Raw genomic sequence first — 57,671 nt, forward strand, 5'->3', positions numbered from 1 at the left:
ACCTTCATTGCACAGGTATAAGCCCGCGGCATCAATTCGGTAATCCCCTGATAGATGGAATCATCACCGTGGTTCACCGTTTCCCGATTTAACAAACGCAGAGCGAAAAATTTCAGATGCGTAACCAAACGCTGATAATTAAGGGAATGTTCATCAAACGTGATATGCAGATCGTATTTCAGAATGGTCAGAATATCTTTAATGATACCTGGGCTTTGCATCGTGCTCTGCATATCGCTGTTATTCGTCGCATTCGCCAGATGCAGCGCAATAAACCCTGCTTCATCCTCCGGTAAATCAATATCCAGTCTGGTACGAATCAGTTCCAGCGCCTCCAGCCCAATGGCAAATTCACTGCGATAGAACTGGCGAATATCCCATAGCATCAGGTTCTTGATCGTTTGCCCTTTTTTATGGCGTTGAATAGCAAAATTAATATGGTCACTTAAGGCCAGAAACAGCGTGTCCTGCACATCAAGTCGCAGCGTTTTTTGTGCCAGAGTAATGATCTGCTGCGTCACAGCCAGACAGTCGGGCGGAATATCCGCCAGCAGTTGTGACAGCACATCGGCTATACCGTCACTTTTCTTCACGAACTGGCTTTCAATACGCTGCGGATCGATAGGGTCACCCACTTTCTTGCCAAAGCCGACGCCTTTGCCAATCGCCACAATTTCCCGTCGGTCATCAGCCAGCACCAGCACGGCGTTATTGCTCAGTATTTTTTCAATGATCATCGCATCAGCCGTCCTGTCTGATGGGAAGGCACGCAGGCCTTCCCTACCGTTTAGCGCCCCAACGTGATATCGACGAGGCGTCTTTTCAATGTTGTTCGTGTAAGGTTCGATTACGCTTCTGAGCTATCCAGCCCATTGTTTTTAATGACATCAGCATACCAGTATGCGCTTTTTTTACGGATACGCCGCAGATCTTTCAGATCGAATTCTTCACGGTTAACGTAAATAAAACCATAGCGCTTCGAGCATCCCTGATGGGTGGAAATAAGATCCAACGCCGACCATGGCGTGTAGCCGAAGACATCTACCCCGTCGGTGATCGCAAGCTGGATTTGCTCAATGTGGCGTTGCAGGTAGTCGATGCGGTAATCATCGTGAATCTCACCGTTTTCATCCAGCGTATCAAACGCGCCTAGCCCATTTTCCGTAATGATCAGCGGCAAATGGTAACGATCGTGCAGCTCACGCAGCGTATTGCGGAAGCCTATCGGATCGATCTCCCAGCCAAAGGCGTTTTTCTGCAACCACGGATTGCTTGCACCACGATGCACGCCCTCTTCACCCGATTTCAGGTGCTGGTCACCTCCGCGTGCAATTTCATCCGAACCGTCGCCTTTGCTGGCTTCAACCGTTTGCGAGGTGTAATAGTTAAACGCGATAAAATCGGGTTTGGCCGACGCCAGAATATCCATATCGCCGGGCAGAATCTCCGGCGTATAGCCTTTTTCTTCCATATAGCGCCAGGCCGCGGTGTTATAACGTCCGTATACCGCCATATCCAGATACAGCCAGTTGCGGATCGCGTTATAGTTGAACGCCGCCATCACATCTTCAGGCTTCGATGAGGCCGGATAAATCAATGCAATGTTGGGTGCCGGACCAATTTTCGCACCGGGCACTTTTTCATGCAGCGCATTCATCGCTTTTGCCTGCGCCACCAGCATGTTGTGGTTCTGCTGATAGAGATTCTGCTTCGGATTTTCCAACGTAGGATCGAGCGTGCCCAATGCAGAACCGTGCAAAATCATCATATTTTGTTCATTGATGGTCAGCCAGTACTTCACCTTGTCGCCGTATTCATCAAACAGCACGTTGGCGAAGCGCTCAAATGCCTCCACCGTTTCCCGGTTATACCAACCGCCTTTTTCCTGTAACGCCTGCGGCAGATCGAAATGGTACATCGTGACAATTGGCACAATACCGTAATGCAGCAATTCATCGATAAGATTGTGGTAAAACGCAATGCCCGCCGGGTTTACCTCGCCGCTGCCATCGGGAATGATGCGGCTCCAGGCGATGGAAAAACGGTAGGTTTTAAAGCCGATATCGGCAAACAGGGCGACATCTTCCTTGTAACGGTGATAATGGTCGCTGGCGACTTTAAAGTCCGTTGTACCCTCAGGATAGGACATTCTGGCATCAATCACCGACGGCCCTTTGCCGTCTTCATTCCATGCCCCTTCAACCTGATAAGCCGATGTCGCCGCGCCCCATAAAAACCCCTCAGGGAAACGCTTAAGATGACGGTATTTCACGGTTTCTCTCCTTTTTTCAACGAGATAATTTCTCAACAAGACAATTTATCAACAAGACAATGTCAGCGAGACATCACTGATGTTATGGGTAGCGCGCGATCGGGCTGGATTCAGGCAAAAAAAAACCTGATACGAACATGTCTGGATAACATGCGTCGTATCAGGTTTCGCTCGGGCCTTGGCCCGATCACGTCCTTCTTATCGGGTTATATCTGCTAACCGCCGTAGACTCAAACCGAGGTCGGGCGATCTGTGATGAATATCACCGATAATGTCCTCACCTGAGCAGGAGTGTCCCCTGTGCAGCCATCCCAGGCATGCAGACTCACCGCTCGTCCCCATCATCGCGGTCGCGCACGCCGTTACCATTGAGCCTCACGAGCCGCTTCAGCAGCCTTAGCAACTTCATTCCATCTGGCGACCCCAGTCCCGTACAGGCGTCCCATCCTTCAGAGGCAACGAATGCCCCATTATTTCCCCGCACGATATCCTTGCAGCTATTACGATTACGGTACAACAAGGGAGGAATAAACAGCGATGCCGAGTGGGTTAACGCGAGCATACGCGCCAATAATCCCGCCCACAGCGGTGCGACAGCGCTGGTTCCCCCAACAACCCCTTCCAGTCCGTTAACTTCAATCAGATAGCCGGTTTCGGGATCGGCATTGCCACTGACGTCCGGTACGCCGCGGTGTTGTAAGGGATGATGACCGCCATATTTGTCGACCAGAGACATCCCTAACTGCCAACCGGGCAACGCAAAGTACTGGCTGACGCCACCACCTGTCGCGCCACCGTCTCGGTTATGCCAGGTCGTTTCTTCCATCGATTTTTGCAAGCGAGTGCCGCCACAGGCTAAAACGTAGGGGCTGGATGCAGGGAAATCGACGTGTAAACCATGAGGCTCCCCATCCTGTGAACCGTGATCGCCAGACGCCACGCACACCGTAATCCCTAGTGCAGCGGCGGTCTGAAAGGCCTGGTTGTACACCTGTAATGATTGCGCGGTCCATTCTGACTCGCTGGCCCCCCAGCTAATCGAAATCACCGACGGCGCATTTTTTTCATCATGAATCGCCGCATTAATCGCCTCTAAAAACCCGGCATCGGTATTCGGAGCAAAATACACCACAATTTTAGCAGCCGGTGCCAGCGTACCCGCGATTTCGATATCCATCTGCACTTCGATATCGATCGGGTTCACCTCTTTGTCGCCATCTGACGAAGCAAGGGCATTCTTAGCGCCGCCCACACAAACATCGACGATCTGCGGCGGGTTGACGCCCATTCGCTTAAAATAGTGCGCCAACTGCGGCAAGCGATATCCGCCCCCCAGTTCAATAATGCCAATGCACTGCCCCGCGCCGTCATGCTCAGGGAAATGGTAAAGTTCTGCCAACTCAAGCGGCGTATAGCCCGACAGACGCTTTGCCGTAGCAGAGAACGCGTCATTCATGCGCAGGTAACAGTTCGATGCCAGACGTTCATCAAGGCCTAATACGGCGATAACCACGCCCTGTAGGTATCCCGGTAGATAAATTCCCCCTGCTCTGCCACGAAATGCCCCGTGTTTGTGGTCATACCGGGCTAAGCTCACGCGAAACGCCTGCTCCATTTGCTCCACCGTCCCCGTCAAGAAGACGGTACGGCTGGCTGCATGTTCACGCTCGACAGATAGCCGATAATGCCGCGCAAACGCACGGACATGCTCTAGATCGGCCTCATCAGCGCCGAACTTTCTGGCATAACTGGCACGCGACAGCGGTTTATTGGCGCAGATGCCGCCAAATTGTGGATCAATACTATCGTGCAGTTCGGTGTAATACTCATCATCTGGCGTTGTAAAACGCAACACCAGCATGACTCTGACGTTTTCATTAACATAGCAGCGTTCGCGGTACACGGCGTCAGCGATATTTCCGCGTTCACTCCCTTTCAATAATTGGTAAGTCATCGTCTTCTCTCCACTCAGCTATTTGCCGTCTGGTTCAATTTGACTCAATGCCGCATAAATCTGGCGTTTGTCGCTCTGTGACAGATGCTCAACATTAATAGAAGAAAGAAATGTAGCCTCTTGCTGGGGCGCAAAATGCCCGCCATTCGCAAGATAACGTTTAATACTCACCAAGAGCTGGTCATCAATCGTGAGTAGCGTGGGTCTAATGGTGTCGTTCAGCGAAAGCGGCGTCCAGTCGCTCTCCGGTGTCGCAAGCCAGTCCGCCATGTAACGATACTGAATTGCTTTGCTGGCATTCATTAATGAAGTCACGAACAGCTGTGTACTCTGAGGGGATAAACCCACGGCAGCAGATTGCTCCCGCGCCTTACTCAAAATACGATCCTCTTGTTTTAGATCCTCAACGGGCAGGTGTTGGCGGGCCTTATACCCCGCAACATCTTTCATCAACACCATCCTCTCCTGAATCAGTTGATAGATACCAAGAGGATTGTCCTGCGTTGCGGCATAGAGAGGAACACACCAAACAGAGCTCATCACTAACGAGATAACAGCGGAAATAGGCAAATTCATCGGATTACATTCTCCTGTCAGCACCACCATGAAGGTCTATGGCTATATTTTTATTTCGCCATTGCGGCAGGAGATAATAGGTTTCGCCATATGAATCTTCCATGACGAAACTATTTCAACCGTTACCCACAGGAAACATTTCTTCTTGAAAACCGCCCAGCCTGTCGCGATACCCGCTATTAAGTTGCTAAATTACAAGCAACTTAAGAGTCAGGCCCCAAAAGCGCAATCCTCACCATCCGATGATTAAGATACAAACAATAACCAAATGAAACAGTTCATTTTGGTTACCAAATAACGATATTGCTCTGTGAAGCAAGCGCGCACAAAAAAGCCCGTCGTGGCACTCGGCCATGACGGGCTTGATTCACCCTAAACGAACGAAGATTGATTAGTGCTCGGTGAGACCATACAGCGAGCTGCGACGCTGTAGCATCTGACCACCGTCTCGCGTCAACGGCACCCAACCAACAGCGCCACGTTTCACCGTTGGTTCGGTGAACAGCAGATCAAACGGTATCGAGACGTAGAAGCCTTTGGTAAAGCTTCCTTCACCATATTCCGCGGCGCTGACGTTAGTCTTGGTCGCAAAGGCACCGGCAATGATTCCGCTGTCAAAACGGCGAGACAGATCGAGAGTTACCCCTTTGTCCCCTGCCAGATAACGGCCCACGCTCACCTTCGCTACCGCACCTTCCACAAACGGCAGTTCCCAGTACGCAGTCAGATGTCCTGTCACCACATCGTAATCGGCCATCCTCATGATGTCGTTCCAGTCACGCTGTTTGGCATAGTTCACATCCATCCCCAGCGCCCAGCTTTTACCAAACGGACGATACAGCACTTCAGAACCGACACCGGCATACATCATTTCCAGATAGCCGCCATAAACCTGCGTATACCAGTCCTGTGCGGGGTTATCCATGCGAGTCAATTGCAGGTTGGTCAACAGCAGATCGGAAGAAGTAATGTATTCACGCACCCAGGTTCTGACGCGCGGCAGCGCTGCGCCATCCGCCGGTGGGGTTTTATAGTTGAACTTGTCGTAGTTATTCACCAGATTCAACGTTGCCGTTCCGCCGACGCTCCAGTGATCGCTCAGACGGTAGTCCACGTTACCTTTCAGTGCGACCTGATACATGTAGAAGGATTCAGGACCACCGAAAGACTGCGTCAGCGTCGGATCTAATGAATACGTCAGACGATTGGGTTCCGCGAGCAGCACCTGCTGACCACGCACGTCAGATACCGGCTCTTTGCGATGCGTTTCAGGCTCCGGTTGACCCAGTGGAACGGCAGCCTGCTTAACCTGATGGAAGGCTTTGGCATCCACCTCTGTGCTGGCAATCGGTAAACGCTGGCTGCGCTGAACAATGTGGTATTCATCAATACTACCCGGCACATGGTTTGCCAATACCGTCGCGGCACGCTGCGTTGCCTGCTCACTATCACGATACTTTGTCTGATCGGCAACAATGGTGACCTGCTTTTGGTCCGCGTAAATATCGGCGTCCTCAAAGCCTGCCTTATCATTCAGCTCTTTCGAAACAAGCTGCCAGTTTGTGCCTTTGCCATCCTGCACTGGCGCATAGACGGGTGGTGCATCGTCTAAATAGTTCGGCTTCAGGTCGTTGAAATTAGTGCGTAGGGTAAAGCCCCACATCAGGGTATTGCCGCGCTGCCACGACAGCGTGGTGTCTAGCACATCGCCCACGCGATAGACGGCACCAATGTTGAAAGGGGAATCCTGATTAATTTTACCAGAGGTTTCACGGCTGTAGTCATTGCCGTCATACTCCAGTTTCAGCCGAAGAGGATCCCACGGCGTTTGGTACTCTATCCCACCAAACAATGCTGCTGGACCATGAAAGAAGTTTTCAAACTCTAACTGTCCTCCTCCCGTTTTATAGGAATCACTACGCTGGCAAAAACTCGCTTTCAGTGAGCATGCGGGATTTTTAATATTGCCGCTTTCGGCCATGTTTCCCCAACCCATGCCCAGCGTGAAATCAAACGGCCCCATACGCTTACTGGCTACCAGGTATTCGCTATCAAACAAGCCTGTACCGGCAATATCACGCAATCCTACAGAAACATCCGGCATCCAGTAGCTTTCTTGCCACAAGCGAGCCTTGACATCGAATGACTTATCTTTATAGGTCTGTTCACCGCTAAAGTTTGCGTTATTGCTGTATAGACGGGTACGGACGTCAGTATAACGCATCGTCGTTTCCAGCCATTCAAAGAGCTGGAGAGATATGGAATAACGCCGATATTCCTCGTTATCGCGATAGTTAAGGCTAAACTCACCGGTCTGCGCCATACGCGCCGTCGGCATCTGCAACAGGCCCGTGCCACCAAAATCAGCCTGCGATACCCCCGCAGGCTGAAAGCGCATATTTGGGTTTGTCGCAGTACGGCTGCTTTCTGTTTCAGCCGCTATCGCCTGCGCACTCAAGATGCCGCCAATCGCCAACGACAGACAGCCTAATTTAACGTTTCTGTTCTTTGTCATTCGAGTGGAGTCCGGTTAGCAAGGTAGTCAGCAAGCTGATCGTTAAGTGATGACATATCCTGTGGTAGCACCGAGGGATCAAAGCCGATAAAGAGCGTTTCGCCCGCAGCGGGTTCAACATGCTGGCGGTTCCACAGCGCCAGCGGCACTTTGCGCCACTTGCCATTGCCCCCAATCAGATAGCCGTAACTGTTATCCGCTCCCGCAAGAAGCCGACGTTCTGAGAGATAATTCTCGACCGACCATCCTGCACGTAGCGCCACTTTCCCCGATGTCTCCAGTTCACCCACATCAGCGGCCGTATTCACCAGGCCGATCAGCGACAACGTGTCATCATGAGGCGCCACATATAGTGCATACTCCCCTACCAGAGGGCGATTATTTTCTATATAGACACGCACGCGGTCAGGATCCAGATCGGTACGGATACGACCCGCAACATTAATCGGGTTAATCGTCTTTCTCAGCAGCCAGGCGGAGATCGCCAGATCGCCATCGCCTGAATTGCGCCAGCGCGTTTCCAGTTCAGCCAGCTTTTCCAGCAAGACATCTCCTTGCGCACGTACCTTCTGTGTCGTCGCGAAATCAGAAATAAACGCCGTTTGCCAATTGATATTCTGTGGCCAAGGAACCTGTTCGTAAAATTTTTCAAGGCGCGTACCGTCGTCCAGTTTAACGACGGCGATCGTCTCTTGTGGCGATTTCACCGTCAGTTGTGCGGAGGTAGCGACACCGGAAACCAGCAGCAGCAAGGTAGCGATACGATTAAGTGCCAACATTTCAGCCCCTTATTGTACGTAGGGTTTTAATACGGTGAATGTAACCAATGCCATACCCGGTCCCATGTACTGCTGGCTTTGCACCACACTTCCGTTAGCTGGATCCAGCCAGTAGCTATTGGTATAAGATTCATTCAAAGTGGGAACGGTCACCTGTTCATCGAAGCGCAACAACTCACGCGAGGTATCCAGAATCTTTACGCTTTCTTTGCCGCGGGCCTGAAAAACAGACGTAGTAGTGTAACCACCACGGAAAACCTGCGACCACTCAACCCGGCTCTGCCATGTCATTGGCGTCGATGTTTTCAATAGGCCTAACGCCAGGGGATCGTGTTGCAGGTTATCCACATAGGTAATGTCTTCGCCGAAACCCTGCGTTTTCACCAAGCGCCCATGTTGGGTCGATACCATATTTTTATCGGCCCCGATCCATTTCAACTGATTCTGCTCGGCAAAAGCGAGTACAACAAACGCCTGTGGCGCTTTACCCACTTTCAGATAGGCCGATGCATAGGGCGTATTGGCAACCTGTGTAGTTGTCACATGGGTGTTATCCTGACCAAAAAACGCCAGTTTGAAGGTTTTCCCCACTTGATCCACATTTTGGGAACAGCCAGTCAGCACAACCGATAAAAGGGGGATGGCAATCAGCGCTCTCGCCTTTGCCATTCGTTTCATTTTTGTCATGAAATGCAGTTCTCGTTGAACAGCGCAGCCTGGAAAAAGAAAGGCCACCGAAGTGGCCTTGGAGTTGAAACGAAATTAACCAGCAGTACCAGTCGTTGCCGTCGTTGTCCCCGCAGGAGTGCTGTTATCGTTGCTGGAAACAGCAACTGCAACAGCAACACCGATCGCCGCAGCAGCACCGACAGCAATCAGAGCAGTAGTACCAGCAGCAAAGCCAGCACCACCAGCACCAGCGGCACCAGCAGCGGCAGCGCTGGTGGTCGTGGTGGTAGAGGTACCCGCAGCAGTGCTGCTAGAGACGCCATCAACAGCAAACGCGTTTGACGACATGGCCAGTACCGCAGCCAGCGTGATTAACGTTTTCTTCATTACGATTTCCTTTTTAACATGAAGTACTTCAGGGTGGGGTACCGTCGAAAAGACCATACCCCGACCTTCATTTCAGCCAGCACAACAGCAAACCGATTGAGTTTTGCGTCGTTACTGACCGTTACTGGGATCCTCCCAGTAATGAGTTACAGTTCAATGGCGATAAAACTATCAATGAGGAAATAACCCCTCTATGAGATAAAACCACCTCTGACAAACAACACCAGAAAGCAAAACTACAACTCAATTTTTGCAACACCGTTAAAAATAGCAAGATCCCGATGTAATAAACAGCAATGATCTCGGTAAAAAAGCAGATTCCTTTAAGGAAATTTACAGTATTCCAGAAAAAAAGTCATAGATATCCTAACGATATCGATCCACTGATTCAGAAATATAAAAAACGCCAGATATTTCCTAATCTGGCGTTTTATTAACAAACGGTGCTATCTAAGCATAAGAAACGGCTATTCCAGCCACTCGGTATGGAATACGCCTTCTTTATCTGTACGCTTATAAGTATGCGCACCGAAATAGTCACGCTGAGCCTGAATCAGGTTAGCAGGCAACACGGCTGAACGGTAGCTGTCGTAATAAGCAATGGCCGCTGAGAAGGTTGGCGTCGGGATACCTTGCTGAACCGCATAAGATACCACATCGCGCAGCGCTTGCTGGTATTCGTCAGCCACTTTCTTGAAGTAAGGGGCCAACAGCAGGTTAGCGATATCTGCCTTCTGCTCGTACGCATCGGTAATTTTCTGCAGGAACTGTGCACGAATGATGCAGCCAGCGCGGAAAATCTTGGCGATTTCACCGTAGTTCAGATCCCAGTTGTTCTCGTCGGATGCCGCTTTCAGCTGTGAGAAGCCCTGAGCATAAGAAACGATTTTACCCAGATACAGCGCACGGCGCACTTTCTCAACAAACTCGGCTTTATCGCCACCGAATGCCTGAGCCGTTGGGCCAGTCAGCACTTTAGAGGCAGCAACACGCTGATCTTTTAGTGAAGACAGGTAACGAGCAAAAACGGATTCCGTAATCAGAGACAGCGGTTCACCCAGATCCAGAGAGCTTTGGCTGGTCCATTTACCGGTACCTTTATTAGCCGCTTCATCCAGAATTACGTCAACCAGATAGTTGCCTTCTTCATCTTTCTTCCTGAAGATATCGGCAGTGATCTCAATCAGATAACTGCTTAATTCGCCTTTGTTCCATTCAGAGAACGTCGCGGCAAGCTCGTCATTGCTCAGATTCAGCGCCTGCTTGAGCAATGCATAAGCTTCAGCAATAAGCTGCATGTCGCCGTATTCAATGCCGTTATGCACCATCTTGACATAGTGGCCTGCGCCATCAGCACCAATGTAGGTCACACAGGCTTCGCCATCAGCACGCGCGGCAATCTGTTCAAGAATCGGCGCAACCAGCTCATACGCTTCTTTCTGGCCGCCAGGCATGATGGAAGGCCCTTTCAGCGCGCCTTCTTCCCCACCGGATACACCTGTACCGATGAAGTTAAACCCTTCAGCGGACAGTTCGCGGTTACGGCGAATCGTATCTTTATAGAAGGTGTTACCGCCATCGATCAGAATATCGCCCTTTTCCAGGTAAGGTTTCAGCGATTCAATCGTTTTATCGGTTGCTTCACCGGCCTTCACCATCAGCAGAATACGGCGGGGTTTTTCCAGGGATTCGACAAACTCTTCAACGGTGTAAGAAGGCACCAGTTTTTTACCCGGATTTTCCGCGATAACTTCATCGGTTTTATCGGAAGAACGGTTAAAGATGGAAACGCTATAGCCACGGCTCTCAATGTTCAGCGCCAGATTGCGCCCCATCACCGCCATACCGACAACGCCAATTTGCTGTTTGGACATTAAAGCAACTCCTGTCTGAAGGATAACCTGCCTGCAACGGCGACAACGACTCGCGTTGCGACCTCGCAAGCAATTTAAAAACAGGCCGACATGGTAACTCAGCTTTGCGTGAGTGGGTAGTGATTGGTTTGATAGCGAAAGCTCACCCAATCGGAACGTATGGTGGGAAAAAGAAAAAACCGCAGAACGATTCAACGATCTGCGGTTTTACAGCAAGTTATCACTCAATATTACTTTTTCAGCAGCGCCTTAATACTTTCTTTAAATTCGGCACCAAACTCAGGGTTGCGTAACCCATAAGACACAAATGCCTGCGCGTAACCCAATTTACGACCACAGTTAAAGTTCTTGCCTGACATTTGCACAGCATCCACCTGCTGAGTCGCGATCATATCGGCAATCACATCCGTTAACTGAATGCGTCCCCATGCACCAGGGACCGCTTTTTCCAGCAGTGGCCAGGCATCGGCAGTTAACACATAACGCCCTACTGCAGATAGATCAGACCCCGTATCAGATGGTGCCTCAGGCTTTTCAATCATAGACGTAATCGCTGCGGCATCGCCGGGGTTCACCAGCGGTTTGTCGCAATCGACGACAGAATACTCAGGCAACACCTCATAAGGACGATGTTTCACCAGCACCTGGCTACGCCCCGTTTCTTCAAAGCGAGAAATCAGCAGCGCCAGGTTTTCCTTTGTCTGATCGGCCGTGCTTTCATCCAGCACCACATCGGGCAACACCACCACAAACGGACTATCGCCAATGATTGGGCGAGCGCAGGAGACCGCATGCCCTAACCCCAGCGTTTCCCCCTGACGAACGTTCATAATCGTCACGCCTTTCGGGCAGATTGACTGTACTTCGGCCAGCAGTTGACGCTTGGCACGTTCTTCCAGCAGAGATTCAAGCTCAAACGAGGTATCGAAGTGGTTTTCAATCGCATTTTTCGACGCATGCGTTACCAGAACAATTTCTTTAATCCCCGCCCTCACACACTCGTTGACGATTTTCTCAATCACCGGGCGGTCAACCAATGGCAACATTTCTTTAGGAATGGCCTTGGTCACTGGTAACAAATTCATCCCTAAACCTGCTACAGGGATAATAGCTTTCAATGATGTCATGGATTGACTCTCTTGCTGAATTATGATTTATCAAACGTTCCGCCACAGAGTAATAGAACAAGCGGAGGCTATGCCTTAAGATTACACCTAATATTGCAGAAAGCGAATATGAATAATTTAACCATTATCAAAAAATTAATTGATAAATATCATACCATTCAGTTATACAAAGACTCATATTCTTTAATCATTTTAGACAACGCGAATTTTGAAAAAACCTTCTCTTTTGCATTTAATCCATGCTGAATTCTTAGATCAGGATTATTCGCATATATCTGGATTTTTCTCGCTAAAGATTCATAGTCTTTTGGATCAACAAGGAGGCCAGTTTCACCATCATCGATAACCTCTGGAATGCCTTCCACATTGGTAGCAATACTTGGAATACCAAATACAGCAGCCTCCCCCAGCACCAAGCCAAATGCCTCATAAATGGATGGTAAGCAAAACACATCGATGTTTTTATAAAAACTGTCTTTATCAGATATCCAATTTTTGAAAATTACAACATCATTCAGATTGTGCTCATCAACAAAATCTATACACTCTTGCCTTAACTCACCATCACCAGCCATGGTTAAGAGAATATTTTCTCGTGTAAACAACGAATTTTCCAATCCAAAGACTAAAGCCCTTAACAACGTCAGAGGGTCTTTTTGTCGATCAAGCCTGCTCATAAAACCAATTCTTAACGGTTGGTTCTCTATTATATTAGATGATGAACCACTATTTAATTTAGGCGAAAGCGTAACAGCATTATAAATACATAATTTATTTTTAATAAACGGATAGTACTTTAAATAATGTTGGTTAACGCTGACAAGAACATCGGAAAAAAAACTAAACAAACATTCGGTAACGTAATAAAAAATCCTTTTCCCTGGACTTTCGAATTTATGATACGCAATACCATGAACAGAATGAATAATCCGACGACATCCTGCTAATTTAGCCGCGATTCGAGCAACGATACCTGGTTTAGTTGAGTTAGTGTGTATAATATCAAACTTATGCTCTTTAAATACTTTAAATAGCTCATAAGTAGCTTTGATATCTGAAGTGCAAATTTCTCTTTTTAGTGAGGGAACAAAAATAATTTTTATCCCTTTACTTTCGAAAATATTAATAAACTCAGGGGTAGCATTGTATCCACCGCCAAAGATAATATATTTATCATAACGACCTGATATATTCGATAATATATCAAGACTAACCTGCTGAACACCGGAAAGTTTTGGTATAACCTGAACATGCACAATTTTTTTCATATACAACACACATTTATTTTTTCTGTTGCAATGGACCAAAATTTCCTTTTAAACCATCACGAATGCCAAGAAATCCATATTTGAGATATGTCCCTTTATCATCAGAGCTGGCAATAGAAATCATAAATCTTAGGAAATTAAAGACAGCTTCTCTCAATTTATAACCAAGAGGTACATAGCTCAATCTCATCAAATAGAAGCTATTCCTAATCAAGTAGTACCTTCTGATTGGATTATGAACAGATACACTTCTCCCCATGATGGACATTCTTTTATCTCCAATACTGTGTGCCATCTTTGCATTTGGAGAAATAAAAACCTTATATCCTAAATTTTTCGCACGAAGACACCATTCGATATCAATATAATCGATAAATAAATCTTCCTTCATACCACCGATATCTTCAATGACTGACATATTAATAAGGCAACCAGAGGCAATAATAAACGTAGCCTCGGTGATTTCATTTATATCAACTCTCTTAATGAAAGGGCCACAGTATACGGTTGCGGGATAAGGCTCCAGCGAGACCGAATCAAAAAAACTGGGGCCGACTGCGGCAACTTTTTCACCTAGAGAAAGTAACAGAACTTCTGTACTCACAAGGGAATCAATGAAACCAGGAGAAATATGACTATCTTGGTCAAAAAGAATCACATGAGTCGCTTTTTTTTCTCTGGCTTGTTCAATACCTATGTTTTGAGCAGCGGACAACCCTTTATTGGAAGACAAAGTGATGAACTCGACCTTGTCCTTATAATGATCCATTATCATGCAATGAAGATCATCTGCATTTGATGAAGCATTATCGACAATAATAATATTATTTAGCTGACTCAATAATGATTGCAGTGATTCTTTTAAATCATGAACAAAGGGATTATAAGTCACCAAAACAGCTACAACATTTGCATCCATTTTCACACACCATCACTTTTGTTTTTTAATTCTCTCGCTTTGGTTGCAAGAAAACATCCTGCAAAAACAGAGAAGGAGAATGAGAGAAGTACGGGATTAGAGTAAGACGCAATATAGAATCCATAAATTGCATAGGCCTCTGCGAATTTTCCTTTTTTAACAAATGATGTCAGCATGAAGAAAAGCGCTATTGTATAAATAAAATAACCAAGAAAACCATACTTCCTTATTAGTTCTAACTGACTTATTTCAATATTATCAGTAAGTTTTTCGAACCCTATAGAATATACTTCTGAACCAGGCCCCATACCAATGATTAAGTTATCCAGGCTCATGGTATTAAAAATTGAAATCAGGTGTCCCTCTCTTATATGGAAACCACTGCCATCCATCACATAATCCATACCCACCTGGAGATACATAACTAAACAAGCGATAAGAAAGAATGCACTTTGGAATATAAATATACTCGTAATGTATTTTCTTATATATAAAATCCATCCCATTGCTCCCAACAGGATAAACGCGATAGAAGTTGAGAACCCAAATCGAGATAAGCACATCAGCAAAATGAAGCAAAAAACAAAAGCAGATTTCTTAAATCCTTGGAAGTATGAATAGATGGTAATTAATACGAGTACCAGCGTCGCCTGAAAGTAGACTTGCGGGTATCCATCTGGACGTATATAGAACCAACCGGGAAGTTCATAATTCTGGATAATTGATACAGATGACTCACCAAGTAAATATAAGGAAAAGAATGTAATCAAGATGACAACAGAGAATATCCATCCAGTGTAAACGACACCTTTAACGAGGTTTTCCGAGCTAAAACTTATAAAGAAGAAATAAAAAACTGGCACAGAAACGACAGGCAATATCCATATATAAGCGGCACTTGCATCAATCCCATTCACCGCGGCAGATATAAAACCAATGATAGAAAAAAACAATAAAAACAAAACAGATATGAAGAAATAAATATCTATTTTTTTTCTTTTAAAAAAGAAATTCCAGGTCCCTACACAAAAAACAATACCAAGCGAAAGCATCCTGATACCGATCGGACCACCAGAATCAATAATAAAGGAAAAAAGAATGAATGAAATAAAAAGAGCTGCCATCATTATGCCTCAAAATGCCAACAAAACATTCTATTATTTAATAATTTAGCGCAGCACATCGCTTAACCATTTATCTAAAGAATAATTTGATTTTGTTTTATCGTCCAAGTCGTCATAAAAAGAACTTAGGAACTCACTACTAATACAAGGATCATCGATATCAATTACACATACGTTTTTTGGGTTATAAAAATCATAATTAATGATATCTCTTCCAGTAGTAATTATCTTTTTATCCAATCCAATAGATTCGATAGATCTCATGGTAAGTCCCATTTGATCAGGATGAGGAAGATCGAGAACAATAGAAGAACGATTATTTATAGATATAACATTCTTATAATCTAACTGTTTTACGTGCACATCCTTAGATTGCCCCTTTAACCATAATTTAATCCAAGTGATTAGATTTGTTGTCATATAGACATACATCGACAAACCTTCGCTTGCCGCTTTTTGTTGTATTTTTCTTACACCTGATAATCTTGATGAGTGCAGAAGACCAATAAAAACAAGATCAAAATCGGTTTTTTCTTTCTTTACATTATCAACATTGCGAAAAAATAAAGGACGGAACTCAACTCCCGGATAATCAAGAGCATCTTTTCTATCAAAAGAAAGAACTCTATCAAAAATTGGCAATCTCTCTAATACGGAAGGAAATCTTTTCAAAGAGTCCCACTCATAAAGGATAAGTTCACTCTTAGGCGATACTTCTCTTAAAGATTTAATAAAGCCAAAACTGCAATCCACTGCTTTTATAAAAAGGATTTGATCGTAGTTTCCTGTCTTAGCAAGGTTTACTATATGCTCTTCATGCTTTTTCTGAAAGAAACGCCGCAGAAATGTAATCCTTGAAAGGATCCCCCCCCACGGTCTCTTCCGTAATAATGCAGGGCGGTCAGTGCAAGAAGTCACTATCCCTCCTCGCTTTTCTATTCTATCCGCGATAGACGCTTCATAATCATAGAACCCGATACCAATAAAAAGTATTTTCCGCCCTGCAAAACTCATTTATATAGACCCTTAGCTTTCATTTCCTGGATACTAGCTTCGTAACTGTCAGTCTGCGTTTCTTGAGTCAATACCCAGTCAGTGAATGCTTTGATACCTTCTTCAAAGCTAACCTTAGGTTCGAAACCGAGGACTTCTTTAATTTTCGTCAAATCAGCAATATTATGGCGAATGTCACCTACGCGAAAATTACCCGTTGTTCTTACATTAACATTAGAGCCATATGCATTAACTAGCGTAGTTGCTACAGTTGTGACATCCGTTGATACACCCGCACCAACATTAAAAACTTGTCCCGCAGCTGCAGAGTTCTCAATACCAGCGATAGTCGCTCTAACTACGTCGTCAATATAGACAAAATCACGACTTTCTTGCCCATCTTCAAAAATAAGAATATCGTTGTTATTACGAATACGCGTAGAGAAAATAGATAGGATGCCAGTGTAGGGATTAGACAATGATTGCCCTGGACCATATACATTCTGATAACGAAACGCAACCGCTGAAATATTTAAAGCTTGCCCTGCGGACAAAACTAATTGTTCCTGAGTCTGTTTGGTAATACCATAAATAGAAGAAGGGTGGATTTTACTTTCTTCATGCGTAGCCATCATGGTGACATTTTTAGCACATTTAGGGCATTTAACTTCAAAGTCACTTTCTTCCATCTGCGCTGCATGGCGAGAACCTGGATATACTTCGCCACAATTCTCACAAGAATAACGGCCTTCTCCGTAAATAGCTCGAGAAGATGCAACGACCAACCGCGACACATTATGTGGTTCATTAGCCAGCAGATCCAACAAGATCCCTGTACCACCTACGTTGACATCAATGTATTGTTGAATTTGATACATTGACTGGCCAGTACCCGTTTCGGCGGCTAAGTGCACGACACAATCTTGACCTTTGAGTGCCCTTCTCCAATCTTCTTTTGAACGAACGTCACCTTGAATAAAATTAACTTTTCCTTCAATGCTCTTGTAAAGTGGAGATTCGTCGCTATGAATCTGTGGAGACAGGTTATCCAGTACAGTGACATTCCACCCTTTATCGATTAAAGCAAGCGATAAGTTGGAACCAATAAATCCCGCGCCACCAGAGATCAGAACATTGCGATTTGACATAGCTAATTCACTCCTTATTTTTATCAACAGCACACCATGAGTTTGTCATGGGATCGTACCTTTTAATGATTTTTGCTGGAATGCCAGCAATTACACATCCCGCGGGAAAATGTCCTTTCACAACAGCATTTGCACCCACAATGCAGTGTTCACCTAATGTCGTGCCGGCAAGAATACGCGCACCAGCACCAATAAAACAGGATGAGGAGATGATTATAGGACTATGGGTAAGAGGTTGTTCTAAAACATTAACACCAAACTGCCGATAATCATGTTCAGAGTCATTGATCATCACATTAAGAGATATTGTGACATTATCACCAATGCATAATTTACCAGCAGCAATAATATGACAATACTGCTGCAAACTGACATTACTCCCAATTTTTATCAGGGGTGAGAAAGTTTTATCACCATAGCTATTTATAGTTTCAATACGTGAACCTGGAAAAATAAGGACATTGTGACCTAAAGAAATATTTTCCGGCGTCCAAAAAAGAGGCTTGAATACATTAGTTCTATTACCACAGGATCTTAACCGTGGTGCATAAAAAATACGAGTGTAGATGCGATTGATTATAAATGTAAGAAACTGCTGCTTTCGTGAAAGAGGCATCGTCCAAAAAGACTTTGCTTTCTTTAAAATCCCAATCACTTTTCTACCTCTTTATTTCTTTCAAGAAGTTGCTGTGTCTTAATTTCTTCATTGTATTTGTTAATATTGAAGCCACATATAAACGCAAGTCTTTCTTCTACTTGTCTCCAAAATAAATCTGTTTTCATATTTTGACTAAAGATTGCTATTTTCTCTGATAAACTGGTAACACTGTCAAAACCATCATCCAACACGTCAATGCTTCCATCTGAGTCTTTGTCCAGATAACGTAAACTTACACAGTTACTCATATAGCTATCATAATATGCAGTGCTGTTGTAAGAAATTGTCATATCATACTCTCCATTTTTAAGCAGAGACTTAATAGTTCCTTCTTTGCATAGAGAGAAGCCGTGTTCTTCAAAGACACGATGATAATCAGACTCCTTCAGAGAAGGGTGCATCTTCACATCAATATTGATGTTTTTATTTAATTTCTTGACTGAAGATACAATATTCAAAATATGAATATTATTTTCATGAAACATGTATCGAGATAACAAGAGCAAAATAGTGAATTTTTCTTTTACTTCACGCTTCTTTAGGCTTTCAAATGTACCAGGATAACCAGCCACAATAAGCTTTTCCGCTGGCACACCATATTCAACAAACTGTTCTCGAGTATACTCTCCCCAGCATAATAACTTATTGGCGATTATATTTTCGTAACAAATTGCATCAATGGTTTTATCTTTAAAGAGAAAATACAAGCCATGTTGAAGCGTGTATGTTGGAATAGATCTTTTTTGAAAGAAAATATCTATGACAGATTCATTAATATGAGAACTACAAAATGACACGTAAGCACCGGGTAACGCACTCTCGTTCCTTTCAATTTCATCAATATAATTCATTATATAGGTATAAGAAACAGCAAGCATTAACTTATCTTTTAACGCTATACCCTGTCCTTCTAAAAATACATGAACCAGCGCCTTTAAAATATTTAGAACATTAATTTTTACAATACGGCCGTTATCATTTAGATCAACAAGATTACCGGGTGTTTGCTCGCGCACATAATCCAGAAGAGCGTAATAATCTTTTCTTTTATAATCTCCCATGGAATAAAGTACGTCATTTTTTCCAATCTCTGGGAAAACTATTTTTCGCGAAAAGAAAAAGCCAAATAAACCTTTTAACCTAAATTTTTTAATGCCGAAAGCAATAGAGGCAATATCAACAGAGAGAATTTTTCCTACTGGATATCCCTTATAGTTGAAATTTATTTTTTCTTTATAATCCAGATATTTTTGGAATTTTTCCTGCACGACAAACTTCCCCTTGAGTTGATAATAGCCACTCGTTAATGCTGATTATTTTTTTTCAAAATCATATAAGACTTGTATGCTCTTAAAATAAAAACAGCCAATTCTGAAGAAAAAGTTAATAAAGCTATATACAGAGCCGTGACATGTCCAATGCTATAGAGTATTGCTAACCCAACAGAGTATAAAGAAGCACCAATCATGAGGGTCTGATTTGCTATCTTATGGAATCCTAAACTACCTAATAAAGGAAACCCCAGGAAAGATGATGGAATAACAAATAGACATGTGATCATAAATATCTTAACAAGAATGACAGCAGAGCCAAATCCCTCACCGACATACCAGTAAATAACTTCATCCACCCATCCCCATAATAAAGCACAGGTAATAATAGCCACACTTAAAATTGCACTGGTGGTAATAAATAGAAAGCGAACCTCTTTTCTAAGAACCATGAAAGGATAAAAAGCCTGGGTTACAGCAGCAATTGCCATTTGTCCTAATTTATAAAATTGATCCGCAACTGCATAGACAGCAGCCTCGCTAGTACCAGCAACACGCGACACAATAAAAACGGATGCCTGAGTATACATTGCAACCATCATACGTGGTGCATAGAATCCCATCGCATTTTTCAATATATTCCTGATGTCGTTACGGCTGCACGGAGAAAATGTATATCCTTTAAATTTACTGTAAAACAAAGAAAATAGCATACATGCAACAGCAGAAAGGCTAAATGCGTAAGTTACAATAGAGAAATCTTCTGATGTTTTTACAAAAAAGTATACTATCCCTAACATCATGATCTTGGTAATAATTGTTACCATCGTGATCACTTTCAACGCTTCAATTCCAGAAAAAAGCCAGTTGGGTTGTAACGATGTTGCGACCAAGAATAGCCAAAATGGGATTGCGTAACTTATAAGATGATTAGGAGGTGATATAGCAAGGAAAATAAAAAAGCTTATTAATAAAAGTGGTAACTTTATGATAAATGATGCAGAGAGCAACTTACCAACATGAGAAGTATTATCTCTATTTTCAGAAACTTCTTTTATGAGATAAAATGCCATTCCCAGATCGACAACAACAAAAGCAAAACCAGAGAGAGAAACACCTGATACATAAAGCCCGTATTCATCCTTGCTCAATCGATTAATTAATAATGGCGTGAGTACCACTCCGACTACAATTGAGCTTGCCTGAGTGATTATTGTTGCAATAATATTAAAAAAAAGATTAAGCTTAGGATGAATTTTACTCATAAATTAATATTATCTTTATAGTTTACTAGAATGAAATTTTTATAATTAAAAATGATATGCATCAATTATTCGAAGAGCATTATTCAGACATAATTTTTAATATTTTTTCAACGTCCTCAGGCGTATCAATTGCCAAGCTATCGCCTTTGACATTGACCATATTTACGTCATACCCTAACTCAAGAAAACGTAAAATTTCGATATCTTCTTCATTTTCAAATGAAGTCTTTTCTTCACAAGCAGAAAATTCTTCCAACGCATGAACAGGAAAACCATAGATGCAAATCTGTTTCCATGATTTATTAAATACTCCTGTTTTGTTAGCTGGAATAGCCGCACGGCTCATATACATCAATCGTCCATCTTTACGAAACACAACCTTAGGTATCGTGCGACTTTCATACTCAGATGCATCAATAATAGGTGCCATACCGTTCACGATATTTCCAGGATTACGGATGCATTCATCAATGATGGTTTTAATGTCATTCGGATTAATGATCGGTTCATCACCTTGCACATTAATAACGAAGTCAAGACCACCAATTTTTTCACACGCTTCGTAAACTCGGTCTGTCCCCGTTTTACAATCGCTGCTGGTCATGATGACATTTTCAGTAAACGTTAAGCAAAAATCAAAAATACGCTCATCATCCGTCGCGATATAAATTTTATTTTTTTCAACCGCTTCGCAACAGCGAAGCCACACGCGCTTAATCATAGGAATCCCATGTAAATCAATCAGTGGTTTTCCTGGTAGGCGGGTTGATTTATATCTTGCTGGAATCACGACAGCATAATTCATAGATCACCTATAAGAGTAAATTAGAAAAATTCTTTACTTCATTTCCTTTAAAAAACGCAGAATCTCTCACTAAATCAGGAGCCGTCGAGAGTTCAGAAAGGAAAATAAAATCTATTTTATTTTTTTCAGCGGCAACTAAGTCACCTAAAGCATCACCGAACATTAGTGCTTTTTTGTAACCTCGCTCGAGAATCTTTTTGACATTATTAGTCTTTGATTCAGGAGAGCCATATATTTCAGAAAAATAAATATCTAGCCCTCGCTCAGAGAAAACATTCCTTAGCTCATCCTCATCTGAACCGCTGGCTACAAATTTATCTATTTTTACTTGCTTAATAAACTCAATAAATCCGGTATTTATCTCCGCCTCTTTATACAGAAGAGTACAATATCCCGCATATTTATTAAGTATATCATCATATTCATCCTGATAATTTTCCGGCTTACATTGGATGATATTTTTGAGGAAATGCTCTACATGAAGATATCTCGAGCGCCCAAAATTTTTAGAGAAGTAATCTAGACACGACTGAACATATTGCACTGGGTATTGGCCCAGTGCATTTTCCATTGCATTCAATTTCAGTTGATTTGAATCTAGAATGACGCCATCACAATCAAAGATAAATACATCATAGTCAGATGAAAGGTGCATAAACAGAACCTTCTTTCACCGGATAGGAGGTAGGTGTTAGAGAGAGAATTTCTTTTTTCTGTTTAAATTCATTAATCTTAATAATCAGATCAACCATTTCTTGCTGACGGTTATCACCTTTCTCAAAACCATCAAATCCAACTAATTTGATTGAAGAGGCATTACCAACAAAAGCCGCGGCAATGGCATAACCGACCGTCAGTTCTGAAGGAATAGTACAACGAGTGTCAGCGATGTCATAAACATCTTCCTCAATACGCAATCCATAATCAAAAACTTTTATTTCTGGATTGAGATAAGACAACTCGTCTTTATTGAATCGATGTTTCGGCAGAATAATCGGCTTCGTCAAAGCCTTATATTTACTTCTCTCAGCCAAGAACTTTGCATTATGAGATATAATATAATAATCAACGTATTCTACAGGAACGTTTTTATTTACGTTAATGGATAATACAATTGGGTTGTGTTCTGAAATGTAACCTAAAATGCCATTTTTATATTTTAGGACACTCTCACCACCGCCAATAATCAGAACCTCACGATTATCAAAACGTCCAATTAACTCGTTGCTACCATCCTCTTCAATATCGATTTGATCGTTCAATTTCAAAGCTTGTTCAAGCACTTTTCCATTATATGAAGAAGCTTTGGCATTACTTAAATATTCAATAGCGCCAACTATTTCATCCGGCCCATAACGCTCATCAGACAATAAGTTCTGTACATAAGTTGGATGGACGTCATTCTGAGCACCAATGAAATACAAAAAGTTGCTACCCCATCCGTATTCTTTCTGCATCTTATCAAAGTAGCGAACGACCAGATCGTAGATAGGGGAAGCCTGGTAAGGCGATTCCGTTTTGCTCAATACTGCTAATAAATTTTCGGTTTGAGCATTACCGGCACCACGTCCCATACCCGTGACGGTCACATCTAGCCACGTCACACCGGATTCATAGGCTGCCAGAGTATTATCTAGCGCTTTCGCCATATTGTTGTGTGTATGGATGCCTAGTTCACCTTTCCAATGCGTCCGCAGGGCTTTTATTATTCTGTTAACTTCCTTCGTATCCATATTTCCCAGAGAATCTGCGAAATACAGAGCATCGACACAGTCCCATTCAACCGCTTGACGGGCTTTATCTGCGATGATGTCATCCGCTTTCCCCCCCGATTGCATTAAATTATAGCCTACAATGTAGCCTTTATTTTTCAATGCTTTAACAATGGGTTCGGAGTGTTCAACTTCATGAAAGTGAGCAGCAACACGCACTAAACTCAATTTACTTTCTGATTTTTCGACAAAGAGTTTATCGACCGCCTCTTCAACGGACATACCCGAAGAGAGTATAGTTTTAGCATCGATCATCACCCCATATACTGGTCCTTCCGGTAAGGTGAGACGATTAATCAAGCTCTCAGTCGTGTAAGCGAAAGGGCCTAAAAATCCTTCTTGCGGAAAATTTCTCAAACCTAATTCAACATAATCAATTTTGGCTGCGGCAACAGCCTCAAGATAGGCATTAACTACATCAAAGTTAAAGTCCCATTTGTTATAATAACCGCCATCACGTAACGTACAGTCAAGAATCTTCATTCCGATTACCTCTTTAGATGAGTGTTGTCTGATATCTAATCGCTATCTAAAAACTAAAAGACATCAGCTTCCGAGAATTTCTTAGCATTCTTATCTTTTTCAGACAAAATAGGCTCTACGCTCATTGGCCATTCAATACCAATCATCTCATCATTCCACAAAATCCCACGATCGCTTTGTGGAGCGTAGTAATTCGTCGTTTTATAAAGAAATTCAGCGGTTTTACTTAACGTAACAAAACCATGGGCAAATCCTGCTGGAATCCAAAATTGACGCTTATTTTCAGCAGAAAGATAAACACCTACCCACTGCCCAAAAGTAGGTGATGATTTTCGGATATCGACTGCAACATCGAAAACTTCACCTTCAACACATCTGACAAGTTTACCTTGTGCATGTGGTGCTAATTGATAATGCAAACCTCTTAAAACACCTTGAGACGATTTAGAGTGGTTATCTTGTACAAAATCAACTGAATAGCCTACTGCTTCTTCAAATTTTTTCTTATTAAAACTTTCGAAGAAAAAACCGCGTTCGTCACCAAAAACTGCTGGCTCAATAATTTTCAGATCGGTGATTTTTGTATCAATAATATTCATGACTTATCACTTAATTATATAAATGGACATTTTCCAAAGCATTAATCCAATTACTTGGTTTAATACCAAAAACGTGGTTTATTTTTTCACAACTAAGTTTTGAATAGCTAGGTCGCTGTGCTGGGGTAGGATAATCTTGCGTAGTCAATTGAGATAATACAGGTTTATTATTTAAAATTTTCTTTTCAATTGCTAAGTCAAAAATTTTATCTGCGAATCCAAACCAGCTGATATAAGGCATTCCACTAAAATGAAAAATACCCCAGGCATTAAAATCAGGAGACTGTGTTTTTTCAGCTATAAGGATTAATGCGTCAGCGATATCGCCCGCATAGGTCGGTCCGCCAAACTGATCAGCAACAATACCTAATGACTCACGCTCTTTTCCAAGCCTTAGCATGGTTTTGACAAAATTATTTCCATCCTCACCAAATACCCAAGCAGTTCTTAATATAATATGGCGCTGACATGCGGCAGCAACAGATAACTCACCTTCGAGTTTACTTTTTCCGTATACACTTTTAGGGTCAACAGAATCTGACTCAACATAAGGAACATCGCTTTCGCCATTAAATACATAATCAGTAGAAATGTGTAGTATCGTAGAATCAATACTGTGTGCAGCTTCAGCCAAATATAATGGACCATCGCGATTAATCTTGTACGACAGTTCAACTTCCTGTTCTGCTCTATCTACGGCAGTATGCGCTGCAGCATTAATGATCACATCAGGCTTAAACTCTGTAACGGTTTTAAAAACTGCGTCTCGATTTGTTATATCTAATACATCGCGATCAATAGCCAAAATGTCAGCATTGCCAGTTAAGCGCTCGACCAAGCGGGTCCCCACTTGCCCGTGTGCACCTGTAATTAATATTTTCATTTTGGCTCTCAAGAAATAATAGGTTTAAGCAAAGATATCAGATAATTTCCGTAATCATTTTTGAGCATAGGTTCAGCGCGTTTGACCAATTCTTCAGCACTTAACCATCCTTTTCTCCAGGCAATCTCTTCCAGACAAGCAATTTTGAGTCCCTGGACATGTTCGATCGTTTCAACAAAGGAAGATGCCTCATGTAGGCTTTCATGCGTACCAGAATCAAGCCACGCAAAACCGCGCCCTAATAATTCTACATTAAGGCTGCCATCATCCAGATACATTTGATTCACAGCAGTAATTTCAAGCTCACCACGGCTAGATGGTTTAACCGCTTTTGCAAAATCAATTACGCGATTATCGTAGAAATAAAGTCCAGTAACTGCCCAGTCTGATTTTGGATTTTTGGGCTTTTCTTCGATAGAAATCACTTTATTGCTACTATCAAATTCTACAACACCGAAACGTTCTGGATCTTTCACACGATAACCAAACACAGTAGCACCACTACCGTGACTAGCAGCCTGAGCAAGGGTGCGAGAAAATGACTGCCCATAGAAAATATTATCGCCAAGGACTAAACAACATGTGTCATTACCGATAAAAGATTCGCCAATAATGAAAGCCTGTGCTAATCCATCTGGACTCGGTTGAACTGCATATTCAATATTGATGCCGTATTTTGAACCATCACCTAACAGGCGAATAAAAGAACTGCTATCTTCTGGCGTTGTAATAATTAATACATCACGGATGTTAGCAAGCATTAGTGTCGACAGCGGGTAATAAATCATTGGTTTGTCATAAACAGGTAAAAGCTGTTTTGAAACACCAAGCGTAATAGGATAAAGACGCGTACCTGAACCACCGGCTAAAATAATACCTTTCACTAGTTATCTCCTGAATATAAGCATCTACGAGAGCTGAATTATTCAACGCTCTTACTGCCATATTTCATTATTTACTATTCTATGAAAAATTAATCACTATCAGAAATAAAATATAAAGTCTGCCTTCCTAAGAAAAAGCATTAATATTAAAAAAATAAACTTAATATTAAGAAAATCAACATTTAAGAAAATGCTGCATATACTTATCACAGGAGGGAAATTGAGAGTAAACATAGTGATTAAAAAAATAAAATTATTTCTATAGCGCCTGCTAAATATCTTAGCAGGCGCTATATAACTGCATTACTTTTCCGACTTATACTCATAAGCATAGTAATTATAGTTACCATAACCATAATAACTGGCTGCTCGCTTAACTATAGCGTTGAGAATTACCCCTTTGATTTCGGCACCATTCTGTTCAAAACGACGGATACTGACCTCAATTTCTTTTAGCGTGTTAACTTCGAAACGAGCAACCAGTAGAGACGTTCCCGCGTGACGGCTTATGATCGCTGCATCCGTCACAGCCAAAATTGGCGGCGTATCCAAGAGGACTAAATCATAATTTTCGCTTGCCCATTTAATAAACTCACTAAAGCGGATATGCATTAATAACTCAGATGGATTAGGCGGTATTTGTCCGCGAGAAATGAAGTCCATATTCTCGATTGCCGTCTTGCGGATACTTTTTTCGATTGGCATTTGTCCAGATAAAATATCTGAAAGCCCGTCATTTCCTTGGCATCCCATCAGTTCATGTGCATAACCTTTGCGCATATCACAGTCAACAATGAGCACACGTTGTCCTGCTTGTGCGACTACAGCACCGAGGTTTGCACTAACAAACGTTTTACCAATTGCCGGACTGGCACCAGAAATCATCAATACATTGTTTTTCGCTTCCATCATTGCGAAATGGAGGCTGGTACGCAAACTCCTAATCGCTTCAATCGCTAAATCAGCAGGATTACCGACTGCGAGCAACTCTGTAGAACGCGTATTACCTTTCTTACCACGACTGAGCAATGCACGATCTTTTTTCTGTTGCCATTCGGAAAGCGGGACACTTGCATATACATTAATACCAAGCTCTTCCAACTGTTCCGGGCTTTCAATACCTTTATGAAGCAAGGTTTTTATAGCAACAAACGCCACAGAAACAACCCCACCCAGAATAAAACTTAACAGGATTAAAAGTGTTTTTCGTGGTTTGACTGGTTTAGGCTGAGTAACCGCAGTATCAATAATTCGCACATAACCCACCGTACTGGCTTTATTGATGCTTAACTCTTGTTGTTTATTCAACAGTTGCATATATACGTCTTGCCCAGCCTGGACATCACGAGTCAACCGTAGAATTTCTTGTTGCGTTTTAGGCATTGAACCAATTCGACGATTTAACTTATCTCTTTCTTGTTCAAGAGTGACGCGTTTTTCCAACAATGCCTTGTAAGCCGGATGTTCTCTGGTATATAGCTTTGATATTTCTGCTTCTTTAAATGTTAATTCATTAAGTTGAGATTCGACAGATACCGTTGTATCAAGAACTGCTTTTGCTTCTAAAGATAGATCTACTGAATCATTTTGCTGACGAAATTTATTAAGTTTATTCTCAGCTTCATTTAAAGACTCGCGAACGCTAGGCAATTGCTCTTCCAGAAACGCCAAGCTTTTTCCTGCTTCCTCAGACTTTCTTTCGACGTTCTGCTTAAAATAATTTTGACTAATACTATTCAAAATTTTATTCGTCGTCGCAGGATCTTCTCCCTCTAAACTTAACTGAAGAACCCCTGTGCTTTTACCTTTATCTTCAACGGAAAAATTCCCTAAAAGATTATTAATTGCTGACAAATCACTCTGTTTTCTAATCAAAAAAACAGTACCAGCAGGAGCTTTAATATCGCTGACTAAAAGAGAAATACCATTGTTGCTCTCAAGGCGCCCTACGCTACCAGAGAAATTTACGGTTTCACTACTTACTTCGTAGGTATCATCGCTTAGAATAGTTAATTCAAAACTCTCATCTAACCAAGACGCAGGGACTTCCAATCTGGAAATAGCAATCTTCCCAGGTTCTTGTTCAAAAATACGGGCGAGTCCTTTTCCAACTATAGGAAAATATTTTTGCTGAACAACGGTATCTAACGATAAATCTTTGATCGTCTTACCAATCACCATACGAGATTTGATCAATTCTATTTCTGCTGCAGATTGTGGTTTTGCTTCCGGTAGCATGCTAGAAAGATCATTGAGGAGACTATTTCCCGAACTTTGCTCAACTTGAATCAAAGCGTCAGCTTTGTAAATGGGAGTTTTCAGTGTGACATACATTATTCCGATAATTGTAAACAATGCCGTGACACCAATAATCAACCAGCGATTGTCTAACAACGTTCCTAACAAACGCCCTAAATCAATTTCATCCGAACTCGTTTCGGATGCCTTACCTGAAATTTTCTCTGCCATGAGTTCCTAACCTAGTTAACGGCTTAGTGCATGCGCCCATTTTTGAGCGGACAGTTCAAGTTGCGAATAGACAAACTCAAATGCTTCGCGGCTCTTACGATAGGGATCGGCAATTTCCTGCTGATTCAGCCAGTGACCAAATAGCATAGTTTTACCTCGCACCTCTGGCGCGATACGGCTTACTCCGTCAATGTGACCTTTCTCCATAACCAGAATCAGATCGTACTGGCGACATAAAGCAGAGGTTAACTGTTGCGCCTTATGCCCTTCAAGAGAAAGATGGTGATCACTTGCCACCTCGGTTGCCATTCCATCAGCAGGCTTACCTACCAAGGCACCTAACCCTGCAGAAGCAACTTTTTTCATTGGCAAAGCCTGTTTCAACAGCCGTTCTCCGGTTGGAGAACGGCAAATATTACCCACACACACCACCAAAATTGAATCAAACATAATGATCTCTACGGCCAGTTACGAACACGCAACGTCCCTTCGGTTAACTCGTTAAAGCCAGAAATGGTCGGGACCAATTGGCCGATAACACGGTTCCAGCGGACGATCGGTGCAGTAGTCACGTAGACAATGTCATACGGCTGTAGCTGGAACTCGGTCCCCATCACCATTGCCGTGGCATCTTTGGCATTAAGTTGGTAGATGTCTGCCAGTTTTGGACCTTGCATGCCGCGTAACGAACGGATAACAAAAATGCCCGTGGCATCAGAAAAGGTTTGATCCATCCCTTCAGCATTACCCAGTGCTTCCGTCAGCGTCATGCCGCTGCGATCCATTTTGAGAGTACTTTGTTTTTTGACTTCCCCCATCACAAATACTTTTAGATCGTCATTTCGGGGAATGTAGAGGATATCACCAGGATAAAGCAGATGGTTTTGTGACAGGTCGCCATTTTGCATCAGCGCCTGAAGAGAAAGTCGTTGCTCTTTGCCATTGTGGGTCAACACAATATTACGCCAGTCGGCATTTTCTGTCAGCCCACCTGCTTTGTTGATGGCATCCAACACCGTCAGGGGTACGTTGGTGATTGGTTGTTGCCCAGACGTCGCTACTTCACCCGTCACGTAGGCTTTCTGTGAGCGGAAGGCAGCAATGCTGACATCAACTTGTGGCGACTCTATATATTGCGCTAAGCGTCCCATTATTTGATCGCGTACTTCAGTGACCGTTTTACCCGCAACACTAACCTTGCCTATGTATGGATAAAAAATCGTACCATCGGAATGTACCCAGTTACCGGTATCAGCTGCGGTACGGTAGGTCCCTGCTGGTGTTGTCAATTCAGGGTGATCCCACACCGTCACCATGATGACATCACCAATACCGATGCGGTATTCATAACCCTGTAATTCTTTCTCCAAGGCAGGATTAGTCTGCGCTATCAGTGGTTTAGGTCGCATTTTCTCGACTAAATAAGGCGTCATCGGGTAAACATTGACGAGCTTATCGATATTGAAATCCGCATCCTGCTGCTCGACTACATTTTTACCACTAGTAGAAAGGTGGGAACCAGGAACCAGGGTACAACCGCTAAGTAGTGCTACCGATACCATCAACGGCATCAATTTTCGTTTGTGCTTTATCATCCTGTCTATGCCATCGCTCTTGATTGAATATTGCGCAAATCCCTACAAAACAGCCCATCATTATAGAGAATAAATTATTAGATTAACCTCTGGTCTACGGTATAAAACACTAGCAATTTATCGTTTCAACGGGGTAGTACCATTTTTATCGACGCTAGTTACACCGGAGCGCGGGTCTCGGGTTGTTCTACGAAACCATGTCAACACACGCCATATCCGACTGATCATCCAGAAATAACCGCAGAAGGCCATGAGGAATATACTAAACATAATAGACTCAGCGGCACCAATACGCTCACCTAAAATGCCTATAGCGGAAAATAACATCGACGCAAGAAGAATAACGACCAGTGCCTGATGCGGCGTTAGGCCTGCACGCATTAATATATGGTGCAAATGTTCTCGATCGGGCTTAAACGGACTGTCACCACGCCGAATACGGCGAACCATAATCGTCACCATATCCATAAGTGGAATGGCGATAAACCAAAGTGCAGTAACTGGACGAATAACCGCACTTTCCCCCTGTGTCGCCAAAATCAGTAGCCATATCACTGTAAAGCCGATCAGCGTACTGCCTGCGTCACCCATGAATACCTTGAATTTTCGCCCCCACAACATGCCTAAATTAAGGAGGATGTAAGGCAATGTTGCGACCAACAGACAAGCGCTCCATAGCGCTAATTCATGATGGCCACCAACGTAGAACACAATAGCAAGCGCGCCAAACGTCACGCAGGATAGCGCTCCCAGTAAGCCATCAATGCCGTCAACCATATTGAAGGCATTGATAGCTCCCCATACCGCAAATAATGTCACCGTGTAACCAAAGATACCGAGGAAAAGTTCATACCCGAAGAGAACGCGTCCTAATGTCTCCAAGTACAACCCTGCATACATCATTAACCCAGCTACAGCGGCTTGTAATCCGACACGAGGTAATACAGGAAGATCAAAACGATCATCCAGTACACCGACCACCAGAAGTACGGTGGCACAAATCATATACAGAGAGAAATCAGGTAACCATTCTGGTTGCAATACATACAAAACCCATAGCGCGAGATAGATAGATACCCCACCAACAAGAGGAATATGTCCCTGGTGCTTTTTACGTACATTCGGTTTATCGACTAAACCAACACGAATTGCCGCTTTTCTTGCTAAGAAAAGTGCGACAAAAGCGCTTAGAAAGATCACTATGAGTTCTTGCATTTTTACACCATCGTTAACCGTTGTATGTTTATGCGTCGGGCACGCTACCGCCCTTGGCTTGTAGCTACCAACGCACTATCAAAGTACGGCCCCTGTCCTGTGGTTTAAATTTTAAAGCGCTAAGTTACGTATTTATTATGATTTTTATTGTACAGACAGAGTATACCGTCAACCGGATACCCTTATGACAACTGATACATTAGGTAAACCACATCCTCGATGTGAGGGATCTGACTTAGCCAAAAGAACTAACATAGTATTGACCACTCAAGCGGGAGCACAAGAACAAGATGTTTAGGGCGGGGTTTTTAGGAATAAGACTATGAACATCCATTGTGGCAAAACCTCCATAAGTATAAAAAACCGACTAAAAGAATAAACTCAGTCTGTTTCAGTCATAAAAACGGCTGCTCAAGATGTAAAACCACATGATTATGCGGAGATTAGCAGCGGCGCGTTATTCTATGCTCGGATACATGACATGATCAAATGTTACGACCTGTATCCCTGTTATACAGCATAAAATTTTGCTTAAGGTCGATAATGGGATTTTTTTAACATTAGCCAACCTTAATCTGACATGCTGCATATAAAAAATGTACAAAAATACGTCATAATTCCTGCACACGACACGGCATACTAAAGAATATCCCTGCAAATTCTGGTTCATCTGTGTATGCCCTGATACGCTATCGAGGTTATGTTCATTTAAAGGTGAAAAAAGAGATATGGAGTGGATCGCTGATCCAACGATATGGGCCGGGTTGACCACGCTGGTTGTCCTGGAACTGGTTCTGGGCATTGATAATCTTATCTTCATTGCCATTCTGGCTGAGAAACTACCAAAAGAACAACGCGATAAAGCCAGAGTCGTCGGTCTGTTACTTGCCCTGATTATGCGCCTGGGTCTGCTGGCGTCCATTTCGTGGCTGGTGTCTTTGACTACCCCCCTCTTCACGTTCCTTGGGCACACATTCAGCGCTCGCGATGTCATCATGCTGGTTGGTGGGCTATTCCTACTCTTTAAAGCCACGATGGAGCTCAACGAACGCCTTGAAGGAAAAGATGAGGAGCAGCAAGCTCAACGTAAAGGTGCACGTTTCTGGCCGGTAGTGGCACAGATTGTGGTACTGGACGCCATATTCTCACTGGACTCCGTGATTACCGCCGTTGGCATGACCGATCATCTGCTGGTCATGATGTCCGCCGTGACCATCGCTATTTTCCTCATGCTGCTGGCCAGCAAGCCGCTGACCCGCTTTGTCGCTGAACACCCGACCATCGTTATCCTGTGTCTCAGCTTCCTGCTGATGATTGGTTTCAGTCTGGTCGCGGATGCTTTTGGTTATCACATACCTAAAGGCTATCTCTACGCCGCGATAGGTTTCTCGGTGATGATTGAGATGTTGAATCAGGTTTCCCTATTCAACCGCCGGCGCTTTCTCTCCTCCTCGGTTCCACTGCGCCAGCGTACCGCGGAAGTGGTTTTGCGTATCTTGCGCGGTAACCATGAAGAAGCTGAACTGGACAATCAAACCTCATCAATGATTGCAGATAATACCCGGGCAGGTCAGGAAGTTTTCAATATTCAGGAACGCCGGATGATAAAGCGGGTATTGGGGCTGGCACAGCGAACCATCAGCAGCATTATGACGTCGCGGCATGACATCGACTCGGTTGAGCTGAATATTACACAGGATGCGCTCGCTAAACTGTTAACGACCAACCAGCATTCCCGACTGGTGGTGACCGACAGCAATACCTCCGACGAACCGTTGGGTATCGTGCATGTTGCCGATTTACTCCAGCAGCAGCTAAACCGCGAGCCGTTCAATCCACGTATTCTGATTCGTCAGCCGCTGGTCTTTCCTGAACAGCTTTCACTTTTACAGGCTTTGGAACAGTTTAGAGAAGCGCGAACGCACTTTGCGTTTGTCGTTGATGAATTCGGTTCGATGGAAGGGATAGTGACATTAAGCGACGTGATGGAAACCATTGCCGGCAACCTGCCGCGCGAAGGAGAAGATCGCGATGCACGCCACAGCATTCAGCAGAATGACGACGGCAGTTGGATCGTAAATGGCTATATTCCACTGGAAGACTTAACGATGTATGTTCCGCTGACGCTGGATGAAAAGCGCGAATACTACACATTGGCAGGGCTGTTAATGGAGCACGCACAGCGGGTTCCACAGGTGGGCGATACACTATCAATCGATGGCTATCAGTTCACTATTCTGGCAGTGGAAAGTCATCGTATCGTGGAGGTCTGTATCACACCGAACGACGAACCACAGACTGATTTTGAAGTGTGATGAAATAGGGGCTGGGGGATGACTTATCTGTTCCCCTCCCCTGACGGGCAATACATTGATGTTCGAGCAATCCTATCAGACAATAATAGAATCGTAGGAACGGGGGCTATCACATGTTCGATAAGATCGTTTTGACACTGAAAAAACAGATGCCCGACATCAAAATTATTTATCTCTTTGGTTCCCAGGCTACAGGCAATGCCAGAGCGGACAGCGACATTGATATCGCCATCATGGCTACAAGAGCACTGGATCCCGTTGAACGCTGGGAGCTATCTAATCAATTAGCAAAAGAAGTGGGTCATGACGTCGATCTTATCGATTTATTGCAGGCTTCAACGGTATTAAAAATGGAGATCGTTCGTAACGGCAAGCTGCTTTATGATGCGGAAACAGCAGCGGGGGAATTTGAAATGACAACACTTTCAATGTACCAGCATCTGCAAAAAGAGCGTGCGGATATCATTCGTAGCTTTAATCAGGATCTAAAAGCATGACAGATATCTTGCTCAACAAAAGCAGCACCATACAGAGATGCCTACGTCGTATTCGTGAGGAATTCGATACTGAGGAAGGGTTTCGTCAAAACTTCACCAAGCAAGATTCCGTCATACTTAACATACAGCGTGCCTGCGAAGCCGCTATTGATATCGCTAATTATCTTATCCGTATCAAGCAGCTAGGCATACCACAAAGTAGCCGCGATAGCTTCGCGCTTCTTGCTGCAAACCAGATTATTACGATTGATCTGTCTGATAATTTGCAAAAAATGGTGGGATTAAGAAATATTGCCGTGCATGACTATCAGGCGCTCAATCTGGATATTGTCATCCACGTCATTTCTCATCGTTTAAGCGGCTTTGAACATTTTATCAAACAAATAGCCCGGTACAGCGACAGCCAGCACCTTTAGAGCACATAGCTTAAAGGTGCTGCTGTTTACCTAATTTCTGCTATCAGGCAGGCACCATAATTTCGGTAGCAACCACCACCACAATCAGCCCAACCAGAACCGGAACCGATGTGCGCTTCACCACCTCGAACGGCGATATTTTCGCCATTCCGGCAACGGCAACCACTACGCCGGATACCGGAGAAATGGTACGGCCCAAGTTGGAAGCCTGAAGCATCGGAATCGCCAGATAAGCAGGGTTGATGCCCATTTGCGACGCCAGCTTTGGAATCAGCTCAACAAACGCATAGAACGGCGCATTGCCCGAGCCCGTAGTCATCGCAGCCAACATCGTGATCGCAACCAGCACCAACATAATCACCAGCCCGCCGCTACCGAATGACTGCGCAAGACCAATCAGACCGCTGATAAAGCCAATAGTGCCAAGCCCCTGGGCAAAGACACCCGCTGCGACCAACAGGATGACGACGCTAGAGAAGGCATCGGCCATCCCACGGTAAGCCACATCCAGCCCATCAAACACTTTTTGCGCACTGAACGAACGGACAAATTCCAGCGCCGCGGCCAGCACCATACAGATAACCAGTACAGTGATAATGTGGAGTTCCGGCCCCCATTTGCCATCAAACACCAGCACACCCATGATCGGTGTAAACGGCAGAATGGCGTAAAAACGCGGGGCATCCGTCGTGATCTCACTGACATCCAGAATCTCATGACTAACATTCGCTTTGTTATCCAGATAGCGCTGCCAGAAGAAATGCGCGACGGCCATACACACGATCGCCATGATGGAAATAGGCAGCGTGGCCTTAAAGGCAAAATCCACTAATTTCATCTGTGATGCCTGTGCAGCAAGTACTACGTCGCCCGACGTCGGCGACAGGATCAACGCCACAGGGGAAGCACAGATTGCAGCAGCGGCACCGCGACTGATACCGACGTTCACCATGACGGGGAACAGCGTTGCCATCAACAGCACACCGAGTCCCGTGGCCGATGACACCGCCAACGACATCAAACAGGCGACAAAATAGGCCGCGATCATCAGTAAGTAAGGTGAGTTAATCATTTTCAGCGGACGGGAAACCAACTTGACGACGACATCATTGGCACCGATGTGCGTCATATAAGCGGCAAAACCACACAGCACCATAATCATCATGCCGAGATCGCCACCGCGGCTCATCAGCAAAATTTTTACGTATTCAACAATATCCGTTGCGCTCCAGCCTGTCGCCTTCGCGCTGGCTGGCAATACATTTTTCCCCAGCATGGCACTGATTGCCAAAAGTAAGAGGCCCCCCACCAGCAACACGCCAGTTGCGGAGTACCCTTTTATAATGTAACGACCAACCAGAATCGTTACAGCAACACCAATCAAAAGTTCGAGCATAGTGGGTTTCGATACCTGAGTAATAAATTATCTGACAGACATTCCCCGGCAGCGGAATAGCGCCGCACCGAAAATAGGGAGCGAAGTTTACTGCTTTAGAAAATAAAAAAAGAGAAAAATATTAACCTGCAGCGTTAAAAAAGAGACACCGGGCACATAGCCAGTCGGGAAAAGGATGACAAACTAAAGGAAAACGTTATCGAGAAGCTGCCAGTCTGCTGACAGGAATCAGCAAACTGGCTAAAAGCGCAGCATGTCAGAAAATTAAAGACGATCGAGGAGTTGCTTCAGATCCTTACCCTTCTGGCTTTGCTGATTTTGGCTGGCCCAATCATTCAGGCGTTTTTTCAATTCGTCCTGCAGACGTTTACGCAGCAGTTGATCTACCTGTAATTGGTAATTCAATTTATCCCATTCGCCATAGATACGTAACGGAATCGCTGTGTTTTTCAGCACGCTGACTAGCTGCTCATCCCCCTGCCACCCTTGCGTGATAGAGACATTCAAGTTGACGTCACACGTCTGGGCTGGCAAATCGAATTGGCCAGCACCCGTTAGCGACAGCAGCTCTGAGCGGCCATTGAGATCGGTAAGGCGTAACTTACCCGCATTCAGTTGTACTTTCCCAGTCAGCTGTTGCAGTTCGGTATAGCGCTCGTAGCGCTCTTGTCCTCGGACATTCCCATTGCTACGCGCAACAGCCATTTGCACCATTTGCTGGATATTCAAACCCTGTAGACGAACGTTATTGCCTTGCAGCGTCGCTGTCCCCTGCCACTGCTGGAGCAACGCAGGTAGCGCAAAACTATTGCCGCTGAACTGCCCCACCATCGACAATTTCCCACTGACCGTCTCAGCGGGCAGCGCAAATGCGGACATCAACTGGGATAACTCAACATCCTTGAGATCTGGCCGTAACGTGATGTTGGTCGATGACTTCGTCACAACTTTACCGGGTAATGAGAAATGTCCACCGCCCAGTTCACCGCTCAAGGTCGTCACATCCAGCAGCCCCGGCTGATTGTCTGCCCGTAGTGTAAATTGGCGGACATCGAGTCCACGATAGATCATTGTCGCGGCCTGTAGCGACAGACGTGCCGTGAATGTCTGTAAGCTGTCTTCTGGTTTGGTTAACCCACTTTCATTTGAAATCACAGGGGCCGATGATTTAGCTGGCACGACAGAGGCATTGTTCTCTTTCACCGATGCGATCCCCAGCAGGGAATCCAAATCCAGCTTCTCAGACAACAGATCTAATTCGTAATGGGGGATATCCCCCAGCGTCACGCTACCGGCACCCGACAGTTGGCTATTATTGGTATTGAGTGAAAGCTGGCTAAACGTGATTTTTTCAGGCTGCTGTTGATAACTCGCCTGAACACTCCCCGTTCCGCTGATACCGTTTGCTGGTATTCCTGCCCCCTGAAGCTGGTAATCTAGCTTGGTAATGTTGGCATTGACCTGCTGGGGGAAATGCAGCAAATCGACATCGGCGGCAAGGGAGAAGGCGATATCGCGCTGATCGCGATTGATACGGCTTGATAATTCGATGTTGACCTGACGGTCACTGTTCTGCTCCATCGCAAGATTAATGTCGCGCACGTTAATCTGTTCATTATTGCTGCGTTGCAGAATCAACAGGCTATCGGCGACTTTGATCTTATCAATATCCAGCCGCCAGTGCCGTTCTTCAGATGGGGTCTGCGATCCCGCAGGGGCAATGGGCGCATTGTTGGCCTGTTTGGCTTCGCTTTCCGGCGTCAGGCGAATAATGGCACCTTTCAGCATCACCTGCTTGACCGCTAGCTTGTGTGACAGCAGCGGCCACAGTTGCACATCAAGACGCATATTCTCGGCGCTGACAATCGGCGCACTGGATCCCGGCGCGCTTAACGACATCCCACCAGATAATATGCTCAGCTGCGGCCACACATGCCAACGCAGATCGCCATCCAGTTGAAGGCGATAGCCGCTACGTTCCTCAACTTGCTTCACCATGTAGGCGCGGAAGTCATTGGGATTAACCAGTACGACCAAGGCCGTCATTCCTGCCACCAGCACCACAAGCAGAATTGCCAGCGTCGTCAGAAATCTTCTCATGCCATCCTCATTGCGAAACGCACGGCCACCTGCTTTTTACCTTACAGGCCTGTCGCCAGACGCTTAGTCTTTATCGATCCGGCTCGCTACCGCACCCTGTTGATCTTTATATTTGGCATCCTGACGGCGGTTGTAAGGACGAGCAGCCGGCCCGGAAAGCGGTTCAAAACTCAGAGCGCCAATCATCATGCCGGGGCGTAGCGCCAACGGCAACTTACCTGAATTATAGAACTCCAGCACAATTCTTCCTTGCCAGCCTGGATCAATACGGTGTGCGGTGACGTGAACCATCAATCCCAGGCGGGCTAGCGAAGAGCGACCATCCAGCCAGCCAACCAAGTTATCCGGCAGCGTAACGGATTCAAACGTTACTGCCAGCGCTAATTCTCCCGGGTGCAGGAAAAACGCCTCGCCTTCAGGCAAATTGATTTCATCACTCATCACGCGATCCAGCGCCGCACTGACTTCATCTTTCGGACCACTTAAGTCAATGAAGGCCGCAGTGTGTCCGCGGAAGACGCGAAACTGATTTCCCAAACGAACATCAACGGTCGCGCCACTGATCCTCTCAGTAGGCGGACGGGGTGTAATCACCAGTCGGCCATCATCCAGCCAGGCTTCAATGTCACGGTCACACAGTCTCATCTTATTCTCCATTCGACGCCGGTATCTATCAGATAAACCTCATCTACCCGTCATGCTTCACGTTGCCTCCACGTTAGTAATGCAACGCGGATTATCCAGGGTAGCGACTACTCAAAAAACTGGCTTATCTTGGCTTTCAAAATATCAATCGCAATACGGTTTTTCCCACCGCGCGGCACAATAATGTCGGCATACTGCTTAGAGGGCTCGATAAATTGCAGGAACATCGGGCGCACGGTCTTCTGATACTGTTCCATCACGGAATCCATTGAACGCCCGCGCTCATTAACGTCGCGACGCATACGGCGCAGCAGACAAATATCCAACGGTGTATCGACAAAAATGGAGAAATTCATCTCACTACGCAGGCGCGCATCCGTCAGCAACAAGATACCTTCCAGGATAATGACCTTTTTCAGCTCGATATGCACGGTTTCCTGCTTGCGGGTGTGCTCGACATAGCTGTACTGCGGGACTTCGATCGCCTGACCGGCTTTCAGCATCTGCAAATGTTTGAGCAGCAGACTATGATCCATCGAGTTCGGGTGGTCGTAGTTAGTTTTTACCCGCTCTTCCATCGTCAGGTGGCTTTGATCTTTATAATAACTGTCTTCAGATATCACCCCGATATGCTGATCACCAACCTGATCGCGCAATTCTCGATACAAGGTGCTGGAAATAAGACTTTTACCCGAAGCGGATGCTCCTGAGATCCCGATGATGACGCACTGGTGAGACTGATCAGTCATGGTATTAACGACCTGATTAACATAAATAAAAGAGAGGGGAATGCGCCAACGGGCGCTTTGACGCGGCAATTATAGGGAGTTACCCCCCTTCACGCCACCCTTTCCGCGTATTGCGCTCTAGGGAAATCGCATGCTGGCGTAGGTCAAGCCGGGACAGAGCCCGGCTTTTATACCCGTCATACTTCAAGTTGCATGTGCGTTGGCTTCGTTCACTCACCCGAATCACTTACCTGAGTAAGCTCATCGGGATGAAATGAGAGACATCCTGTCTCTCACCGGAGGCCAGCCGTTGGCTGGTCAAATTCGTTCCCGACGAATTTGTCCTTACCTTGCCGCCTTCCTGAAACTCGAATTATTTAGGGTATATAGCAGGCTACAGCGCCCGGAAAGAAATTTCGCCGGGAATCGTGTCACCCTGCCAGTAGAGCTGAGCGGCAACCTGCCCCGCCAGCTCGCGGTACAGAGAAGTAAACTCGCTATCCGGCTGGCTGACCACCGTCGGCTCACCGCGGTCAAGGTCTTCACGCAGGGAGATATGCAGTGGAAGCTGACCTAACAGGGAACAGTGATATTTTTCCGCCAGCTTCTGCGCGCCGCCCGTGCCGAAGATCGGCTCCAGATGACCGCAGTTGCTACAGATGTGTACGCTCATATTCTCAACGATGCCCAGTACTGGCACGCTGACTTTTTCAAACATCGCGATGCCCTTCATGGCATCCATCAGCGCGATATCCTGTGGCGTCGTCACGACGACAGCCCCAGTGACAGGAATACTCTGCGCCAGCGTCAGTTGAATATCACCTGTACCCGGCGGCATATCTAATACCAGATAGTCCAAATCCGGCCAGAGTGTATCCTGCAACAGCTGCAATAATGCTTTACTGGCCATCGGCCCGCGCCACACCATGGCATTATCATCCGTCACCAGATAACCAATCGAGTTAGTTGCCAGGCCGTGCGCGATAATCGGTGCCATATGTTGACCATCTGGCGAGGTTGGGCGCTCACTGGCCGAGCCCAACATGGTCGGAATGGAAGGGCCGTAGATATCGGCATCCAGAATGCCCACATTGGCACCTTCAGCCGCCAATGCCAGCGCCATGTTGACCGCCGTACTGGATTTGCCGACGCCGCCTTTCCCGGAACTGACGGCGATGATGTTTTTCACGCCCTTCACACCAGCTTGATCGTTAACCCGGCGCAGCGTCGCGATATCGTGCGTTAAGCGCCACTCGACCGCCTTTGCGCCTGATAAACGTAATAGTTCATCGCTAACCGTTTCTTTTAATACTGCCAAACCACTCAGCCAGACAAACGGCATCGTCAGGTCGATGTGCAATACATTGTCCAGCAGCGCACAATGGCGCAGTGCATTCAGTGTCGTCAGGTTATTTTTCAGTGTCGGGTGCTGAAAAGTAGATAAAACCCCGGTGACCATCGCACGCAGTGCTTCAGGGCGTTGTTCGGGGACTGTCGCGTTCATTCCGGCTCCTTGAAATTCTCATATTTGACCGTTGAGACCGTATATAGCATACCAGAGCGAGGGAAGCCTGACGCCCTTCGGCGTCAAAAACGTGGAAACGCTACGCAAAATAAAATCTGCCATGTGGTTTCCTGCCGTTTTTACTCACGCCAGCGGTTTACGCAGCAAGGCGCTATCGGTTAACATCGATCTCCCTCTATTCACAAAAGAAAGCAAGTTCCTCATGACTCAAGTCGCAAAGAAAATCCTGGTAACGTGCGCGCTGCCTTACGCTAATGGTTCAATCCACCTCGGTCATATGCTTGAACACGTTCAGGCCGATATTTGGGTTCGTTACCAGCGAATGCGCGGCAACCAGGTTCACTTTATCTGTGCGGACGACGCCCACGGCACGCCAATTATGCTGAAAGCACAGCAGATGGGGATTGCGCCGGAACAGATGATTGCGGCGATGAGTCAGGAGCATCAGCAGGACTTTGCCGGTTTCAATATCAGCTATGACAACTACCACTCCACGCATAGTGAAGAGAACCGTGAGCTGTCAGGTCTGATTTATGGTCGGCTGAAAGAGAACGGCTTTATTAAAAATCGCACCATTTCTCAGTTGTACGATCCAGAGAAAGGCATGTTCCTGCCAGATCGTTTCGTCAAAGGCACCTGCCCGAAATGTAAGGCTGCTGACCAATACGGCGATAACTGCGAAGTCTGTGGCGCGACTTACAGCCCAACGGAGCTGATCGAACCAAAATCAGTGGTGTCTGGCGCCACGCCAGAGATGCGTGAAACAGAACACTTTTTCTTCGATCTGCCTGCATTCAGCGAGATGCTGCAAGCCTGGACGCGCTCCGGCGCATTGCAGGAGCAAGTCGCTAACAAGATGCAGGAGTGGTTCGATTCAGGTCTGCAACAGTGGGACATTACCCGCGATGCACCGTATTTCGGTTTTGAAATCCCCGATGCACCGGGCAAATATTTTTACGTCTGGCTGGATGCGCCAATCGGCTACATGGGGTCGTTCAAGAACCTGTGCGACAAGCGTGGCGATCTGAATTTTGATGATTTCTGGAAGAAAGACTCCGACGCAGATTTGTACCATTTCATCGGTAAAGACATCGTTTATTTCCACAGCCTGTTCTGGCCGGCTATGTTGGAAGGCAGCGGTTTCCGTAAACCGACGAACCTGTTTGTGCACGGCTACGTCACGGTCAACGGCGCCAAGATGTCTAAATCACGCGGCACCTTCATCAAAGCGGGCACGTACCTGCAACATCTGGATGCCGATTGCCTGCGTTACTACTACGCGGCAAAACTGTCTTCTCGCATTGATGACATCGATCTCAATCTGGAAGATTTCGTTCAGCGCGTGAATGCGGACATCGTTAACAAAGTCGTGAATCTGGCATCACGTAATGCCGGTTTCATCAACAAGCGCTTTGACGGCAAACTGGCGGACAAGCTGGCCGACGCCGAGCTGTACAAAACCTTCACCGATGCCGCAGCCAGCATTGCCGAAGCCTATAGCAGCCGTGAATCTGGGCGTGCCATTCGTGAGATCATGGCGCTGGCGGATATCGCCAACCGCTATGTTGATGAACAAGCACCGTGGGTTGTGGCGAAAGCAGAAGGTCGGGATGAAGATCTGCAAGCCATTTGCTCAATGGGCATCAACCTGTTCCGCGTACTGATGACGTACCTGAAACCGGTTCTGCCTTCGCTGTCCCAGCGGACAGAAGCGTTTTTGAACACGGAACTGAGCTGGGATGCTATCGCCACGCCGCTGCTGAGCCATCAGGTTAGCCCATTCAAAGCGCTGTTCAACCGCATCGATCTGGATAAAGTGAACGCAATGGTTGACGCGTCGAAAGAAGACATGGTCGCCGCACAAAAAGTCGTGTCTGGTCCGTTGGCAGACAACCCAGTGCAGGACACCATTAACTTTGACGATTTTGCCAAAGTTGATATGCGCATCGCATTGATTAAACAGGCTGAACTGGTTGACGGTTCTGACAAGCTCTTACGTCTGACGTTAGATCTGGGCGGCGAAACTCGTCAGGTCTTCTCCGGCATTCGTGAAGCTTATCCCGATCCGGCTAAGCTGGAAGGCCGTTTAACCGTAATGGTCGCCAACCTGGCTCCACGTAAAATGCGCTTCGGCATATCAGAAGGCATGGTGATGGCAGCCGGTCCCGGCGGGAAAGATATCTTCCTGCTGAGCCCAGACAGCGGCGCTCAGCCGGGTATGCAGGTCAAATAATCACCGCATCAAGCCGGATTTTAATCCGGCTTTTTTTTGCAACAATTCCTCCACAAACCCCCACGTATTCCTCTTCGACTGGCTCATCGCTCCACATTATTTGTAACCATGAAATAACAAATTCGTTATGCATTACAATATATAACGAATAAAAAATATACCTCTTTATAGGTGTTATGGGGGTTTAAATACTTAAATTTTGATTTTGCGCAAAGCCCACAATTTATGTGTTGTTAAATTGCTCGCAACAAAAATGACACATAATTACACAGGGAAACTAATGCAACTGAATAGAAGAGGTTTCTTTAAAGTTTGCGCGGGGGGGATGGCTGGAACCACTCTCGCGGTATTAGGCTTTACACCCACGGAAGCAATGGCATCAGTACGTCAATATAAGCTGTTACGGGCAAAAGAGACGCGTAACAACTGCACCTACTGTTCAGTTGGCTGTGGTGTGCTCATGTATAGCCTGGGCGATGGCGCCAAAAATGCGAAGCCTTCCGTTTTTCATATCGAAGGTGATGCGGATCACCCAGTCAGCCGCGGCTCCCTTTGCCCGAAAGGTGCGGGTCTGGTTGACTATATCCACAGTGAAAACCGCCTGCTCTACCCTGAATACCGTGCGCCAGGCTCAGACAAATGGCAACGAATCAGCTGGGACGACGCGATTGAACGTATCGCGCGCCTGATGAAAGCTGACCGTGATGCCAACTTCGAACGCACCAACGCCAAAGGCGAAACCGTCAACCGCTGGCTGACTACTGGTATGCTGTGCTCTTCTGCCGCCAGCAACGAAACCGGTATTCTCGACCAGAAATTTGCCCGCGCACTCGGCATGGTTGCCATCGACTGTCAGGCGCGTTTGTGTCACGGACCTACCGTTGCCGCACTGGCACCGACATTCGGCCGTGGCGCGATGACCAACAACTGGGTTGATATCAAAAACGCCAACGTCATCATCGTGATGGGTGGAAACCCGGCAGAAGCGCACCCGGTCGGTTTCAAATGGGCCGTTGAAGCGAAAACGCACAACAATGCAAAACTGATTGTTGTCGACCCACGCTTTAACCGCTCCGCTGCCGTTGCCGATCTCTACGCGCCAATTCGCGCAGGTTCAGATGCCGCTTTCCTGTTAGGTATCGTTAACTATCTTATTACGAACGATAAAATTCATCGCGAATACGTGGTGTCTTACACCAACGCCAGCCTGATCGTGCGTGGTGATTTCAGCTTTGACGAAGGCTTGTTCAGCGGCTACGACGAACAAAAACGTCAATATGACAAATCCAGCTGGCAGTATGAGCTGGATGAGTCCGGTTTCGCCAAACGCGACAACACGCTGTCCCATCCGCGCTGCGTCTGGAACCTGCTGAAAGAACACGTCTCTCGCTATACGCTGGACATGGTGACATCCCTGTGCGGTACCTCAGCCAAAGATTATGAAGAGATTTGCCGTACGCTGGCTGAAACTTGCGTACCGAATAAAACCGCAACCTTCATGTATGCACTGGGTTGGACGCACCACACCAATGGCGCGCAGATCATCCGCTCCGCTGGCATGATCCAGCTTCTGCTGGGGAATATTGGTATGGCCGGTGGCGGCATCAACGCCCTGCGCGGTCACTCCAACATTCAGGGATATACCGATCTGGGTCTGCTGTCGTTAAATCTGCCGGGCTATATGCCACTGCCGTCAGAAAAACAGCCGGATCTGAATACCTATCTGAGCCAAATCACACCCACCGCCGTGTTGCCCGATCAGGTTAACTATTGGAAAAACACGCCAAAATTCTTTATCAGCATGATGAAGAGCTTCTACGGCGATCACGCACAGGCGGCGAATAACTGGGGTTATGACTGGTTGCCGAAATGGGATCGTAGCTACGACGTCATGGTGCAAACCGAGCTGATGGTGGAAGGCAAAATGAACGGCTACATCGTTCAGGGCTTTAACCCTGTTGCCGCGTTCTCTAACAAGAACAAAGCGACCGAAGCGCTCTCCAGACTCAAGTACATGGTCATCATCGATCCGCTGGTCACCGAAACCTCCACGTTCTGGCAGAACTATGGCGAATTCAATGACGTGGATACGAAGTCTATTCAGACTGAAGTCTTCCGTCTGCCTTCTTCCTGTTTTGCCGAGGAAAATGGTTCTATCGCCAACTCCGGTCGTTGGTTGCAATGGCACTGGGCGGCGGCTGAGCCACCAGGAGAAGCCCGTCACGACGGTAAAATCCTCGGTAAGCTGCTGATGCGCCTGCGTGAGCTGTATAACGAAGAAGGTGGTACTTATCCGGATCCGTTGATGAACATCAACTGGAATTACAAAGACCCGGAAGACCCACATCCAGAAGAGATCGCCCGCGAAGCCAACGGCATGGCGCTGGCTGATATCTACGATGACAGCGGCAAACTGATCCTGAAAAAAGGCCAGCAGCTCGCCGATTTTTCACAATTGCGTGATGACGGTACCACGTCCAGCTTCTGCTGGATTTACGCCGGAAGCTGGACCGAAGCCGGTAACCAGATGGATAAGCGTGACAACGCCGATGCCGGTCTGGGCTGCACGCCGAACTGGTCATGGTGCTGGCCGCAAAACCGCCGCATTCTCTACAACCGCGCCTCCGCCGACCTGCAAGGGAAACCGTGGGACAGCAAGCGTAAATTGCTGGAATGGACCGGTCAGAAGTGGCAAGGCATTGATGTGCCTGACTTCGCCGCAACCGTACCGCCGGGCAAAGACACCGGGCCGTTCATCATGCTGCCGGAAGGTCTGGCACGTCTGTTCTCCGTGGACAAACTGGTAGACGGACCGTTCCCTGAACACTACGAACCGATCGAATCACCTATTGGCACCAACCCGCTGCACCCGTCGGTGATTTCCAGCCCAGTCGCGCGTTTGTTTGCCCGTGATGCGAAAACCATGGGCACCGCGAAGGACTTCCCTTACGTGGCGACCACCTACTCGATTACCGAATTGTTCCGTCACTGGACAAAACACGCGCGTCTGAACGCGATTGTGCAGCCAGAGCAGTTTGTTGAGATCGGTGAAAATCTGGCGAAGAGCAAAGGCATTAAAGCGGGCGATGAAGTCAAAGTCTCCTGCCAGCGTGGCTACATCAAAGCCAAAGCGGTGGTTACGAAGCGTATCAAAACGCTGCAAATTGCCGGACGCAGCGTGGAAACCGTTGGTATTCCCTGCCACTGGGGCTTTGAGGGAACCACGCGTAAAGGGTTCCTGGCTAACACACTCACCCCGAGCGTCGGCGACGCTAATTCACAAACGCCTGAGTATAAAGCGTTTTTGGTTAATGTAGAGAAGGCGTAAGGGTAGCCAACTATGTCAATGCAATCACAAGATATTATTAAACGTTCGGCCACCAACGGCTTTACACCGCCTCCGCATGTGCGTAATGACAAAAGCGAAGTGGCAAAACTGATCGATGTCACCACCTGTATCGGCTGTAAAGGCTGTCAGGTGGCCTGTTCAGAGTGGAACGATATTCGTGACGAAGTCGGCCATAACTTCGGCGTTTATGATAACCCAGCGGATTTGAGCGCCAAATCCTGGACGCTGATGCGCTTTTCCGAAGTGGAAGAGAACGATCGTTTGGAATGGCTGATCCGTAAAGATGGCTGCATGCACTGTAGCGATCCGGGCTGTCTGAAAGCCTGTCCTTCCGCTGGTGCGGTTATCCAGTACGCCAACGGTATCGTCGATTTTCAGTCCGAACACTGTATCGGCTGCGGCTATTGCATCGCCGGCTGCCCGTTCAATATTCCACGTCTGAATAAAGAAGATAACCGCGTCTATAAATGTACGCTGTGCGTCGACAGAGTCAGCGTTGGGCAAGAACCGGCCTGCGTGAAAACCTGTCCGACGGGTGCCATTCGTTTCGGTACGAAAGAAGAGATGAAGCATCTGGCAGAAGAGCGCATCGCCGATCTGAAAAGCCGTGGTTATAAGAACGCAGGCCTCTATGATCCGCAGGGTGTGGGCGGCACGCACGTGATGTATGTTCTGCACCACGCAGACAGACCATCGCTCTATAACAATCTGCCGGATGACCCGCAGATTTCCACGCCGGTCAACCTGTGGAAAGGCATTCTGAAGCCGCTATCTGCGTTAGGGTTTGTCGCCACGTTCGCCGGGTTAATGTTCCACTACATCGGTGTGGGTCCGAACACAGAAGAAACGGAGCATGAACACGAGGGAGAAGACAAAGAAGGGGGAGACAAACATGAGTAAATCAAAAATGATTTTGCGCACCAAGTTTATCGATCGCATCTGTCACTGGATTGTGGTGATTAGCTTTTTCCTGGTCGCGCTCTCAGGTATTGCTTTGTTTTTCCCAACCCTGCAATGGTTGACGCAGACGTTTGGTACGCCGCAGATGGGACGTATTCTGCACCCGTTTTTTGGCGTGCTGATCGTCATTTGTCTGATTCCGATGTTCTTCCGGTTCGTTAGTCATAACATCCCGAAGAAGCGCGATCTGCCGTGGTTCCTCAACATTATTGAAGTGTTGAAAGGCAATGAGCATGAAGTCGCTGAAGTGGGTAAATACAACCCAGGCCAGAAGATGATGTTCTGGAGCATCATGGGGCTGACGCTGGTACTGCTGATCACCGGGGTAATCATGTGGCGTCCTTACTTTGCCCACCTGTTCCCAATTGATGTCGTGCGCTACGCCATTCTGATTCATGCGGTTGCGGCTATCGTCCTCATCCATGCCATCCTGATCCATATGTACATGGCGTTCTGGGTTAAAGGATCAATCAAGGGCATGATTGAAGGCAAAGTCTCCAAACGCTGGGCGCGTAAACACCACCCACGTTGGGCGCGTGAAATGGAAGAGAAAGAAGCGAAGAAATAACTCACTCTTTCTTCATCCTGCCACTCATCTGAAATGCAGCGCCTCGCGGGCATTTCAGGCTGTTGACAAACCTATTTATCGAACGAGAACGGGAGTAACGGAATAGAAGAGTAAAGCGTTTGCGCCAGGGATGGCGCAATCCGAGCGTACAGGGATGTATTTACAGCGTCTTTACGATCTATCCGTTACTACCGCCATACGGACTTTTTCAGCAACCTCGAATGCCCGCCTCGCGGGCATTTTTCTTTTTATCCGCAGTCAGCACGAATCGTTATAACTTAAACCCAAAAGTCATAATACTCCCCTCTTTCTCGCCTATCGCTCAACAGCTATGATGCAGTATCATTTTTAAATAGACATCCAGACATAAAGACAGCTATAAAGTAATAACGCAGAGAACATAACAATACTGCAATCGACACGACATCAATTTATAAAACGCCATGGAGCTGATGAATGAAGAAATTTACGCCCGCCCTGCTTGCACTGAGCTTACTGACTGCGTTACCGGCACTGGCTAATCAGAATGCCACCATTGCTCCCGTTCCGGCCGCTATCGCCAATCATGACGGTCCGGTTCGCATCGCGGTTATCCGCAATCTGGGTTCAGACGACAACACCACGCAGTTTGTTTCCGGCGTGCTCGAAGAAGGTAAAAAGCTGGGCTTTAAGGTCAGCACCTTTCTGAGCAACGGCGATGATGCACGTTTTCAGGATTTCGTGAATCAGGCGATTAGCCAGAAATATGATGGCATCATCCTGTCGCAGGGCCGCGATCCCTACTCTACCGATTTGATCAAACGCATCGTCGACAGCGGCATTGCCGTTTCCGTGTTTGATACCGCCGTGAACGGCGAGATTCCGGGCGTGACCGTCACCCAGCAGGATGACGCCTCACTGACTAACGAATCATTCGGCCAACTGGTGAAGGATTTCAACGGTAAAGCCAACATCATCAAACTGTGGGTCGCAGGCTTCCCGCCGATGGAACGCCGCCAGCTTGCTTATCAACAGATCCTGAAAGCTAACCCCGGCATCAAGGAACTCGAATCGATTGGTGCCGTGTCCTCTGACGTTCAGGGCGATACCGCCAACAAAGTCGGTGCGGTGCTGGCGAAATACCCGAAAGGCAAAATCGATGCAATCTGGGGATCGTGGGATGCCTTCAGCCAGGGTGCTTATAAAGCATTGAAAGAAAACGGCCGGACCGAAATCAAACTTTACAGCATCGATATCTCTAATCAGGATTTACAGCTGATGCGTGAAGCAAACAGCCCGTGGAAAGTCAGCGTGGCTGTCGATCCTAAACTGATCGGTAAAGTAAACCTGCGTCTGGTTGCCAACAAGATTGCCGGTGAAGCGACACCTGCGACCTACGAGTTCCGTGCTGCTGCAATTCCACAGGCGCTGTTAGCCAGCCAGCCGGGTGCAGTCAACGTCGCCGGACTGGCGAAAATCATCCCAGGCTGGGGCCACACAGATGATTTTATCGCACCGTGGTTTGCTACACTGGAAGCCAAACAGGCGAAATAACACGGAGATAACTCATGGCATCGACCCCTCTGCCCACCCCCGATTACAGCCGCAACATGCGGCTGATTGGACACAGCGATCAGGGCGGCAGACCCGATGGCGTGCAGGTGATGGTTCATCGCGGCTACGCTTACATCGGGCATATGGTTTCACAAGGTGTGTCGATTGTGGATGTGCGCGATGCCAAGAATCCCAAGCCGGCGGGGTTTATTGCTGCCCCGCCCGGCACCTGGAATATCCACCTGCAAACGCACGATGACCTGCTGCTTGTCGTCAACGCGCGCGATTTGTTTGCCGACGCCAGCTTCGCCGAGGAAAAGGTCTATTACACCCGCTCCGTCGCCGACACAGTCAGTACCAAACAGCAGGACAAAAGCTGGAGCGCTGGATTACGGATTTTCGATATCTCGACGCCAGATAAACCCCGCGAAATCAGCTTCCTGCCGTTGGACGGCATCGGCATTCACCGCATCTGGTACGTAGGCGGACGCTGGGCCTATGTCTCCGCGCTGCTCGATGGCTACAGCGACTACATCTTTCTGACTATCGATTTGGCCGATCCGCAGCGCCCAGAGGTTGCTGGCCGCTACTGGCTACCCGGCATGCATACCGCTGGCGGAGAAACCGCAAACTGGCCGGAAGGCAAGCGTTACGCCCTGCACCACGCCATCATCAGCGGCGACACCGCTTATGGAAGCTGGCGCGATGGCGGATTGACGCTGCTGGACGTGAGCGATCGTACCAATCCACAGCTCATCAGCCACCGTAACTGGAGCCCACCGTTTGGCGGCGGCACACACACGGCATTACCGCTGCCGGATCGCGATCTGCTAATCGTGCTGGATGAAGCGGTATTGGATAATCAGGAAGATGGCGAGAAGTTGATTTGGGTGTTCGATATTCGTGAACCGAGTCATCCGGTGAGCATCGCCACCTTTCCGCAGCCGAAAGAGGCGGACTATGTGAAGAAAGGCGCACACTTTGGCCCACATAACCTGCATGAAAATCGGCCCGGCAGCTTCATCAGTTCGTCGCTGATTTTCACCACGTACCAAAACGCAGGGGTACGGGCTTACGACATCAGTAACCCGTATCAGCCGAAGGAAACGGGTGCACTGGTGCCTGCTGCGCCAGACAGAATGGTCGACAAGCGCCCCGGCAGACCGCAAATTATTCAGTCTTGCGATGTGTTTGTTGATGCCAACGGAATCATCTACAGCACGGACTACAACGCGGGTTTATCGATTATCGAATACCGCGGTTAATCGAAAAAAAAGCCCTGCGGATCAATGCAGGGCTTACTGTTGTGCTTGGTTTACTTAGTCCAGCGCCAGCACCGACACCCACATTGGCCCCTGACCGACGGCGTAACGCGCCAGCGGTTGCAGATCGCCCGTGTTCTGGTCGATGTGATACACCTCAATGTGCTGCGATTTCTGCCCTGCTGAAATCAGGAACTCACCGGTGTTGTCGATATTGAAACCGCGCGGCTGCGTTTCGGTCGGCTGATGTCCAGTCAGCGTTAACGTACTGCCGTCTTCAGACACCTGGAAAACACTCAGCAGGCTGGCAGTACGATCGCTGATGTACAGGAAGCGACCATTCGGCGTAATGTGAATATCTGCCGCCCAGCGCGTGTCGTTAAAGCCAGCTGGCATAGCATCCAACGTTTGCACTTTCTGCACGTCGCCGCTAGCTGCATCCAACTGATACACATCCACCGAGCTGTCCAGTTCATTCACACAATAGGCAAAGCGTTGATTCGGATGGAAGGCCATATGGCGTGGACCGGCACCCGCTACCGTTGTCATTTCGGCCTGACGGTGTACGCTCAATTCGCCCGCCGCACCCAGATCGTACAGACGGATGCGGTCTTCTTTCAGGCAAGGCGCCCACACAACGCTGTTGGTTGGATCGATATTGGTAGAGTGGCACCCTTCCAATCCGTCCAACTGCTGAATCGGCTCGCCGACGATGCCGTCAGCACCAATCGGGCTAACGCTAACGCAGGCACCGCTGTAAGACGCGCTGAACAGGAAACGTCCGTCGTTATCGGTCGACAGATGCGTCGGGCTGCCCGGTAAAGACGCGACACCCGCTTGCGTCAATTTACCCTGTTCATCAATACGATAGCTCAGAACCCTGAAATCAGGACGAACCCCAACATACAGGTGACGCTTGTTCGGTGCGATCACCATCGGCTGAACCTGTCCTGGAACGTCAACGGTTTGCAATAATGTCAGATTTCCCTGAGCACCGAGTTGCCAAACATGAATCTGCTGGCTTTCCGGGCTGGCGACATAAACCACTTGCTGCATCGTATTCTCCTTATTTTTCACGCGAATGTGGCGGCACAGGAAGGCTCAAAAGAGGTTCATCAGAAGGATAACGAACTTGCTCAACCTGACGCACGGCATACCATAAATGACCAATTACTCTATTCTACAGAGACATCGCAAGGCTACTATTGATTTAAGTAATGATTGATTTAGCTAACGGTGCGGATGTAGGCAATAACGAATAGGTAATGAAAAGTGAGAGTTCAGAGCATCAGGGGAAGATAAGAGAGTAAAAACGAAAACGGGCTAGCCTAAGCTAACCCGTTGAATTTTTTTGGCGGAGGAGTAGAGATTCGAACTCTAGAACACTTTCGCGTCGCCGGTTTTCAAGACCGGTGCCTTCAACCACTCGGCCACTCCTCCGCAATGACGCGCACTATAAACAGTACGCCGCACATTGTAAAGCAGCGTTGTGATCAACTGCTTAAAAAATAGATGATAAGCCGTTGAAAGCATAGAAAATCAACAATGGCGCTGTAAAATCGTCCGTTTAGCCTCATTTCCCACCGCCGCGCTGAATCCTTCGTCATCAAATGGACCTCAGACAATTTTATCTCGCTGTTGTCTGTCTATTTTTCGCCGCGTCCTTTATCGTAAGACTCATTTGATACCCACATTTTTATTTGCGAGATAACGATGACCTACCGAGTAATTGCACTTGATCTTGATGGTACGCTGCTGAATCAACAGAAAAAAATCCTGCCCGAATCACTTACTGCACTTGCGCTGGCCCGTCAGCAAGGCATAAAGGTGATGATCGTCACCGGACGCCACCACTCGGCAATTCATCCTTTTTATCAGGGTTTGCAGTTGGATACGCCCGCCATCTGCTGCAACGGCACCTACGTCTATGACTACCAGCAGAGCAAAGCGTCGCACACCAATCCGCTCTCTGTCGAACAGGCAAAAAATGTCATCACGCTGCTAGAGGAATTTGATATTCATGGGCTGATGTATGCCGATGACGACATGTATTACCAGTATCCTACCGGGCACGTAGTCCGCACGCTGGCATGGGCGGCTAACCTGCCGGAACAGCAGCGTCCTCGTTTCGCTCAGGTGGAAAATCTGGTGCGTCAGACCGAAGCGTCCCACGCTATCTGGAAATTCGCGACCACACACGCCGATGTTCCCACGCTGAACCATTTCGCCGCAGAAGTGGCAAAGCAGCTCGGACTGGCCTGCGAGTGGTCATGGCAGGATCAGGTTGATATCGCCCAAACCGGCAACAGCAAAGGCAAGCTGCTCCAGCAATGGCTTGGCGAACAGGGCATCAGCATGAAGGACGTCGTGGCATTCGGCGATAACTTTAATGATATCAGCATGCTGGAAGGCGTAGGCTTAGGCGTCGCAATGGGCAACAGCGCCGATGAAATCAAAGCGCGAGCCGATCTGGTGATTGGCAGCAATGAAGAACCCAGCATCGCCGATGTCATCCGTACCCGCATTCTGGCATAACCAACAGTAACGCAATCAGGCAAGCGAGAGCTGTCACTTTTCCTGATTGCGTTCGACTCGCAAACAGACTTACAGCGCGCTGCCCAGTACCTGCCGCAGGTAAGCCCCCGCGCCCATTAACCCTGGCTGTTCATGGGTAATCAGGTACACAGGGATATCCTGCATATAGCCTTTGAACCGTCCTTTGTCTTCAAAAGCCGCCCGAAAACCGGAGGCTTTAAAAAACTCCAGAAAGCGCGGAACAATGCCGCCAGCAATATACACGCCGCCAAATGTGCCTAAATTTAACGCCAGATTGCCGCCGAAGCGTCCCATGATGACGCAGAAGAGCGACAGCGCGCGGCGACAGTCCACATCCGTATTGTTGACGGCACGTTCGGTAATATCTTTCGGTTCCAGCGTCTCCGGCGTGCGGTCATCAGACAGCACTACGGCACGGTAAATATTCACCAGCCCCTGTCCAGAGAGTATGCGTTCAGCGGAAACATGCCCGAGCGACTGGCGCAAAATAGAGAGAATTTTGTCTTCTTCATCGCTATTCGGCGCGAAATCCACGTGACCGCCCTCACCCGGCAGGCTAATCCATTGATTGGCGGCATGCACCAGATGAGCGACGCCTAACCCCGTGCCTGCACCATACACGGCAATCGGTTTACCTGGCACGGGCTCCCCGCCGCCAAATTGGAGTAAATCCGTGTTAGTCATCACCGGCACCGCCATGGAAACGGCGGTAAAATCGTTGATAACCTCAAAATGGCGCAGACCCAGACTCGCTTTCATTTCTGCGATGGAAAATGCCCAAGTGTGATTCGTCATTGCCACCCAGTCACCGGTAATCGGGCAGGCAATCGCGATACAGGCATCCTGTATCGTGACCTGTCGCGAATCGAGATAATCACGAATTGCCCCTTCCAGAGAAGGGAAATCCAGCCCGGAATAGGTCTCGGTTTGCGACAATTCGCCCGTTGTAGCATCACACAATGCCAAACGTGTATTAGTGCCACCGACATCGCCCACTAAAACAAAGTGCGTCATTCTTCTTTTCCCCTCAAACAAAGCAGATACCCGATCATTGCGCGAAAACAGCCAGCTACGCTATGGCTATATAACTTTCTAGTGATAAGGATCTCATTTATGGCTAAAAGCTGCGGTTAAGTTAAAAGTAATCGATTACATTTAGAAAACACAAATTGTAATCGATTACTTTTAAGAGGGATACCACATGGTTTCTTCATCTGAAAACACAGCTACCAAATCGTTACAACCGGCCTTCGTGGTTCCCAGACTGTCACTCATGATGTTCTTAGAGTTCTTCATCTGGGGTTCATGGTCAGTCACCTTGGGCCTGGTTATGACACAGTATAATTTGGCCGCCATGATTGGCGACGCCTTCTCTGCCGGGCCGATCGCCTCAATCCTGTCGCCATTCGTACTGGGCATGGTGGTTGACCGCTTCTTCCCATCACAAAAAGTCATGGCGCTGCTGCACCTGATCGGCGCGGTCATCCTGTGGTTTGTGCCTACCGCGTTAATCAACGAAGACGGCTCACAGCTGCTAATCCTGCTGTTCGCCTACACGCTGTGCTTTATGCCAACGCTGGCGCTAACCAACAACATCGCGTTCCATAACCTGAGCAACAGCGAGAAGAGCTTCCCGGTCGTGCGAGTCTTCGGCACCATTGGTTGGATCGTTGCCGGTGTCTGCATCGGGACGGCGGGCATCTCCGCAAGCGTCAATATTTTCTACGTCGCTGCCGCCTGCTCTGCCATTCTGGCAGCTTACAGCCTGACGCTGCCGCATACTCCAGCGCCGGCCAAAGGCTTGCCGCTGGCAGTGCGCGATCTGTTCTGTGCTGATGCGTTCGCGCTGCTGAAGAAAGGCCACTTTCTGGTCTTTGCCATCTGCGCCATGCTGATCTCTATTCCGCTGGGCACCTACTACGCTTACACCGCCTCCTTCCTGAGTAATGCGGGTATCAGCGACGTCAGCACCGCCATGTCGTTTGGTCAGATGTCCGAAATCGTCTTCATGCTGATCATTCCGCTGCTGTTTAGAAAACTGGGCGTGAAATACATGCTGTTCATCGGCATGCTGGCCTGGTTCGTGCGCTATGCCCTCTTCGCGATGGGCGTGAATGAAGAAACGCGCTGGCTGCTCTATATCGGGATCCTGCTGCACGGCATTTGCTATGACTTCTTCTTCGTCATCGGCTTCATCTATACCGACCGCATCGCGGGAGAGAAAATCAAAGGTCAGGCACAAAGTCTGGTGGTCCTGTTCACCTACGGTATCGGCATGCTGCTGGGCTCACAGGTTTCCGGTGCCATTTATAACCGCCTCTTCGACAACGGTACGTTAAACGCGCCTGAAATCTGGGCGACCTTCTGGTGGATCCCAGCTGTTGCTGCCGCCATCATCGCCATCATTTTCCTCTTCTCCTTCAAATATAAAGAAGAGCAGGCTTAATCATTTGAGACGGATTATTTAAGGAGAAAACGGGATGAGGTCGCCTATGGCACCTCATCCCAGTGCATTCTCCGCTATAGCTATCACAATCGTGCAACGGTATTCATGACCACACCTGTTGCCAAAGGAGGTAATAATGAAAACGTTAAAAGGACCGGGTATTTTTCTCGCCCAGTATATTGGCGATCAGGCTCCCTTTAACACGCTGGAAAATCTAGCGCAATGGGCAGCTGGATTAGGCTTTAAAGCGCTACAAATCCCCTGCAATCACCCGCACATTTTCGATCTGGCTACGGCCGCCGACAGCCAAACTTACTGTGATGATGTGAAAGGCCTACTGGCGCAGCATGGGCTGACCATCAGCGAACTCTCAACCCATTTGGAAGGCCAGCTCGTTGCCGTCCACCCTGCGTATGACGATGCTTTTGACGATTTCGCACCACCGGCTTACCGCCGCAATCCGCAGGCTCGCCAAGCGTGGGCTATCGCGGCAATCAAGCAGGCAGCAAAAGCCTCTTCACGTTTAGGACTAAACGCCCACGCTACGTTTTCCGGTGCACTGGCCTGGCCCTATTTTTACCCCTGGCCACCGCGTAAAGAAGTCCTGATTCAGGAAGCCTTTAAAGAGCTTGGTCGCCTGTGGACGCCGATCCTCGACTGTTTTGACGAGCACGGTGTGGATGTGTGCTACGAGCTGCATCCAGGAGAAGATTTACACGACGGCGTGACCTTTGAACGCTTCTTGGATGTCGTCAATCATCACCCGCGCGCCAACATTCTTTACGATCCTAGCCATATGCATTTGCAGCAGATGGACTACCTCGGCTTTATCGATCGCTACCATGCACGAATCAAAGCGTTCCATGTGAAAGATGCAGAATTTAACACGTCGAGCAAAAGCGGCGTCTACGGCGGCTATCAGTCATGGGCTGAACGCGCCGGACGCTTCCGCTCACCGGGAGATGGCCAGATCGATTTTGGCGGCATCTTCAGCAAACTTGCCCAATACGATTACGACGGCTGGGCGGTGCTGGAGTGGGAATGCTGCCTGAAAGACAGCAACTGCGGTGCGAAAGAAGGGGCGGCGTTCATCAACCGTCACATTATTCCTGTCGCAGGACGCGCTTTTGACGATTTCGCCGCGACCAGCGACGATCGTCCGTTAGTAAGAAAAATGTTGGGATTAAAAGAGGAGAACGCAGAATGATTCGCGTTGGCATTATTGGTTCCGGTTTTATTGGCCCAGCACATATTGAAGCGATTCGTCGCCTTGGTTTCGTCGAGGTGGTGGCGCTGGCGGAAAACTCGCTCGATCTGGCGCAGCAAAAAGCGCGTCAGCTCAACATTCCCCATGCCTACGGCAGCGTCGCTGATTTATTGGCTCATCCCGGTATTGATGCGATCCATAACTGCACACCGAACCATCTCCATGCGGCGATCAATAAGCAGATTATTCAGGCAGGCAAGCACGTCTTTTCAGAAAAGCCGCTCTGTATGACCAGCGAAGAAGCGCGTGAGCTGGTGGCGCTGGCGGAAGAAAAAGGCGTTGTTCACGGGGTCAGCTTTGTCTATCGCCAGTTTGGCATGGTGCAGCAGGCTGCCAGCATGATTAAGCACCAGGAGATCGGCCGCGTCTTT

48 protein-coding genes and 1 tRNA gene (2 of these 49 running past the window's edge) are annotated in these 57,671 nt (G+C 47.0%); 13 read left to right on the forward strand and 36 right to left on the reverse strand.

The annotated features are described in order from the left end of the window. The 28 genes from licT to wecA all read right to left on the reverse strand — a co-directional run. A protein-coding gene (gene licT / locus BUB06_RS14085) for a BglG family transcription antiterminator LicT (RefSeq protein WP_039473747.1) crosses the window boundary here: on the reverse strand, positions 1 to 737 show its 5' portion. Its footprint begins 100 nt before the window's first position; only the first 737 of its 837 coding nucleotides appear in the window; its start codon is at positions 735 to 737; the stop codon falls past the left edge of the window. 110 nt (positions 738 to 847) lie between these two features. Further along, positions 848 to 2,272 carry a glycoside hydrolase family 1 protein gene (locus tag BUB06_RS14090; RefSeq protein ID WP_039473750.1) on the reverse strand — a complete coding sequence of 475 codons (1,425 nt, stop codon included), beginning with the start codon at positions 2,270 to 2,272 and terminating at the stop codon, positions 848 to 850. A 325-nt stretch (positions 2,273 to 2,597) separates the two neighbouring features. After that, positions 2,598 to 4,226, reverse strand: coding sequence for a S53 family peptidase (locus BUB06_RS14095; RefSeq protein WP_039473753.1), 1,629 nt, complete (start codon positions 4,224 to 4,226; stop codon positions 2,598 to 2,600). Between the two features lie 18 nt (positions 4,227 to 4,244). Next, complete coding sequence (locus BUB06_RS14100) at positions 4,245 to 4,802, reverse strand: chorismate mutase (protein WP_039473755.1); 558 nt, start codon at positions 4,800 to 4,802, stop codon at positions 4,245 to 4,247. Between the two features lie 391 nt (positions 4,803 to 5,193). Next, a complete protein-coding gene (locus tag BUB06_RS14105) occupies positions 5,194 to 7,317 on the reverse strand; it encodes a YjbH domain-containing protein (RefSeq protein ID WP_039473757.1) in 2,124 nt (707 codons plus the stop codon). Then, positions 7,314 to 8,096 (reverse strand): capsule biosynthesis GfcC family protein, encoded by a 783-nt coding sequence (locus tag BUB06_RS14110; RefSeq protein WP_039473759.1) that lies wholly within the window; start codon positions 8,094 to 8,096, stop codon positions 7,314 to 7,316. Before BUB06_RS14110 ends, BUB06_RS14105 begins: the two co-directional genes overlap by 4 nt. Positions 8,097 to 8,105: 9 nt before the next feature. Beyond that, positions 8,106 to 8,783 (reverse strand): YjbF family lipoprotein, encoded by a 678-nt coding sequence (locus BUB06_RS14115; RefSeq protein ID WP_039473761.1) that lies wholly within the window; start codon positions 8,781 to 8,783, stop codon positions 8,106 to 8,108. A gap of 75 nt (positions 8,784 to 8,858) precedes the next feature. Then, complete coding sequence (locus BUB06_RS14120) at positions 8,859 to 9,152, reverse strand: hypothetical protein (protein WP_039473763.1); 294 nt, start codon at positions 9,150 to 9,152, stop codon at positions 8,859 to 8,861. A 467-nt stretch (positions 9,153 to 9,619) separates the two neighbouring features. After that, positions 9,620 to 11,026 carry an NADP-dependent phosphogluconate dehydrogenase gene (gndA, locus tag BUB06_RS14125; protein ID WP_039473766.1) on the reverse strand — a complete coding sequence of 469 codons (1,407 nt, stop codon included), beginning with the start codon at positions 11,024 to 11,026 and terminating at the stop codon, positions 9,620 to 9,622. Between the two features lie 230 nt (positions 11,027 to 11,256). Further along, on the reverse strand, positions 11,257 to 12,153 hold the full coding sequence (locus BUB06_RS14130; protein WP_039473768.1) for a sugar phosphate nucleotidyltransferase: 897 nt from the start codon (positions 12,151 to 12,153) through the stop codon (positions 11,257 to 11,259). Between the two features lie 158 nt (positions 12,154 to 12,311). Continuing rightward, positions 12,312 to 13,421, reverse strand: coding sequence for a glycosyltransferase family 4 protein (locus BUB06_RS14135; protein ID WP_039473912.1), 1,110 nt, complete (start codon positions 13,419 to 13,421; stop codon positions 12,312 to 12,314). A gap of 13 nt (positions 13,422 to 13,434) precedes the next feature. Then, the gene (locus BUB06_RS14140; protein WP_039473771.1) at positions 13,435 to 14,340 is read right to left on the reverse strand and encodes a glycosyltransferase family 2 protein; all 906 of its coding nucleotides are present in this window, start codon (positions 14,338 to 14,340) and stop codon (positions 13,435 to 13,437) included. 2 nt (positions 14,341 to 14,342) lie between these two features. Then, positions 14,343 to 15,467 carry a hypothetical protein gene (locus tag BUB06_RS14145; protein WP_139294545.1) on the reverse strand — a complete coding sequence of 375 codons (1,125 nt, stop codon included), beginning with the start codon at positions 15,465 to 15,467 and terminating at the stop codon, positions 14,343 to 14,345. Positions 15,468 to 15,509: 42 nt separating this feature from the next. Then, on the reverse strand, positions 15,510 to 16,478 hold the full coding sequence (locus BUB06_RS14150; RefSeq protein WP_039473775.1) for a WaaS/CpsH family glycosyltransferase: 969 nt from the start codon (positions 16,476 to 16,478) through the stop codon (positions 15,510 to 15,512). Next, a complete protein-coding gene (locus tag BUB06_RS14155) occupies positions 16,475 to 17,605 on the reverse strand; it encodes an NAD-dependent epimerase/dehydratase family protein (protein ID WP_039473778.1) in 1,131 nt (376 codons plus the stop codon). Before BUB06_RS14155 ends, BUB06_RS14150 begins: the two co-directional genes overlap by 4 nt. Positions 17,606 to 17,612: 7 nt before the next feature. Further along, the gene (locus tag BUB06_RS14160) at positions 17,613 to 18,260 is read right to left on the reverse strand and encodes an acyltransferase (protein WP_080726794.1); all 648 of its coding nucleotides are present in this window, start codon (positions 18,258 to 18,260) and stop codon (positions 17,613 to 17,615) included. Next, positions 18,257 to 19,531, reverse strand: a complete 1,275-nt coding sequence (locus BUB06_RS14165; protein ID WP_039473781.1) for a hypothetical protein — start codon at positions 19,529 to 19,531, stop codon at positions 18,257 to 18,259. Before BUB06_RS14165 ends, BUB06_RS14160 begins: the two co-directional genes overlap by 4 nt. A gap of 35 nt (positions 19,532 to 19,566) precedes the next feature. Beyond that, positions 19,567 to 20,799 (reverse strand): oligosaccharide flippase family protein, encoded by a 1,233-nt coding sequence (locus BUB06_RS14170; RefSeq protein ID WP_039473783.1) that lies wholly within the window; start codon positions 20,797 to 20,799, stop codon positions 19,567 to 19,569. 79 nt (positions 20,800 to 20,878) lie between these two features. Beyond that, positions 20,879 to 21,604 carry a 3-deoxy-manno-octulosonate cytidylyltransferase gene (locus BUB06_RS14175; RefSeq protein WP_039473786.1) on the reverse strand — a complete coding sequence of 242 codons (726 nt, stop codon included), beginning with the start codon at positions 21,602 to 21,604 and terminating at the stop codon, positions 20,879 to 20,881. Between the two features lie 7 nt (positions 21,605 to 21,611). Continuing rightward, on the reverse strand, positions 21,612 to 22,259 hold the full coding sequence (locus BUB06_RS14180; RefSeq protein ID WP_039473789.1) for an HAD family hydrolase: 648 nt from the start codon (positions 22,257 to 22,259) through the stop codon (positions 21,612 to 21,614). Continuing rightward, on the reverse strand, positions 22,243 to 23,859 hold the full coding sequence (locus BUB06_RS14185; protein ID WP_039473791.1) for an aldolase catalytic domain-containing protein: 1,617 nt from the start codon (positions 23,857 to 23,859) through the stop codon (positions 22,243 to 22,245). Before BUB06_RS14185 ends, BUB06_RS14180 begins: the two co-directional genes overlap by 17 nt. Positions 23,860 to 23,912: 53 nt before the next feature. Continuing rightward, positions 23,913 to 24,458 carry a dTDP-4-dehydrorhamnose 3,5-epimerase gene (gene rfbC / locus BUB06_RS14190; RefSeq protein WP_039473795.1) on the reverse strand — a complete coding sequence of 182 codons (546 nt, stop codon included), beginning with the start codon at positions 24,456 to 24,458 and terminating at the stop codon, positions 23,913 to 23,915. A gap of 10 nt (positions 24,459 to 24,468) precedes the next feature. Then, complete coding sequence (gene rfbD / locus BUB06_RS14195; protein WP_039473798.1) at positions 24,469 to 25,341, reverse strand: dTDP-4-dehydrorhamnose reductase; 873 nt, start codon at positions 25,339 to 25,341, stop codon at positions 24,469 to 24,471. An 8-nt stretch (positions 25,342 to 25,349) separates the two neighbouring features. Then, a complete protein-coding gene (rfbA, locus tag BUB06_RS14200; RefSeq protein ID WP_039473800.1) occupies positions 25,350 to 26,225 on the reverse strand; it encodes a glucose-1-phosphate thymidylyltransferase RfbA in 876 nt (291 codons plus the stop codon). A gap of 303 nt (positions 26,226 to 26,528) precedes the next feature. Next, positions 26,529 to 28,694 (reverse strand): tyrosine-protein kinase Wzc, encoded by a 2,166-nt coding sequence (gene wzc / locus BUB06_RS14205; RefSeq protein WP_039473802.1) that lies wholly within the window; start codon positions 28,692 to 28,694, stop codon positions 26,529 to 26,531. Between the two features lie 15 nt (positions 28,695 to 28,709). Next, the gene (locus tag BUB06_RS14210) at positions 28,710 to 29,144 is read right to left on the reverse strand and encodes an arsenate reductase/protein-tyrosine-phosphatase family protein (RefSeq protein ID WP_039473805.1); all 435 of its coding nucleotides are present in this window, start codon (positions 29,142 to 29,144) and stop codon (positions 28,710 to 28,712) included. 8 nt (positions 29,145 to 29,152) lie between these two features. After that, complete coding sequence (locus BUB06_RS14215) at positions 29,153 to 30,289, reverse strand: polysaccharide export protein (protein WP_039473807.1); 1,137 nt, start codon at positions 30,287 to 30,289, stop codon at positions 29,153 to 29,155. Positions 30,290 to 30,406: 117 nt separating this feature from the next. Further along, entirely contained in the window at positions 30,407 to 31,504 is a 1,098-nt protein-coding gene (gene wecA, locus BUB06_RS14220; protein ID WP_048329221.1) for a UDP-N-acetylglucosamine--undecaprenyl-phosphate N-acetylglucosaminephosphotransferase, read from the reverse strand. Positions 31,505 to 32,232: 728 nt separating this feature from the next. Here wecA and BUB06_RS14225 point away from each other — a divergent pair. The 3 genes from BUB06_RS14225 (at position 32,233) to hepT (ending at position 34,732) form a co-directional block, all read left to right on the forward strand. Beyond that, positions 32,233 to 33,819 carry a TerC family protein gene (locus BUB06_RS14225; protein WP_010296756.1) on the forward strand — a complete coding sequence of 529 codons (1,587 nt, stop codon included), beginning with the start codon at positions 32,233 to 32,235 and terminating at the stop codon, positions 33,817 to 33,819. Positions 33,820 to 33,932: 113 nt separating this feature from the next. Then, on the forward strand, positions 33,933 to 34,316 hold the full coding sequence (mntA, locus tag BUB06_RS14230) for a type VII toxin-antitoxin system MntA family adenylyltransferase antitoxin (protein WP_039473810.1): 384 nt from the start codon (positions 33,933 to 33,935) through the stop codon (positions 34,314 to 34,316). Further along, on the forward strand, positions 34,313 to 34,732 hold the full coding sequence (gene hepT / locus BUB06_RS14235) for a type VII toxin-antitoxin system HepT family RNase toxin (RefSeq protein ID WP_039473812.1): 420 nt from the start codon (positions 34,313 to 34,315) through the stop codon (positions 34,730 to 34,732). Before mntA ends, hepT begins: the two co-directional genes overlap by 4 nt. Before the next feature lie 43 nt (positions 34,733 to 34,775). Here the strand turns inward: hepT and dcuC are convergent, their stop codons facing one another. From dcuC to apbC, 5 genes are all read right to left on the reverse strand, one after another. Next, positions 34,776 to 36,128 carry an anaerobic C4-dicarboxylate transporter DcuC gene (dcuC, locus tag BUB06_RS14240; RefSeq protein ID WP_014914716.1) on the reverse strand — a complete coding sequence of 451 codons (1,353 nt, stop codon included), beginning with the start codon at positions 36,126 to 36,128 and terminating at the stop codon, positions 34,776 to 34,778. Positions 36,129 to 36,392: 264 nt separating this feature from the next. Beyond that, a complete protein-coding gene (gene asmA / locus BUB06_RS14245; RefSeq protein WP_039473814.1) occupies positions 36,393 to 38,228 on the reverse strand; it encodes an outer membrane assembly protein AsmA in 1,836 nt (611 codons plus the stop codon). Positions 38,229 to 38,291: 63 nt separating this feature from the next. Further along, a complete protein-coding gene (gene dcd / locus BUB06_RS14250) occupies positions 38,292 to 38,873 on the reverse strand; it encodes a dCTP deaminase (RefSeq protein ID WP_005974037.1) in 582 nt (193 codons plus the stop codon). A gap of 107 nt (positions 38,874 to 38,980) precedes the next feature. Continuing rightward, positions 38,981 to 39,622: a uridine kinase gene (gene udk, locus BUB06_RS14255; protein ID WP_010296746.1), complete on the reverse strand. Its 642-nt coding sequence runs from the start codon at positions 39,620 to 39,622 to the stop codon at positions 38,981 to 38,983. 373 nt (positions 39,623 to 39,995) lie between these two features. Then, a complete protein-coding gene (gene apbC / locus BUB06_RS14260; RefSeq protein ID WP_010281301.1) occupies positions 39,996 to 41,105 on the reverse strand; it encodes an iron-sulfur cluster carrier protein ApbC in 1,110 nt (369 codons plus the stop codon). 223 nt (positions 41,106 to 41,328) lie between these two features. Here apbC and metG point away from each other — a divergent pair, with 223 nt between their 5' ends. From metG to BUB06_RS14290, 6 genes are all read left to right on the forward strand, one after another. Further along, positions 41,329 to 43,359 (forward strand): methionine--tRNA ligase, encoded by a 2,031-nt coding sequence (gene metG, locus BUB06_RS14265; protein ID WP_039473919.1) that lies wholly within the window; start codon positions 41,329 to 41,331, stop codon positions 43,357 to 43,359. A gap of 280 nt (positions 43,360 to 43,639) precedes the next feature. Beyond that, positions 43,640 to 46,687, forward strand: a complete 3,048-nt coding sequence (fdnG, locus tag BUB06_RS14270) for a formate dehydrogenase-N subunit alpha (protein WP_072013025.1) — start codon at positions 43,640 to 43,642, stop codon at positions 46,685 to 46,687. Between the two features lie 12 nt (positions 46,688 to 46,699). Beyond that, entirely contained in the window at positions 46,700 to 47,608 is a 909-nt protein-coding gene (gene fdxH / locus BUB06_RS14275) for a formate dehydrogenase subunit beta (protein WP_010296737.1), read from the forward strand. Further along, positions 47,601 to 48,236 carry a formate dehydrogenase-N subunit gamma gene (gene fdnI / locus BUB06_RS14280; RefSeq protein ID WP_010296735.1) on the forward strand — a complete coding sequence of 212 codons (636 nt, stop codon included), beginning with the start codon at positions 47,601 to 47,603 and terminating at the stop codon, positions 48,234 to 48,236. The genes fdxH and fdnI overlap by 8 nt, the downstream gene beginning before the upstream one ends. A gap of 456 nt (positions 48,237 to 48,692) precedes the next feature. Continuing rightward, positions 48,693 to 49,769 carry a sugar ABC transporter substrate-binding protein gene (locus BUB06_RS14285; RefSeq protein ID WP_010309950.1) on the forward strand — a complete coding sequence of 359 codons (1,077 nt, stop codon included), beginning with the start codon at positions 48,693 to 48,695 and terminating at the stop codon, positions 49,767 to 49,769. Positions 49,770 to 49,783: 14 nt separating this feature from the next. Beyond that, positions 49,784 to 51,034: an LVIVD repeat-containing protein gene (locus BUB06_RS14290; RefSeq protein WP_039473817.1), complete on the forward strand. Its 1,251-nt coding sequence runs from the start codon at positions 49,784 to 49,786 to the stop codon at positions 51,032 to 51,034. A 54-nt stretch (positions 51,035 to 51,088) separates the two neighbouring features. Here BUB06_RS14290 and pgl read toward each other — a convergent pair whose 3' ends face one another. Together pgl and BUB06_RS14300 are read right to left on the reverse strand one after the other, a co-directional pair. Further along, positions 51,089 to 52,087: a 6-phosphogluconolactonase gene (gene pgl / locus BUB06_RS14295; protein ID WP_039473820.1), complete on the reverse strand. Its 999-nt coding sequence runs from the start codon at positions 52,085 to 52,087 to the stop codon at positions 51,089 to 51,091. Positions 52,088 to 52,383: 296 nt separating this feature from the next. Continuing rightward, a tRNA-Ser gene (locus BUB06_RS14300) sits at positions 52,384 to 52,471 on the reverse strand. 273 nt (positions 52,472 to 52,744) lie between these two features. Between BUB06_RS14300 and BUB06_RS14305 the strand changes: the two genes are divergently transcribed. After that, the gene (locus BUB06_RS14305) at positions 52,745 to 53,566 is read left to right on the forward strand and encodes a pyridoxal phosphatase (protein WP_039473823.1); all 822 of its coding nucleotides are present in this window, start codon (positions 52,745 to 52,747) and stop codon (positions 53,564 to 53,566) included. 69 nt (positions 53,567 to 53,635) lie between these two features. On the opposite strand, the gene glk is transcribed toward BUB06_RS14305, so the two are convergent. Continuing rightward, the gene (gene glk, locus BUB06_RS14310) at positions 53,636 to 54,601 is read right to left on the reverse strand and encodes a glucokinase (RefSeq protein ID WP_039473825.1); all 966 of its coding nucleotides are present in this window, start codon (positions 54,599 to 54,601) and stop codon (positions 53,636 to 53,638) included. A 187-nt stretch (positions 54,602 to 54,788) separates the two neighbouring features. Between glk and BUB06_RS14315 the strand changes: the two genes are divergently transcribed. From BUB06_RS14315 to BUB06_RS14325, 3 genes are all read left to right on the forward strand, one after another. Beyond that, on the forward strand, positions 54,789 to 56,033 hold the full coding sequence (locus tag BUB06_RS14315) for an MFS transporter (RefSeq protein WP_039473828.1): 1,245 nt from the start codon (positions 54,789 to 54,791) through the stop codon (positions 56,031 to 56,033). A 136-nt stretch (positions 56,034 to 56,169) separates the two neighbouring features. Then, positions 56,170 to 57,240, forward strand: a complete 1,071-nt coding sequence (locus BUB06_RS14320) for a sugar phosphate isomerase/epimerase family protein (protein WP_039473830.1) — start codon at positions 56,170 to 56,172, stop codon at positions 57,238 to 57,240. Next, a protein-coding gene (locus tag BUB06_RS14325) for a Gfo/Idh/MocA family protein (RefSeq protein ID WP_039473833.1) crosses the window boundary here: on the forward strand, positions 57,237 to 57,671 show its start. Its footprint extends 717 nt past the window's final position; the window shows 435 of its 1,152 coding nt (coding positions 1–435); its start codon is at positions 57,237 to 57,239; the stop codon falls past the right edge of the window. The genes BUB06_RS14320 and BUB06_RS14325 overlap by 4 nt, the downstream gene beginning before the upstream one ends.

Source organism: Pectobacterium carotovorum (assembly GCF_900129615.1).
GTDB lineage: Bacteria > Pseudomonadota > Gammaproteobacteria > Enterobacterales > Enterobacteriaceae > Pectobacterium > Pectobacterium carotovorum.

Bases quoted from the DNA above. Each gene is read 5' to 3' on its own strand.
- BUB06_RS14095 (WP_039473753.1), bottom strand. From the start codon at position 4,226: ATGACTTACCAATTATTGAAAGGGAGTGAACGCGGAAATATCGCTGAC.
- BUB06_RS14100 (WP_039473755.1), bottom strand. From the start codon at position 4,802: ATGAATTTGCCTATTTCCGCTGTTATCTCGTTAGTGATGAGCTCTGTT.
- BUB06_RS14105 (WP_039473757.1), bottom strand. From the start codon at position 7,317: ATGACAAAGAACAGAAACGTTAAATTAGGCTGTCTGTCGTTGGCGATT.
- BUB06_RS14110 (WP_039473759.1), bottom strand. From the start codon at position 8,096: ATGTTGGCACTTAATCGTATCGCTACCTTGCTGCTGCTGGTTTCCGGT.
- BUB06_RS14115 (WP_039473761.1), bottom strand. From the start codon at position 8,783: ATGACAAAAATGAAACGAATGGCAAAGGCGAGAGCGCTGATTGCCATC.
- BUB06_RS14120 (WP_039473763.1), bottom strand. From the start codon at position 9,152: ATGAAGAAAACGTTAATCACGCTGGCTGCGGTACTGGCCATGTCGTCA.
- gndA (WP_039473766.1), bottom strand. From the start codon at position 11,026: ATGTCCAAACAGCAAATTGGCGTTGTCGGTATGGCGGTGATGGGGCGC.
- BUB06_RS14130 (WP_039473768.1), bottom strand. From the start codon at position 12,153: ATGACATCATTGAAAGCTATTATCCCTGTAGCAGGTTTAGGGATGAAT.
- BUB06_RS14135 (WP_039473912.1), bottom strand. From the start codon at position 13,421: ATGAAAAAAATTGTGCATGTTCAGGTTATACCAAAACTTTCCGGTGTT.
- BUB06_RS14140 (WP_039473771.1), bottom strand. From the start codon at position 14,340: ATGGATGCAAATGTTGTAGCTGTTTTGGTGACTTATAATCCCTTTGTT.
- BUB06_RS14145 (WP_139294545.1), bottom strand. From the start codon at position 15,467: ATGATGGCAGCTCTTTTTATTTCATTCATTCTTTTTTCCTTTATTATT.
- BUB06_RS14150 (WP_039473775.1), bottom strand. From the start codon at position 16,478: ATGAGTTTTGCAGGGCGGAAAATACTTTTTATTGGTATCGGGTTCTAT.
- BUB06_RS14155 (WP_039473778.1), bottom strand. From the start codon at position 17,605: ATGTCAAATCGCAATGTTCTGATCTCTGGTGGCGCGGGATTTATTGGT.
- BUB06_RS14170 (WP_039473783.1), bottom strand. From the start codon at position 20,799: ATGAGTAAAATTCATCCTAAGCTTAATCTTTTTTTTAATATTATTGCA.
- BUB06_RS14175 (WP_039473786.1), bottom strand. From the start codon at position 21,604: ATGAATTATGCTGTCGTGATTCCAGCAAGATATAAATCAACCCGCCTA.
- BUB06_RS14180 (WP_039473789.1), bottom strand. From the start codon at position 22,259: ATGCACCTTTCATCTGACTATGATGTATTTATCTTTGATTGTGATGGC.
- BUB06_RS14185 (WP_039473791.1), bottom strand. From the start codon at position 23,859: ATGAAGATTCTTGACTGTACGTTACGTGATGGCGGTTATTATAACAAA.
- rfbC (WP_039473795.1), bottom strand. From the start codon at position 24,458: ATGAATATTATTGATACAAAAATCACCGATCTGAAAATTATTGAGCCA.
- rfbD (WP_039473798.1), bottom strand. From the start codon at position 25,341: ATGAAAATATTAATTACAGGTGCACACGGGCAAGTGGGGACCCGCTTG.
- wzc (WP_039473802.1), bottom strand. From the start codon at position 28,694: ATGGCAGAGAAAATTTCAGGTAAGGCATCCGAAACGAGTTCGGATGAA.
- BUB06_RS14210 (WP_039473805.1), bottom strand. From the start codon at position 29,144: ATGTTTGATTCAATTTTGGTGGTGTGTGTGGGTAATATTTGCCGTTCT.
- BUB06_RS14215 (WP_039473807.1), bottom strand. From the start codon at position 30,289: ATGATAAAGCACAAACGAAAATTGATGCCGTTGATGGTATCGGTAGCA.
- wecA (WP_048329221.1), bottom strand. From the start codon at position 31,504: ATGCAAGAACTCATAGTGATCTTTCTAAGCGCTTTTGTCGCACTTTTC.
- BUB06_RS14225 (WP_010296756.1), top strand. From the start codon at position 32,233: ATGGAGTGGATCGCTGATCCAACGATATGGGCCGGGTTGACCACGCTG.
- mntA (WP_039473810.1), top strand. From the start codon at position 33,933: ATGTTCGATAAGATCGTTTTGACACTGAAAAAACAGATGCCCGACATC.
- hepT (WP_039473812.1), top strand. From the start codon at position 34,313: ATGACAGATATCTTGCTCAACAAAAGCAGCACCATACAGAGATGCCTA.
- dcuC (WP_014914716.1), bottom strand. From the start codon at position 36,128: ATGCTCGAACTTTTGATTGGTGTTGCTGTAACGATTCTGGTTGGTCGT.
- asmA (WP_039473814.1), bottom strand. From the start codon at position 38,228: ATGAGAAGATTTCTGACGACGCTGGCAATTCTGCTTGTGGTGCTGGTG.
- dcd (WP_005974037.1), bottom strand. From the start codon at position 38,873: ATGAGACTGTGTGACCGTGACATTGAAGCCTGGCTGGATGATGGCCGA.
- udk (WP_010296746.1), bottom strand. From the start codon at position 39,622: ATGACTGATCAGTCTCACCAGTGCGTCATCATCGGGATCTCAGGAGCA.
- apbC (WP_010281301.1), bottom strand. From the start codon at position 41,105: ATGAACGCGACAGTCCCCGAACAACGCCCTGAAGCACTGCGTGCGATG.
- metG (WP_039473919.1), top strand. From the start codon at position 41,329: ATGACTCAAGTCGCAAAGAAAATCCTGGTAACGTGCGCGCTGCCTTAC.
- fdnG (WP_072013025.1), top strand. From the start codon at position 43,640: ATGCAACTGAATAGAAGAGGTTTCTTTAAAGTTTGCGCGGGGGGGATG.
- fdxH (WP_010296737.1), top strand. From the start codon at position 46,700: ATGTCAATGCAATCACAAGATATTATTAAACGTTCGGCCACCAACGGC.
- fdnI (WP_010296735.1), top strand. From the start codon at position 47,601: ATGAGTAAATCAAAAATGATTTTGCGCACCAAGTTTATCGATCGCATC.
- BUB06_RS14285 (WP_010309950.1), top strand. From the start codon at position 48,693: ATGAAGAAATTTACGCCCGCCCTGCTTGCACTGAGCTTACTGACTGCG.
- BUB06_RS14290 (WP_039473817.1), top strand. From the start codon at position 49,784: ATGGCATCGACCCCTCTGCCCACCCCCGATTACAGCCGCAACATGCGG.
- pgl (WP_039473820.1), bottom strand. From the start codon at position 52,087: ATGCAGCAAGTGGTTTATGTCGCCAGCCCGGAAAGCCAGCAGATTCAT.
- BUB06_RS14305 (WP_039473823.1), top strand. From the start codon at position 52,745: ATGACCTACCGAGTAATTGCACTTGATCTTGATGGTACGCTGCTGAAT.
- glk (WP_039473825.1), bottom strand. From the start codon at position 54,601: ATGACGCACTTTGTTTTAGTGGGCGATGTCGGTGGCACTAATACACGT.
- BUB06_RS14315 (WP_039473828.1), top strand. From the start codon at position 54,789: ATGGTTTCTTCATCTGAAAACACAGCTACCAAATCGTTACAACCGGCC.
- BUB06_RS14320 (WP_039473830.1), top strand. From the start codon at position 56,170: ATGAAAACGTTAAAAGGACCGGGTATTTTTCTCGCCCAGTATATTGGC.